This window comes from Methanobacterium aggregans (assembly GCF_017874455.1).
Classification (GTDB): Archaea; Methanobacteriota; Methanobacteria; order Methanobacteriales; family Methanobacteriaceae; genus Methanobacterium_C; species Methanobacterium_C aggregans.
The window spans coordinates 288,358-344,828 of record NZ_JAGGLN010000001.1; the positions used below are offsets into that span (position 1 = coordinate 288,358).

The 56,471-nt window shown below is 37.2% G+C and carries 66 protein-coding genes (1 of these 66 running past the window's edge); 39 read left to right on the forward strand and 27 right to left on the reverse strand.

Features of this window, described 5'->3' with window-relative positions; all coding sequences use genetic code 11:
• Nucleotides 1-191: 191 nt before the first annotated feature.
• The 4 genes from guaB to J2756_RS01400 all read left to right on the forward strand — a co-directional run bounded on the left by guaB (nt 192) and on the right by J2756_RS01400 (nt 4,381).
• On the forward strand, nt 192-1,679 hold the full coding sequence (gene guaB / locus J2756_RS01385) for an IMP dehydrogenase (protein WP_209581538.1): 1,488 nt from the start codon (nt 192-194) through the stop codon (nt 1,677-1,679).
• Nucleotides 1,680-2,050: 371 nt separating this feature from the next.
• On the forward strand, nt 2,051-2,779 hold the full coding sequence (locus J2756_RS01390; protein WP_209581541.1) for a DUF4012 domain-containing protein: 729 nt from the start codon (nt 2,051-2,053) through the stop codon (nt 2,777-2,779).
• Between the two features lie 153 nt (nt 2,780-2,932).
• The gene (locus tag J2756_RS01395) at nt 2,933-3,547 is read left to right on the forward strand and encodes a molybdenum cofactor guanylyltransferase (RefSeq protein WP_209581543.1); all 615 of its coding nucleotides are present in this window, start codon (nt 2,933-2,935) and stop codon (nt 3,545-3,547) included.
• 189 nt (nt 3,548-3,736) lie between these two features.
• Nucleotides 3,737-4,381: a thymidylate synthase gene (locus J2756_RS01400; protein WP_209581545.1), complete on the forward strand. Its 645-nt coding sequence runs from the start codon at nt 3,737-3,739 to the stop codon at nt 4,379-4,381.
• A gap of 189 nt (nt 4,382-4,570) precedes the next feature.
• Here J2756_RS01400 and J2756_RS01405 read toward each other — a convergent pair whose 3' ends face one another.
• The 8 genes from J2756_RS01405 to J2756_RS01440 all read right to left on the reverse strand — a co-directional run bounded on the left by J2756_RS01405 (nt 4,571) and on the right by J2756_RS01440 (nt 10,398).
• Nucleotides 4,571-4,819 (reverse strand): pseudomurein-binding repeat-containing protein, encoded by a 249-nt coding sequence (locus J2756_RS01405; protein WP_209581547.1) that lies wholly within the window; start codon nt 4,817-4,819, stop codon nt 4,571-4,573.
• 135 nt (nt 4,820-4,954) lie between these two features.
• Entirely contained in the window at nt 4,955-5,707 is a 753-nt protein-coding gene (locus tag J2756_RS01410; RefSeq protein WP_245315870.1) for a hypothetical protein, read from the reverse strand.
• 208 nt (nt 5,708-5,915) lie between these two features.
• The gene (gene cbiT, locus J2756_RS01415) at nt 5,916-6,488 is read right to left on the reverse strand and encodes a precorrin-6Y C5,15-methyltransferase (decarboxylating) subunit CbiT (protein WP_209581552.1); all 573 of its coding nucleotides are present in this window, start codon (nt 6,486-6,488) and stop codon (nt 5,916-5,918) included.
• Between the two features lie 2 nt (nt 6,489-6,490).
• Complete coding sequence (locus tag J2756_RS01420) at nt 6,491-7,045, reverse strand: UbiX family flavin prenyltransferase (protein ID WP_209581554.1); 555 nt, start codon at nt 7,043-7,045, stop codon at nt 6,491-6,493.
• A 214-nt stretch (nt 7,046-7,259) separates the two neighbouring features.
• Nucleotides 7,260-8,420, reverse strand: coding sequence for an HD domain-containing protein (locus J2756_RS01425; RefSeq protein WP_209581557.1), 1,161 nt, complete (start codon nt 8,418-8,420; stop codon nt 7,260-7,262).
• A gap of 2 nt (nt 8,421-8,422) precedes the next feature.
• On the reverse strand, nt 8,423-8,860 hold the full coding sequence (locus J2756_RS01430) for a molybdenum cofactor biosynthesis protein MoaE (RefSeq protein ID WP_209581560.1): 438 nt from the start codon (nt 8,858-8,860) through the stop codon (nt 8,423-8,425).
• Nucleotides 8,861-8,997: 137 nt separating this feature from the next.
• Nucleotides 8,998-9,534 carry a nicotinamide-nucleotide adenylyltransferase gene (locus tag J2756_RS01435; RefSeq protein WP_209581563.1) on the reverse strand — a complete coding sequence of 179 codons (537 nt, stop codon included), beginning with the start codon at nt 9,532-9,534 and terminating at the stop codon, nt 8,998-9,000.
• Nucleotides 9,535-9,633: 99 nt separating this feature from the next.
• On the reverse strand, nt 9,634-10,398 hold the full coding sequence (locus tag J2756_RS01440) for a V4R domain-containing protein (protein ID WP_209581572.1): 765 nt from the start codon (nt 10,396-10,398) through the stop codon (nt 9,634-9,636).
• Nucleotides 10,399-10,715: 317 nt separating this feature from the next.
• On the opposite strand from J2756_RS01440, the gene hcp (J2756_RS01445) reads away from it, so the two are divergent.
• Nucleotides 10,716-12,023: a hydroxylamine reductase gene (hcp, locus tag J2756_RS01445; RefSeq protein ID WP_245315871.1), complete on the forward strand. Its 1,308-nt coding sequence runs from the start codon at nt 10,716-10,718 to the stop codon at nt 12,021-12,023.
• A 107-nt stretch (nt 12,024-12,130) separates the two neighbouring features.
• Here hcp (J2756_RS01445) and J2756_RS01450 read toward each other — a convergent pair whose 3' ends face one another.
• Nucleotides 12,131-13,321: an AAA family ATPase gene (locus tag J2756_RS01450; protein WP_209581574.1), complete on the reverse strand. Its 1,191-nt coding sequence runs from the start codon at nt 13,319-13,321 to the stop codon at nt 12,131-12,133.
• 542 nt (nt 13,322-13,863) lie between these two features.
• Here J2756_RS01450 and J2756_RS01455 point away from each other — a divergent pair.
• From J2756_RS01455 to J2756_RS01495, 9 genes are all read left to right on the forward strand, one after another.
• Nucleotides 13,864-15,597: an ABC transporter ATP-binding protein gene (locus tag J2756_RS01455; protein ID WP_209581576.1), complete on the forward strand. Its 1,734-nt coding sequence runs from the start codon at nt 13,864-13,866 to the stop codon at nt 15,595-15,597.
• Nucleotides 15,598-15,599: 2 nt separating this feature from the next.
• Nucleotides 15,600-16,151 (forward strand): flavin reductase family protein, encoded by a 552-nt coding sequence (locus J2756_RS01460; RefSeq protein ID WP_209581578.1) that lies wholly within the window; start codon nt 15,600-15,602, stop codon nt 16,149-16,151.
• 15 nt (nt 16,152-16,166) lie between these two features.
• The gene (locus J2756_RS01465) at nt 16,167-16,562 is read left to right on the forward strand and encodes a universal stress protein (protein ID WP_209581580.1); all 396 of its coding nucleotides are present in this window, start codon (nt 16,167-16,169) and stop codon (nt 16,560-16,562) included.
• A gap of 86 nt (nt 16,563-16,648) precedes the next feature.
• Nucleotides 16,649-17,080: a pyrimidine dimer DNA glycosylase/endonuclease V gene (locus tag J2756_RS01470; protein ID WP_209581584.1), complete on the forward strand. Its 432-nt coding sequence runs from the start codon at nt 16,649-16,651 to the stop codon at nt 17,078-17,080.
• A 186-nt stretch (nt 17,081-17,266) separates the two neighbouring features.
• Nucleotides 17,267-17,428 (forward strand): rubredoxin, encoded by a 162-nt coding sequence (locus J2756_RS01475; RefSeq protein ID WP_209581588.1) that lies wholly within the window; start codon nt 17,267-17,269, stop codon nt 17,426-17,428.
• A 152-nt stretch (nt 17,429-17,580) separates the two neighbouring features.
• Nucleotides 17,581-17,742, forward strand: a complete 162-nt coding sequence (gene rd / locus J2756_RS01480; protein ID WP_209581591.1) for a rubredoxin — start codon at nt 17,581-17,583, stop codon at nt 17,740-17,742.
• 62 nt (nt 17,743-17,804) lie between these two features.
• A complete protein-coding gene (locus J2756_RS01485; protein ID WP_209581593.1) occupies nt 17,805-18,314 on the forward strand; it encodes a ferritin in 510 nt (169 codons plus the stop codon).
• A gap of 363 nt (nt 18,315-18,677) precedes the next feature.
• Nucleotides 18,678-19,355 (forward strand): peroxiredoxin, encoded by a 678-nt coding sequence (locus J2756_RS01490; RefSeq protein ID WP_209581595.1) that lies wholly within the window; start codon nt 18,678-18,680, stop codon nt 19,353-19,355.
• Nucleotides 19,356-19,503: 148 nt separating this feature from the next.
• Complete coding sequence (locus J2756_RS01495; RefSeq protein ID WP_209581597.1) at nt 19,504-20,121, forward strand: superoxide dismutase; 618 nt, start codon at nt 19,504-19,506, stop codon at nt 20,119-20,121.
• Between the two features lie 105 nt (nt 20,122-20,226).
• Here the strand turns inward: J2756_RS01495 and J2756_RS01500 are convergent, their stop codons facing one another.
• Nucleotides 20,227-20,388 carry a rubredoxin gene (locus J2756_RS01500; protein ID WP_209581598.1) on the reverse strand — a complete coding sequence of 54 codons (162 nt, stop codon included), beginning with the start codon at nt 20,386-20,388 and terminating at the stop codon, nt 20,227-20,229.
• 291 nt (nt 20,389-20,679) lie between these two features.
• Here J2756_RS01500 and J2756_RS01505 point away from each other — a divergent pair, with 291 nt between their 5' ends.
• Both J2756_RS01505 and J2756_RS01510 read left to right on the forward strand, forming a co-directional pair.
• Complete coding sequence (locus J2756_RS01505) at nt 20,680-21,978, forward strand: phenylacetate--CoA ligase family protein (protein ID WP_209581601.1); 1,299 nt, start codon at nt 20,680-20,682, stop codon at nt 21,976-21,978.
• Nucleotides 21,979-22,110: 132 nt separating this feature from the next.
• The gene (locus J2756_RS01510; RefSeq protein WP_209581603.1) at nt 22,111-22,542 is read left to right on the forward strand and encodes an ACT domain-containing protein; all 432 of its coding nucleotides are present in this window, start codon (nt 22,111-22,113) and stop codon (nt 22,540-22,542) included.
• Nucleotides 22,543-22,644: 102 nt separating this feature from the next.
• Here the strand turns inward: J2756_RS01510 and J2756_RS01515 are convergent, their stop codons facing one another.
• The 6 genes from J2756_RS01515 to proS all read right to left on the reverse strand — a co-directional run bounded on the left by J2756_RS01515 (nt 22,645) and on the right by proS (nt 27,696).
• The gene (locus tag J2756_RS01515; protein WP_209581605.1) at nt 22,645-22,860 is read right to left on the reverse strand and encodes a hypothetical protein; all 216 of its coding nucleotides are present in this window, start codon (nt 22,858-22,860) and stop codon (nt 22,645-22,647) included.
• A 102-nt stretch (nt 22,861-22,962) separates the two neighbouring features.
• The gene (locus tag J2756_RS01520; protein WP_209581608.1) at nt 22,963-23,670 is read right to left on the reverse strand and encodes a zinc-ribbon domain-containing protein; all 708 of its coding nucleotides are present in this window, start codon (nt 23,668-23,670) and stop codon (nt 22,963-22,965) included.
• 134 nt (nt 23,671-23,804) lie between these two features.
• A complete protein-coding gene (gene thiD / locus J2756_RS01525; RefSeq protein WP_209581611.1) occupies nt 23,805-24,596 on the reverse strand; it encodes a bifunctional hydroxymethylpyrimidine kinase/phosphomethylpyrimidine kinase in 792 nt (263 codons plus the stop codon).
• On the reverse strand, nt 24,589-25,284 hold the full coding sequence (cofC, locus tag J2756_RS01530) for a 2-phospho-L-lactate guanylyltransferase (protein WP_209581613.1): 696 nt from the start codon (nt 25,282-25,284) through the stop codon (nt 24,589-24,591). Before cofC ends, thiD begins: the two co-directional genes overlap by 8 nt.
• Nucleotides 25,285-25,470: 186 nt before the next feature.
• The gene (locus J2756_RS01535) at nt 25,471-26,175 is read right to left on the reverse strand and encodes an ARPP-1 family domain-containing protein (RefSeq protein ID WP_209581615.1); all 705 of its coding nucleotides are present in this window, start codon (nt 26,173-26,175) and stop codon (nt 25,471-25,473) included.
• 111 nt (nt 26,176-26,286) lie between these two features.
• Nucleotides 26,287-27,696, reverse strand: a complete 1,410-nt coding sequence (gene proS / locus J2756_RS01540; protein WP_209581617.1) for a proline--tRNA ligase — start codon at nt 27,694-27,696, stop codon at nt 26,287-26,289.
• A gap of 627 nt (nt 27,697-28,323) precedes the next feature.
• On the opposite strand from proS, the gene J2756_RS01545 reads away from it, so the two are divergent.
• From J2756_RS01545 to J2756_RS01575, 7 genes are all read left to right on the forward strand, one after another.
• Nucleotides 28,324-29,367, forward strand: a complete 1,044-nt coding sequence (locus J2756_RS01545; RefSeq protein ID WP_209581630.1) for an NAD(P)-dependent glycerol-1-phosphate dehydrogenase — start codon at nt 28,324-28,326, stop codon at nt 29,365-29,367.
• Nucleotides 29,368-29,646: 279 nt separating this feature from the next.
• Nucleotides 29,647-30,078: a UPF0179 family protein gene (locus J2756_RS01550; protein WP_209581632.1), complete on the forward strand. Its 432-nt coding sequence runs from the start codon at nt 29,647-29,649 to the stop codon at nt 30,076-30,078.
• A gap of 152 nt (nt 30,079-30,230) precedes the next feature.
• Nucleotides 30,231-30,905, forward strand: a complete 675-nt coding sequence (gene rpiA / locus J2756_RS01555) for a ribose-5-phosphate isomerase RpiA (protein ID WP_209581633.1) — start codon at nt 30,231-30,233, stop codon at nt 30,903-30,905.
• A 227-nt stretch (nt 30,906-31,132) separates the two neighbouring features.
• Nucleotides 31,133-31,456 (forward strand): DUF488 domain-containing protein, encoded by a 324-nt coding sequence (locus J2756_RS01560; RefSeq protein ID WP_245315873.1) that lies wholly within the window; start codon nt 31,133-31,135, stop codon nt 31,454-31,456.
• A gap of 172 nt (nt 31,457-31,628) precedes the next feature.
• Entirely contained in the window at nt 31,629-32,102 is a 474-nt protein-coding gene (locus tag J2756_RS01565; RefSeq protein WP_209581635.1) for a flavodoxin family protein, read from the forward strand.
• Between the two features lie 112 nt (nt 32,103-32,214).
• Complete coding sequence (locus J2756_RS01570) at nt 32,215-33,132, forward strand: prenyltransferase (RefSeq protein ID WP_209581638.1); 918 nt, start codon at nt 32,215-32,217, stop codon at nt 33,130-33,132.
• A gap of 313 nt (nt 33,133-33,445) precedes the next feature.
• Nucleotides 33,446-34,558, forward strand: coding sequence for a chitobiase/beta-hexosaminidase C-terminal domain-containing protein (locus J2756_RS01575; protein WP_209581641.1), 1,113 nt, complete (start codon nt 33,446-33,448; stop codon nt 34,556-34,558).
• 95 nt (nt 34,559-34,653) lie between these two features.
• Here the strand turns inward: J2756_RS01575 and J2756_RS01580 are convergent, their stop codons facing one another.
• The 3 genes from J2756_RS01580 to J2756_RS01590 are packed head-to-tail and all read right to left on the reverse strand — an operon-like array spanning nt 34,654 to nt 37,153.
• Nucleotides 34,654-35,448, reverse strand: coding sequence for a metal ABC transporter permease (locus J2756_RS01580; RefSeq protein ID WP_209581643.1), 795 nt, complete (start codon nt 35,446-35,448; stop codon nt 34,654-34,656).
• Nucleotides 35,448-36,218 (reverse strand): metal ABC transporter ATP-binding protein, encoded by a 771-nt coding sequence (locus tag J2756_RS01585; protein WP_209581646.1) that lies wholly within the window; start codon nt 36,216-36,218, stop codon nt 35,448-35,450. Before J2756_RS01585 ends, J2756_RS01580 begins: the two co-directional genes overlap by 1 nt.
• A gap of 32 nt (nt 36,219-36,250) precedes the next feature.
• Nucleotides 36,251-37,153: a metal ABC transporter solute-binding protein, Zn/Mn family gene (locus tag J2756_RS01590; RefSeq protein WP_209581649.1), complete on the reverse strand. Its 903-nt coding sequence runs from the start codon at nt 37,151-37,153 to the stop codon at nt 36,251-36,253.
• A 184-nt stretch (nt 37,154-37,337) separates the two neighbouring features.
• Here J2756_RS01590 and J2756_RS01595 point away from each other — a divergent pair, with 184 nt between their 5' ends.
• Nucleotides 37,338-37,721: a CopG family ribbon-helix-helix protein gene (locus tag J2756_RS01595; protein WP_209581652.1), complete on the forward strand. Its 384-nt coding sequence runs from the start codon at nt 37,338-37,340 to the stop codon at nt 37,719-37,721.
• Here the strand turns inward: J2756_RS01595 and J2756_RS01600 are convergent.
• The 3 genes from J2756_RS01600 to dmpI all read right to left on the reverse strand — a co-directional run bounded on the left by J2756_RS01600 (nt 37,718) and on the right by dmpI (nt 41,606).
• The gene (locus J2756_RS01600) at nt 37,718-39,856 is read right to left on the reverse strand and encodes a thioredoxin domain-containing protein (protein ID WP_209581655.1); all 2,139 of its coding nucleotides are present in this window, start codon (nt 39,854-39,856) and stop codon (nt 37,718-37,720) included. The genes J2756_RS01595 and J2756_RS01600 overlap by 4 nt on opposite strands.
• A gap of 175 nt (nt 39,857-40,031) precedes the next feature.
• Complete coding sequence (locus J2756_RS01605; protein ID WP_209581658.1) at nt 40,032-41,324, reverse strand: MFS transporter; 1,293 nt, start codon at nt 41,322-41,324, stop codon at nt 40,032-40,034.
• A 90-nt stretch (nt 41,325-41,414) separates the two neighbouring features.
• On the reverse strand, nt 41,415-41,606 hold the full coding sequence (gene dmpI / locus J2756_RS01610; protein ID WP_209581660.1) for a 4-oxalocrotonate tautomerase DmpI: 192 nt from the start codon (nt 41,604-41,606) through the stop codon (nt 41,415-41,417).
• 174 nt (nt 41,607-41,780) lie between these two features.
• Here dmpI and J2756_RS01615 point away from each other — a divergent pair, with 174 nt between their 5' ends.
• Nucleotides 41,781-42,218 carry a hypothetical protein gene (locus J2756_RS01615; protein WP_209581662.1) on the forward strand — a complete coding sequence of 146 codons (438 nt, stop codon included), beginning with the start codon at nt 41,781-41,783 and terminating at the stop codon, nt 42,216-42,218.
• A gap of 319 nt (nt 42,219-42,537) precedes the next feature.
• Entirely contained in the window at nt 42,538-43,236 is a 699-nt protein-coding gene (locus J2756_RS01620; RefSeq protein ID WP_209581664.1) for a hypothetical protein, read from the forward strand.
• A gap of 80 nt (nt 43,237-43,316) precedes the next feature.
• Here the strand turns inward: J2756_RS01620 and J2756_RS01625 are convergent, their stop codons facing one another.
• A complete protein-coding gene (locus J2756_RS01625; protein WP_209581666.1) occupies nt 43,317-43,811 on the reverse strand; it encodes a DUF308 domain-containing protein in 495 nt (164 codons plus the stop codon).
• 117 nt (nt 43,812-43,928) lie between these two features.
• Here J2756_RS01625 and J2756_RS01630 point away from each other — a divergent pair, with 117 nt between their 5' ends.
• A complete protein-coding gene (locus J2756_RS01630) occupies nt 43,929-44,525 on the forward strand; it encodes a hypothetical protein (protein WP_209581669.1) in 597 nt (198 codons plus the stop codon).
• A 141-nt stretch (nt 44,526-44,666) separates the two neighbouring features.
• Nucleotides 44,667-44,942: a putative quinol monooxygenase gene (locus J2756_RS01635; protein WP_209581672.1), complete on the forward strand. Its 276-nt coding sequence runs from the start codon at nt 44,667-44,669 to the stop codon at nt 44,940-44,942.
• A 338-nt stretch (nt 44,943-45,280) separates the two neighbouring features.
• Here the strand turns inward: J2756_RS01635 and J2756_RS01640 are convergent, their stop codons facing one another.
• Nucleotides 45,281-45,496: a hypothetical protein gene (locus tag J2756_RS01640; RefSeq protein WP_209581678.1), complete on the reverse strand. Its 216-nt coding sequence runs from the start codon at nt 45,494-45,496 to the stop codon at nt 45,281-45,283.
• A gap of 128 nt (nt 45,497-45,624) precedes the next feature.
• Nucleotides 45,625-45,747, reverse strand: a complete 123-nt coding sequence (locus J2756_RS11605; protein WP_281063369.1) for a hypothetical protein — start codon at nt 45,745-45,747, stop codon at nt 45,625-45,627.
• A gap of 389 nt (nt 45,748-46,136) precedes the next feature.
• Between J2756_RS11605 and ku the strand changes: the two genes are divergently transcribed.
• Entirely contained in the window at nt 46,137-46,904 is a 768-nt protein-coding gene (gene ku, locus J2756_RS01645) for a non-homologous end joining protein Ku (RefSeq protein ID WP_209581684.1), read from the forward strand.
• Between the two features lies 1 nt (nt 46,905).
• Nucleotides 46,906-47,790, forward strand: a complete 885-nt coding sequence (locus tag J2756_RS01650; protein ID WP_209581686.1) for an ATP-dependent DNA ligase — start codon at nt 46,906-46,908, stop codon at nt 47,788-47,790.
• A 223-nt stretch (nt 47,791-48,013) separates the two neighbouring features.
• Here the strand turns inward: J2756_RS01650 and J2756_RS01655 are convergent, their stop codons facing one another.
• The gene (locus J2756_RS01655) at nt 48,014-48,763 is read right to left on the reverse strand and encodes a TrmB family transcriptional regulator (protein ID WP_245315877.1); all 750 of its coding nucleotides are present in this window, start codon (nt 48,761-48,763) and stop codon (nt 48,014-48,016) included.
• A 221-nt stretch (nt 48,764-48,984) separates the two neighbouring features.
• Between J2756_RS01655 and J2756_RS01660 the strand changes: the two genes are divergently transcribed.
• The gene (locus tag J2756_RS01660) at nt 48,985-49,704 is read left to right on the forward strand and encodes a 4Fe-4S binding protein (RefSeq protein WP_209581688.1); all 720 of its coding nucleotides are present in this window, start codon (nt 48,985-48,987) and stop codon (nt 49,702-49,704) included.
• Between the two features lie 138 nt (nt 49,705-49,842).
• Here J2756_RS01660 and J2756_RS01665 read toward each other — a convergent pair whose 3' ends face one another.
• Entirely contained in the window at nt 49,843-50,517 is a 675-nt protein-coding gene (locus J2756_RS01665; RefSeq protein ID WP_209581690.1) for a TetR/AcrR family transcriptional regulator, read from the reverse strand.
• Between the two features lie 368 nt (nt 50,518-50,885).
• Here J2756_RS01665 and mtrA point away from each other — a divergent pair, with 368 nt between their 5' ends.
• The 8 genes from mtrA to J2756_RS01705 all read left to right on the forward strand — a co-directional run.
• A complete protein-coding gene (mtrA, locus tag J2756_RS01670; protein ID WP_209581692.1) occupies nt 50,886-51,428 on the forward strand; it encodes a tetrahydromethanopterin S-methyltransferase subunit A in 543 nt (180 codons plus the stop codon).
• A gap of 306 nt (nt 51,429-51,734) precedes the next feature.
• The gene (locus J2756_RS01675; protein WP_209581694.1) at nt 51,735-52,073 is read left to right on the forward strand and encodes a cupin domain-containing protein; all 339 of its coding nucleotides are present in this window, start codon (nt 51,735-51,737) and stop codon (nt 52,071-52,073) included.
• A gap of 24 nt (nt 52,074-52,097) precedes the next feature.
• A complete protein-coding gene (locus tag J2756_RS01680; protein WP_245315879.1) occupies nt 52,098-52,289 on the forward strand; it encodes a hypothetical protein in 192 nt (63 codons plus the stop codon).
• A gap of 267 nt (nt 52,290-52,556) precedes the next feature.
• The gene (gene rd / locus J2756_RS01685) at nt 52,557-52,715 is read left to right on the forward strand and encodes a rubredoxin (protein WP_071906831.1); all 159 of its coding nucleotides are present in this window, start codon (nt 52,557-52,559) and stop codon (nt 52,713-52,715) included.
• A gap of 16 nt (nt 52,716-52,731) precedes the next feature.
• Complete coding sequence (gene hcp / locus J2756_RS01690; RefSeq protein ID WP_209581698.1) at nt 52,732-54,036, forward strand: hydroxylamine reductase; 1,305 nt, start codon at nt 52,732-52,734, stop codon at nt 54,034-54,036.
• Nucleotides 54,037-54,538: 502 nt separating this feature from the next.
• Nucleotides 54,539-55,183: a TetR/AcrR family transcriptional regulator gene (locus tag J2756_RS01695; protein WP_209581701.1), complete on the forward strand. Its 645-nt coding sequence runs from the start codon at nt 54,539-54,541 to the stop codon at nt 55,181-55,183.
• Between the two features lie 69 nt (nt 55,184-55,252).
• Complete coding sequence (locus tag J2756_RS01700) at nt 55,253-55,939, forward strand: DUF169 domain-containing protein (protein ID WP_209581703.1); 687 nt, start codon at nt 55,253-55,255, stop codon at nt 55,937-55,939.
• 122 nt (nt 55,940-56,061) lie between these two features.
• Nucleotides 56,062-56,471: the beginning of an MDR family MFS transporter gene (locus J2756_RS01705; RefSeq protein WP_209581705.1), read on the forward strand. The gene runs 1,027 nt beyond the window's last position; the window shows 410 of its 1,437 coding nt (coding positions 1-410); it begins with the start codon at nt 56,062-56,064; its stop codon lies beyond the right edge, outside the window.

A 56,471-nucleotide genomic window follows, 5' to 3' on the forward strand; every position in this document is an offset into this window, starting at 1 on the left:
GTAATAATATAACAATGTAAATTATTATAATAAAATTAATTCAATAGAGGTTCAAAATAGATAAATTAATTCATTAATATTCAAGGATATTTTCATAATCCCATCAAATATTCAATGAATTTCAGGATACTTTGTTTTAAACGGATTTAAATTTTTGATCAACCTTTTTTTTAAAGGTTGGAGGTAAATGTATGTTTTCGGAAAAATTAAAAAACGCCCCAACAGGTTATACATTCGACGATTTTTTGATGGTACCTTCAGCATCCCATGTGGAACCGAAGGACATTGTAACAAAAACCCGCATCTCAAAAAATTACCAGATCAACATACCAATAATAAGCTCACCCATGGACACAGTGACAGAAGCTGAAATGGCAATAGCACTGGCTCAGGAAGGAGGTTTAGGTGTTATACACAGAAACATGACCATAAATGAGCAGGTTGAAGAGATCCTGAAGGTTAAAAGGTCCGGTGACCTCACAATAAGGGATGTAATAACCATAAGTCCAGAAGCTTCCATAAAAGAAGCCAGTGAAATAATGGACGAAGAAGAAATAAGTGGACTTCCAGTTGTGGATAACGGCCTTGTAATAGGAATAATAAGCCGCAGGGACATAAAACCCATAATTAACTCTGATGCTCATAAAAAGGTTGCAGACATAATGACTGAAGAAGTTGTTACAGTCTCAGAATCAGCCACACCAGAAGAAGCACTTGATGTTGCATATGAAAACAAGGTTGAAAGACTTCCTGTTGTTGAAGACGGAGCAATAGTTGGCATAGTAACAATAAAGGACATACTTGAACGAAAAGAACTTCCAAATGCATCCCGGGACAAGAAGGGCAGATTTTTGGTTGCAGCTGCAGCAGGACCATTCGATCTGGAACGTGCCATGGCACTTGATGAAGCAGGAGCAGATATAATAGCAATAGACTGTGCACACGGCCACAACATGGACGTTGTTAAGTTCACAAGGACCATGAACGAAAATATCGATGCAGACCTACTTGTAGGTAACATTGCCACCAAAGAAGCTGCAGAAGATCTTATAGCTCAGGGTGTTGATGGACTGAAGGTTGGTATAGGACCAGGATCCATCTGCACAACCAGGATAATAGCAGGAGTTGGAGTTCCACAGCTCACAGCAATATCCGATGTTGCAGATGTTGCAAGAGAATATGACGTCCCAGTTATAGCTGATGGTGGTTTAAGATACTCTGGTGATGCTGCAAAGGCCATAGCAGTAGGTGCTGATGCTGTGATGCTTGGAAGTTTACTTGCAGGTACTCATGAAGCTCCAGGTGAAGTTGTTATAATGAACGGCCGTAAATTCAAACAGTACCGTGGAATGGGTTCTCTTGGAGCCATGACTGGTGGTGTGGGTGCAGGAACAGATCGCTACTTCCAGGAAGTTAAAGGCCCAATGAAACACTCAAAACTCGTACCTGAGGGAGTTGAAGGAGTTGTACCCTACAAGGGACCTGTGGATGAGGTCATATTCCAGTTAATCGGAGGACTTAAATCTTCAATGGGTTACTGCGGTGCAAAGGACATCAAGGCTATGAAGGAAAATGCGAAGTTCGTGAGGATCACAGGCAGTGGAATGACTGAAAGCCATCCACACGACATGCTCATAACCAATGAGAGTCCGAACTACCCTACAACAAGACTTCTCTAAGGTATAGATGATTTATTGGAATTCAATTTCCAATACTATTTATTTATTCCACTATTTTTTGATATTGATACTCTAACACGTACCCCCTATTTTTAAAGTTTTAATTTTTTTTAAACTTTTCATCACTACTTCTACTTTCATCACTAATTTTACCTTATTTTAAAAGATAAGCTATTTAAATGTAATCTATGTTGGTGAAACTATTCTACGTTCCAAAATAGAAAACATTAGGCATAAATTAGGGGCTAATTTGGGAAAATCTTTATATTTATTACCGTTACCATATTTGATGTTGGCATTTTTTTTGGCCTTAATTTTAGAAATAGAAGACAAAATCAAAAAGAGAATTTAGAAAAAGAAGAGGGGAATTCATGAGAACATTATTAAAACTAATTATCGTGGTGGTGTTACTGTTGATTGCTGGAGCCTCAGCTGTATTCTATGAATATGAGCAGTCAGTATCTGCTGTCGGTAACTTGAACGGTAGTTATAACATCCTTTTGTGTTGTGTTGATCCAACAGAAGATAATGGAACAGAGGGTATAGGATCTGTTGATATGGCATTTGTACTCAATGTTACAGATGGCAAGCTAGTGAATGTGACATCAATTTATCCTGGAGGATTGAGAAGTGCTGTTTACACAGAACCAACAGACTTAGGTTCTGGAATGTTACTGCTTCACGACTCCTTGTACGGTGTGAACACCACCTTTGGTGCTGAAAGAGCACAAGAAATAGTGGAATACAACAAGGGAATAAAAACAGACGTGGTTGTGATGGTAACTCCAGATGCTGTAGATGCACTTTTAGCTGCTGTTGGCCCAATTGAAGTAAATGGTCAAAATCAAACCATCACAGATTCCATAGGTTACATAAGAAACATGACTGAACAATCAACAAGCACAGAAACAAGGGGCGAAGCCACAAGTTCCCTTATGAACCCTATTATCAGCGCTGCTGAAGGCAACCCAACAATCTACCTTAACCTGGCAAAAGTTGCAATAGAACAGTACCATTCAGGAAACATCAGAGTAGTACCAGAAGACATAGTGACGCAATTTGCAGTGGATCTGGGAATGAAATCATTACTGGGAAGTTAATTCTTCCTTTTTTTTGTTTTTTTCCATTTTTAAAGTTTTTCTAGGGTAATATATAGTATATATCACTTCTTCTTTTAGTTTGCACAATAAAATTTTACCATAAAATTTTATCAATTCCAAAAAGATAAGAACCTCAAGAACATAGTTAAACCCATGAAGTCATGCATAATTCTCTGCGGCGGAATGAGCACTCGCATGGGGCAGGATAAAGGTTCTATGCTCCTTGAGGGCAAACCCATGATCTTTCATGTTCTTGAAACTGTTGCAGATCTGGTTGATGAAGTTGTGATGGTTTTAAGGGATGAAAAAAGGGTTGAAGCCTACAAAAACCTGTTAGGATCCATGAAAATGGATTTAAAAACAGATTTAAAGTTCTGCATTGACATGAAAATGGATGAGGGCCCCCTTGTGGGTATATTAACTGGCCTTACACATATAAAATCTGACAAGGCACTTGTTTTGCCATGTGATTCACCATACATATCCAGAACATTTATTTTAAGGATGTTCCAATTATCAGAGGTGGATGAATACGATGCAGTTGTGCCAGTGTCTTATGATGGTCGAATAGAACCATTACACTCAATTTATAAGAGAAGTTCCATTGATCTCATCCATGAAATCCTTGAAGATGGTTTTAGGGATGTTAGGTCCCTCATCAAAAGATCGAATGTTAAATTCGTTGATGCTGACACAGTTGATGAAACAGGCAGGAGTTTTCAGAACATAAACAGGGCTGAAGATATTTCAAAGAGGGTTTTTGAATAAATATGGAGTAATTATGGATCAAATCTCCTATTAAAGAAGAATATCCTTTTTTAGGACATTTTGTAGATCCTTTTTGAATTTTTTAAGTAGTAAACAATAAAATATCCTTTAGTCAATATTAAATCAAGATATTCAAGGTTTGTAATTTATTTAACCCAAAGAATGGATTTGTGTTCGTAGGATGATACGATGATTACAGTTAAAACAGCCTGGGCTCAGGATGCATGGAAAACAATTATCAGTCAAATAATGGAAAGTGGAATTGATGTGGAAGATGAAGGGAATTTTATTACAAAGGAACTAATGAATGTTGTTGTAACAGTTGAAGATCCCCTAAACTCCAAACCTCCTGAAATCTATTCATGGAGTGGTGAAAAACTTAAAAAATATCAGAAACAATTTTTAGATCCTGAAAACAGCGGACTTCCCTACACATACGGCAGCAGATTCAGGGAGCACTTTGGACTCAAAGTTGGTAGGGATACCTACCGTGTAAGAACGGATCAGGTTGAATCCGTTATAAAACGTTTGAGGGAAAATCCAACAACCCGTAAAGCTGTAATGACAGCATTTGACCCATCTATAGATCAGTATCAGGATGATATACCCTCTATGATCCTGGTGGATTTTAAGATAAGACAGAACAGACTTTACACAACTGCAATCTGGAGAAGTCATGACGTATATGGGGAATGGATTCCAAATTTTTTCAGGCTTAAGGGTCTTGCAGATTATGTTGCAGAGGCTTTAGGAATGAAATTAGGTCCCATTACCATCCACTCTGTAAGTGCACATATCTACAAAAACAACTTCAAGGATGCTTTAAAAGTTTGATATAGAGAAGTTACGATTAAAAGATGATTCGTACACTCACTTTTTATCTTACTTTAAACTCCAAAACTTTAGATAAACAATGATTTATTCCCCCTTTTTTAGCTATTCCAAAAAACGGAACTTTTAATGAGGGGTCTTCCTACTTAATTAAAAAAAAGCCCTTAAAATGCCGTAATATGTTATTGAACATCAGCGGATGATGAGTTTTTCACAGTTGTTGTATCCCTTTTCAGGTGTTGATCCAATTTTAACTATTCCAGGGTTACGTCCAGTTTCAAGCAGAAACTTGTTAACAGTTTCTATCATGTTTAGATAGTCTTTTCGACTGATTTTACATCCATCAACAACTGCATATTTAGGCATTTTTCCGTTCAGATTCCTGAACTCTATAACTTCGTCAACCATTCTTCTATACTGTTTAAGGGTTAACTCTTCCATTAAACCAACTGCACCAAGTTTTAATAAACTAAGTTTTTTGATTATATGGTAAATACTCCCTTAAGTATATTACTAAATAATCTGGAAACTCAATTCATACTTTATCCTACTTTTTCCATCTTTTTTCATACTATTTTAATAGTCTACCTCAACTTTTGCATCGGGATTGAATGGGTTGGTTCTCACAGCAAGTGAAAAAAGGTAAGGATAGTTTTTCATTAGGTGTTCCATGTACTGAAGCCATTCATAGATGATTAAAGTGTAAGCCCTTTCTGTGTCAATGGAAAGATGATCATAATCTGTTTCAGGTAAGTTCCTAACATCTTCACGTTTTTCCAGTTCCTCCAATAAATGGAAAACCGCCCTTAGAAGTTCTGTAAATGTTTCATGTTCAAGTAAATTTGGATTTTCAAGAAGAGCAAGTAAAAATTTTCGTTTGCTCATGAGAAATTCACGTGTGTCCTCTAAAAATTCCAGGGACTTGGGATCTGTTCTCTTTATATCAAGATCGTAGTTGTAATTTTTAACAACTTCTTCAGCATTTGCAAAGTCTTTCTCTGACCATGTGCTGTTTACAAGTAATTTGTCACGAATTTTATCTGATTCAAAATCGAATTTATATATATCTGTCAGTAGATCAGTTCCAACTTCACTGAAAAATACTCCAATAACCATGTTAAGTTTTTCAAGCATAACCTTTTTTTCTTTTTCATTTATGGCTGCTTCTATAACAAGAACAACCAGAAGAACCTCTATTGGCACGAATGCAATGTCAATGCTTATGTAGAAGAAGAGGTGGTGCTGGTCATGAAAGATTGCGAAGTTGATTATGTAAAGAATTGCTGATGCAAGAACCAGCAGTATTCCCACACGAAATTTCCATCCCATTTTTTTTGTAATCTCCATTAAAAACATCCCTTAATTTCTTTAAATAATTTTAAAATTTATATAAACCAATTTTATTGTTAAATCTATTTCTTCTTTTTATTTTTACTTGGATTTAATTATTTTCCAGTAATTAGAGATGGATTATTACATTTAAATCTAAAAATAGCATCTCTAATTGAAACCTATGAATCTCAATAAATTTAATTCCTCAAAACTTTTTGGCAGATACGATGGTTATGGGGTTTTTTGCAACCATCATGGTGCCCCTTTCACTGATCCTGCCCTTTGAAATAGAAACCCCAACAACCTCAACTTCCATTCCAAGGTCCTTCATAACCTTGATGGATTCAAGGGGAGTTTCAAGAAGTATTGATGTTACCACTATCCTTCCACCAGATTTAAGTTTTTCATAGCCCTTTTTCAGGATAAAATCCATTTTTCCACCGCTGCCACCCACCATGAGAACGTTGAATGGGGGTAAACTGTCTAAAACTTCAGTTCCATCTGCTTCAATGAGATCCACCCTGTCCTCAAGTTCATGTTTTTGAAGATTTTTGAAGGTGGTATTCAGTGCTTCGGGGTTTTTATCAATGGCATAAACTTTTTTTGCACGTTTTGCAAATTCAACTGTTAATCCTCCGGTTCCACAGCCAACATCAGCAACGATGTCATCAGAGGATACCTGGGATTTACACATCACAAGACATCTGATCTCTTCCTTGGTTGGTCCGGGTATTTGTGGATTTTTAATGAACTCCTCATCAGGGGTAACTGTATCCATGTTCAATCTCCTGTCCATCGTTTGAAAAGGTTGTTATCAATATCAAGAACATCAAGTATCTTTCCAACAATAAAATCAACCATTTCATCAATATTCTGGGGATTGTGGTAAAATGCAGGCATTGCAGGAAGAATTATACCTCCCTCCCTGGATATTTTAAGCATATTTTCAAGGTGCACGGGTCTCAATGGAGTTTCCCTGGGCACAACAACAAGTTTTCTGTGTTCTTTAAGAGCTACATCTGCAGCCCTTGTAACTGCATTACTCGCATAACCATTTGCTATGGCAGACACGGTTTTCATGGTTGATGGAACAATTACCATGGACTGGAACCTGCAGGAACCACTGTTAATGGATGCTGTAAGATCACCGGGTTTGTAGTAACGAGATGCAAGTTTTGAAACCTCTTCTTCCCCTAACCCAAGTTCGTATTTAAATATTATCTTTGCAGGGTCAGTCACAACAAGAGCTGTTTCCTCATCCAACTCCTTCAAAACTTCAAGGAGTCTTACCCCATATGCAACACCGCTTGCACCCGTAATTGCAACAACTATCATTTAACCACTCTTTTTCTTTTTTTTTAAATTGAATTTTAATATTATTTACAGAATTAACAGTTTTTATTGAATTTCATTAAGATACCAGTTGAATTAGTAACAGGATTTTTTCTGAACAAATAGTATTGAAACTTGAATTGGAGAAAATGGCGAATTATCCAGTTTTAAGTCCATATACTCCATTAAAATTCTATTATTCTATAATATGAGAATGTTAATCAGGTATTTTAATGTAGTCTTCAAATGAAAATTCTGATACCTTTGATGAATACTCCTGTGGAACGTAGATGCAAAGATCTGCATGGTTAAACCTTGCATCCTTCAGGGCACTTACTATGGTTGATATTTCTCCAAGTTTGACTCTAGCACCATTTGTAGAAACCTGGGTTTTCATTTCATCGAAGGATGGATACTCTGGAACATCAACAATAATGTAGCCCTGGGGAATACCAAGGTCTTCAGATAATTCCCTTTCAGCTGTGATTATATCCTCGGATCTTAACTTAAACACAGCATCAGGATTTTCAATCTCATCAAGTTTCATGGAAAAAACTGTCTTAAAAAGCTCTCGATTATCAAGTTTGGAAATCATATCTTTTATGTAACCCTCTTGAGACCTTGCAGCTGTTATGATATCTAGATCATCGTACTGGTAAATATTTTCAGGATCAACTGTTCCAGTTTCAAACAGTTCCTTCAAACATTTTCTGAACATGGAATTTATGATCCGTGTTGTGTGGTGCTGGTAAACACTTGGATACATGAAGTAACGTGCAAGTAACATGGACTCTGCTGCCTGAACACCTTTACGTCTTAATGTGAGTGTACCCTCAAGTTCCATATTGTAGATAAGTCTCTCCACATCTATAACACCGTATGCAACGCCAGTGTAATATGAATCCCTTAGAAGATAGTCCATTCTATCAACATCAAGTTCTCCAGAGATAACCTGCCCAAAAAGTCCTTCACCATTGATGGTTTTTATCACATCATTCAGGTTAAAATTTTCAGATAGTATATCTGATAGTTGGGATTCCTTTATGAGTTTAGAAGTTAATTCTTCATGTGAAGTGTCAACAACTCCCTCGGAGACGTGTGAAAATGGGCCGTGTCCTGCATCATGGAGAAGGGCACAAACACGAATCAGTTCCTTTTTGTCTTCATCGAGCTGAAGGTTGTTTCCAAGTCTGGATGCAAGGTACATGGCTCCAATGGAGTGTTCAAAACGAGTATGATTCGCACCAGGATAGACTAGATACGTAAATCCTAACTGTTTTATACGCCTTAAACGTTGTATTTGCGGCGTATCAATTAGTTTAACTTCAAGTTCATTTATTTGAAGATTTCCATGGAGACTGTCCCTTATAAATTTCAAAACTACCCTCCAGACATGATTATATTAGTACCATCCTCAGTGTGTTCTTCTTTTTTAAAGTCAAGTTCATATTTCACTCTTTCTATGACTTCCTTCAGTGCATCCCTTGTTTCAACTCTGCTGGGTCCTGCAACAACAGCCAAGAAAAGTGGATCAGATGGTTTGAATTCACCCACGTAATGCACAACACCTATTTCAACCACTCCATATTTGTCCTTTATATCATTTATAATTTCTTCAAGTTCCACTTGAGTTTTTTCAATATCTGGAGTGGTGAGATCCATTTTCACAGTGGTTTTATCTATTTCCTTGCCTCGAACTATGCCCTCAAAGGAGAAAATTGCACCGCACTCATTTATTCGGGGATTCTTTTTAACCTCATCCATAAGCTGGTTGATTGTGAAGTTTTCATCATCTTTCTTTAGAATTTTAGCTATCATAATACCACAGACACTTCAATAATCACTTTTTAATTAATGATTTTATTTATTTTATTTTAATCAAAAAATCTATTATTAACCTATTACTAATCTGTTTTTAATCCTTTTCTAAATTATGAAGAAATATGAAAAGTTATTCAATTATCATTGGTTTGTTCATTGACTTCTTTCTTTGAAAGGTGTTTCAAACGTTTTATACCCTCTATTTCTTCTATAACATCCACAACAGATTCAGGAACCAGAGACTCCCAGTCCTCATCTGCAAGCATCCTTCTACGAACCTCTGTGCCTGAGAAAACACTTCTGTTAAAGGGGGGTGGTGATGTAACACTGTAACTTCCCTCGATGAAAAGCCTTTGAACCAGGGGATTACCTGAATAAACTCTTTGAAATGGAGGTGTAAGCATCTTTACATGGGCTATCCAAATTGAATTACACTCAACATCTTGTATTGGGATAATATAATACCGGGATGCTGGAATACCATTTTCACTGAGGGCCTTTGTAAGCATCATAACCCTTTCACCTGCTGTGAATGGATCTCTAAGTGTGTGGCTCAACTGTGCACTTCCTATACCGATAACAACCTCATCAACCTCATCTAAAATCCGTTTTATAACCTCAAGATGTCCCTTATGAACAGGCTGCATTCTACCAACAAGTAAACCCCTCATGGATGGATCCCCCATTTTTTTAATTTTATTATTTGATTTAAATTATTAAATAAATCTCTTAGATCAGGATGTATTGTAAAATGGATGTAAAACTCTTTTTCACTGGATCATGAAGGAACAGTAGTTATCTCCCATTGCATAACACTTAACCTCATCAACCCTATGTCTGTTCTGGAAATGTTTGGAAAATATAACTTCAAGTATTCCTGAATCGAATGCACATGCAGGTTTTCCAAGGTAGGGCAGTCCCCTGCATTCGAAGCAGTCATAAACATTGATGGTTAAGGGTTCAAGACTTTGAACCTCAACTCTTCCGAGTTGGTGTATTTCCCAGAACTTTGCAATGTTTTCCAGAAGTTTTTCAATCTCATTGTCTGCAACTTTCTCGTAGAGTGTTTCACCAACCTTGTTTCCAGCTTCCCAGAGTATGGGGTCGATCTCTATGCCCTGACGTATGAGTGCAACCCTCAGGGTCTGGAACATGAGTCTGAAAAATTCGAATGGATTACCATCACTCTCCATGTAGTTTGACACGTAGTCTCCTATATCCTCTTTCCTGATTTTTTTACTGGATAAAGTGCCCAGGTGCTCTGATTTTATGAAGAATATCTTTTTTCTGGCATCTTCAGGGTCAGGTTTTGAACTTATTACTCCCTCATCAACCATCCTTTTCAGGTGGGCTGATACAGTGGATTTTGCCTTCCCTGACAGTTCCACTATTTTATCAAAACTTAACTCCTCCTTCTTGAGCATTGATAAAATTTTAATCCTTACAGGACTGTTTATGGCACATATACCCTCCGGAGTGGCGAATAATTCTATATGTGCATCCTTTTTAGGGGATTTCTCAGTGTTATGATTCATGATAAAAATTCCTTCATTCTTTAAAATTATTATGGACACCGTAACTTATATATAGTACTGTTCGGATAAGATAGAACATTCGTTGGCCGACGAACGAATATTCCTGAAGGTGTTCCGCAAGATAGTATGGTGAATTGATCGCTATAAAATTATCTAAAAAAATAAAAAAGGGATCAAAACTCCATGAAATCCCAAAATAGGATTAATGGATTTTTAAATGCATTATTTGAAACACATTTTGGAGTATAAAAAATTAGACATGAATAATGGATTAACGTATGGAGAGATGTAGTATGTGCCTATGGAGGAAAGATAATATGGAAGAAAAAAAATTAGACATGTTCTGTTACCAGTGTTCCCAAACCGCAAGGGGAACTGGATGTACTGTGAAAGGTGTTTGTGGTAAGGAACCTACGGTTGCAAGACTTCAGGATAACCTGCTTTTTGCAATCAAAGGTATATCCGCTTACCTGTACCATGCAAGGGAACTGGGATACACGGATCCTGAAGTGGATGCATTCCTTGAGAGGGGATTCTACTCCACACTCACCAACGTGAACTTCGATGCGGGAGAATTCGTCAAACTCGCTCTTAAAGCCGGTCAAATGAACATAAAAACCATGAACCTTCTCAAGAAGGCACACATCGAAACATACGGCGAACCAACACCAACAGAAGTTAAGGTTGGTTCTGTAAAGGGTCCTGGAATCATAGCAACGGGACACAGTATAAAAGCACTGGCTGAACTCCTTAAACAGACAGAAGGCACAGGAATAAATGTTTACACCCATTCAGAACTTCTTCCAGCCCACGGATACCCAGAACTGCGCAAGTACAAACACTTCGTGGGTCAGATTGGAGGACCATGGTTCGACCAGAAAAAAACCTTCAGCAAATACACTGCAGTAGCACTTGTAACCTCAAACTGCGCACTGATACCAAAAGAAGACTACAAAGACAGGATTTTCACCTCTGGTGTTGCTCAGCTTCCTGGTGTCCAGCATATTGAGGACTACGATTTCACACCACTCATAGAAAAAGTAAAATCCCTCCCAGAACTCGAAGATGAACCTAGGGATATGGTTCTAACAACAGGTTTTGGATTGTCCACTGTTTTATCGCTGGCTGGTAAGATCAAGGAGTTGGTTGAGGCCGGTAAGATCAGACACTTCTTCGTTGTGGGTGGTTGTGACTCCCCTAAACCTCAGGCCAAGTACTACACAGAATTTGTAGAAAAACTGCCTCAAGACACTGTTGTTCTCACCCTTGCCTGTGGAAAGTACAGGTTCAACCATTTAGATCTTGGAGATATCGAGGGTGTTCCAAGGCTCATTGATCTGGGTCAGTGTAACGATGCCGGTGTTGGTATCGAGATCGTTGCAGCACTGTCTGAGCTCTTCGGCATGGAAATTAATGATCTGCCCCTGACCTTTGTTCTGAGCTGGATGGAACAGAAGGCAGCAGCCATACTCTGGAGCCTCCTCTACCTGGGCATTAAGGACATGTACATCGGACCAATAATACCCGGATGGGTTAACGAAGATATACTCAATGTACTTGTTGAAAACTACAACCTCACACCAATAGGAAACCCAGAAGAAGACATCAAAAAAATACTAGGATAAAAAAAAGGGTTTATTCAACTCTTAAATCCTTATTTTTTTCTTTAATTTATTTTTTTAAATATTTTTAAAAAAGGGCAATTGGAGATATGTACTTTTTTTAAACAGAATTAAATACTCCTAAAAGGAAAAACTCCCTTTTCTTCATATTCTTTTTTAAGCCAGGCTTTTAGAATCGGTTCTGAAATAGTATAAACACCATTTTTCGATTCTGTTAAACCCAAATTTTGTAATTTATGTAGAGGTTTACTCAGGGAACCCGAAGTTATACTTAGTTTTTCTCCTATTTCCTTTCTTTTAAGGGGTTTATCAATAAGTGTTGTTAAAATATTTTGTTCATGCAGGGTTAACCTACTCCATTGATTTATTAAATGAACTGCAATTAGGGGTAATGTCCGTTTAAACTCACATTTTACCCTTTCATCATCTAATGGAATATCTTTTTGAAGTAATTTAGCAAATGTGTTCACATAAAAGGGTATTCCATTGGTGCATTTATAAAATCTTTCAAATCCACTATCTTCTAATTTTAAGGAGGGTAACTTTTCATTTAAATAATTCCTGACAGTTTCTTTGGTAAATGGGTATATCTCTACATTTAACATTCTTCCCCCAAAAGCACCATCGTTACCTGCTATTTTTTCAATAATGGAATCCCTGGAATTTATAGATCCAGAAAAAACATAAGCCACATTTTTTTGATTTTGGATTACACTCCTGAGAAACCATAAAAATGCATCCAATCTGCCGCCCAAATCTTTAAGTGCCTGAAACTCGTCAATGATCATAATTGATCCCTTTATATCCTTAGAATGATCTTCATAAACTGTCTGTGGCAAATTTAGAACAAATTTTGAGAGCTTTTTATAATCATCCTCTGATTGAGGTATGGGAAGAGGTATACCTCCAGCATCTACAATATCCCTTAATTCAAATTTTTTGGTTTTAAAAAATTTTGATACTTTTTTGAATACCGTAAAAAATTCTTTATTCTGACAAGCTTCCATCCAAGATCCATAAAAATGTTCCATTATACCTATTTCAGTTAATTCACCTTTTTGATAACCAGAAGTGGCAGATAAATCAACATAAGACGTTAAATAATCATTTTCAAGCTCTTTTTTTATTTTTTTAAGCAAAACAGTCTTTCCAACACCTCTAATTCCCACAATCATAATGGTGGGGGGAGATCCTTTAGAAGTTGTTTCTAAAAGACTTTTTATCAATGATATATCCCTTTCTCGATTGTAGAATTGTTCATCAGTCAGTTCTGCATCAGTTCCCCATGCTAAATCTTCCATACAATCACCATAATTTGTGTTCTTTTTTAGATTATGTATTTTAATTTGGATCATGGATCATATATATTTTGCTTTGCAATATGTATTTTAATTTGGATCATTGATTATATATATTCTAATTTGAGTTATATATTCTAATTTGGATTACTAATCATGTTTATTCTCATTGACAATGTGTATTCCAATTTGGATCATCAATTCTTATTTAATGTGGAATTATTTCATAAAGTTGCAAAATTTTTCTATAATCTATTCAGAAAGTTCCATATCCTATATAAAGGATTTGAATTTATTCCATTAAACTAAACTTAATAAAGATAAAAAAATTAATTAATAAGTAATGCGTTTAAAAAATAAAAAGCATTTAGATTTTATAAATGCAATCAGGCTTAATTTAGCTTCCCATATCTTATTAGATTACTTCACGTAATTCTATGATTTATATTCAATATAGAAAAACTATTATAATGCATAAAACAAACTGATTATCTAATAAGAATGGAGCTTATATTTTATATTTCTAATATTAACGGTGATACTGGATGATAAGTGTTGAAAACATTTCTAAAACTTATAAAATGGAAGATGGCAAAGAAATCAAAGCCCTGGATGATATAAGCCTCAAAGTGGATAAAGGGGAGATACTTGGGATAATAGGAATGAGCGGTTCTGGAAAAAGCACACTTCTGCGGATATTAAGAGGTGTGGAGCCCTTCGACAGTGGTGAAATCGTTATGGATGATTTTAAGGTTGCACATGATTCAACCTCATACTACTCAAGGAAGCTCCGCCACGCAACCGCGATACACCTCCAGAGATCCTTCGGCCTGTGGTCTGAAACAGCCATCCAGAATGTTATAAGAAAGCTGTACGGTACAAGATATGGTGATGAAGCACTGGCTGATTATGAATATGCCTACGAGGAATTTGGTGATGAAGCCATGGAAATCCTCAAAATTGTTGGATTGGATGAGAAGGCAAACCATTTTGCACCGGTTCTAAGTGGCGGTGAAAAACAGCGCCTTGTAATGGCAAGACAGCTTGCAAAAAAACCAAAGGTACTTCTTCTTGATGAACCAGCAACCATGTCATGTCCAAAAACCAAGCAGGAAATACTGGATGCAATAAAAAACATCAACAAAAAATTGGGTGTTACAGTCATACTGGTTTCACACCTTCCTGAAGTTCACAAATACCTATCAGACCGCCTGATACTCATGGAAGACGGTAAAATAAAGGATGAAGGATCTCCAGATGAAATAATAAAGGAATTTGTAAGTGAAATGGATGTACAGGAACCTCCAAGAGATCTTGCAACGGTAGGTGAACCTGTAATAAAAGTTGAAAATGTTGAGAGAAGATTCTTCCTTATAAAAGGTGGGGATGTCCTTCAAATTGAAAATATCAACTTTCAGGTGAAAGAAGGGGAAATAATATCACTTATAGGTCCAAGTGGGGCTGGAAAGACAGTTCTTCTCAGGATGATTGCTGGTATTGATACTCCAGATGCAGGAGAAGTTTTCTTCAAACTCAACAGTGAATGGGTGGATATGCACGAACCTGGAGTTATGAGAATGGGAGTAAGACGTAAAATGGGATTCATGCACCAGGAATTTTCCTTAACTCATTATGCAAGTATCAAAAGCCAAATAGCCTCAAGGTTGGGTATAAAAGGAGAAAATGTTGTTGGAGAAGCTAAGAAGAAGGCAATAGAACTTGAAATAAGTGATAAAGTGCTTGATATTCTTTACCAGTTAACTGATCTTCCAGAACACGAGGCCAAGTTCAGGCTTGAAAAAATAGGATTGTCTCCAGAGATACTTGAAGACTTGTTCCCAAGGTTCCCAGACAGTGAAGTTAAAAAATATGCAAAACCAGTGTTTAAGGCACTTGATTTACCCCTTGAAATTCTTGACAGAAAATCTTATGAGTTGTCAGGTGGTCAGAAGGTTAGAGCAACCCTTGCACTGATTTTAGCATCAAAACCAGATGTTTTAATACTTGACGAGCCATTCGGAGACCTTGATCCAATAACCCTCAGAACAGTTTCAAATTCACTTAAGAGAATAAACAAAGAATTTGATACCACCATACTGATGGTGAGCCACCATGTAGACTTCATTGAAGAGGTCACAACAAGAGCTATCATGATGGACGATGGAAACCTTATCATGAATGGCGATCCACACGAATTATGCGATGAATTTATAGTCAGATGCAAAGCAGATTACCTTAAGGATTTTGATGAACTGAAAAAACAGATGGCAGGTGTTTGAATATGGAATTTAATGATCTGGAAGTTGAACATGCCTACAGGGTGCTGGCACCAAGACCAACCATAATAGTAACAACAGCCAACTCCAGGGGAGAAGCCAATGCAGCACCATTCTCATTTACAATGCCGGTTTCAGTGAAACCACCACTTGTTGCATTTGCATCGGTACCAAGCCACCACACCTACAAAAACATAGAAGAAACACAGGAATTTGTTGTGAACATCCCAAATGAAGAAATACTTGAAAAACTATGGATAACAGGTGAAAAATTTCCATATGGGGTTAATGAAATAGAAGAATCAGGTTTATCCCAGATGGAGTCCTTAAGGGTTTCAGTTCCAAAGATAGCTGAATGCATTGCACACATGGAATGCAAAGTTCACTGGATCAAAGATTCAGGGGACCACAAACTAGTAGTTGGCGAAGTGGTGTATGCTGATGCAACTTCAGATGCCCTTAAAGAGGGACTTCTTGATGTTGAGAAGATGAAACCCGTACTCCACCTTGGTGGTGTAAACTTCGTTGTGGGAGATCATCTAAGAAAAGTTGAATAAGAGGGGTGATTTTTGATGTTTAAAAATATAATGCTTCCAACGGATGGTTCAAAATTTGCAGAAAAAGCAGCAGACATTGCAATAGAAATGGCAAAAAAATTAGATGCCAGAGTCACAGCAGTCCATGTAATAGATGACAAACTCATATACCCCTTTGAAGTCCTGGAAGAAGAAGGGAAAACCGTACTGAACCATGTTCAGGAAAAGGGAAAGGAAAATGGGGTTCCGGTTGATGAGATACTGATAGTTGGAAGCCCAACACGCGACATGGAGAAGATCGTTGAAAAGGCAGGTGCAGACATCATTATAATTGGCACCCATGGAAAAACTGGCCTTGAAAAACTTTTAATGGGCAGTGTTGCTGAAAACACCCTGAAAACCGTTAAAGTTCCAGTTTTAATCGTGAAATAAGTCTAAAATAATCCTCAACGTATCTAATTTTTTAATTTTTCCCTTTTTTTATAGCATCATTATGGTTTTATAGGAAATGGTTTATTATGAGGCTGTGGAGTTTACACCCAAAGTACCTGGACTCCAAGGGAATTGTTGCCCTTTGGAGAGAAGGATTACTTGCAAGAGCCGTGCTTATGGGTAAAACAATGGGTTACAGGAACCATCCTCAGCTTCAGAGGTTCAAAATCCAGGATGAACCTTTAGTTGCGATTGACACCTACCTTTACCATGTTTATTTAGAATCACAAAAGAGGGGTTACAGCTTCAAAAGGGATAAAATTGGGAATAAATTCATGGAAAACCAGATCCATGTAACCCTTGGACAGATGGAATATGAATTTAACCACCTCAAGGAGAAGCTGAAGCTGAGAAACGTTTCAATGCACAGAAAACTTCAAGAGCTTGATGAATTAGTTCCAAATCCTGTTTTTAAAGTTGTTGAGGGTGGAGTGGAAGATTGGGAAGTTATTAAATGATCTTTTTTATAAAAAATATGGAAAATATATGGTACTCCTAATTTGTGATATCCATAAATTGATTGAAACAAAGGTTTGTATATTCGTTTTTGAAAAGATTCTTATGGTAGATTGATGAAATAATTATTAAAAATAACAACTTCCTTAAACTTTATTTAAAAATTAAAAACTTGAGGAGTGGTTTAAATGAAAAGATACAAGTGCAAAGCCTGTGGATATATATACGACCCTAAAGTTGGAGAACCCAGAACCAATACAGAGCCAGGAACACCATTTGAAGAGCTGCCAAGCAACTGGCACTGTCCACAATGTGGAGCTGGAATTAACAGGTTCATACCAATAGACTGAAGTGATATCCTTACAAAAAAACCTTTTTGTCTTTAAAAACATCATAGAAAAATAGAGAAACCTTTTAAATAGGATGTAACCATAGAATTAAACGAAATTTTTAACATTTGAATTTGTAGTTAAATTGCTTTAATGTGAAAGGAGGATGTTAAATGAAAAAATTCATATGCACAACCTGTGGATACGTATACAACCCCGAAGAAGGAGACCCAAACGCGGATATTGAGCCAGGAACAGCCTTTGAAGATCTACCAGATGACTGGTGCTGTCCACTCTGCGGAGTTGGAAAGGAAATGTTCCAGGAAATGGACTAAAAAAGGGATCAAACCTTACTTTATTTTTTAAATGTAATTTAAATACATATGGGGGTATTTTAATGGAAGAAAAAATGCAGGATGCCCTGAACAGCCAGTTAAATGCAGAGCTTTACTCATCATATCTGTACCTGTCCATGGCAGCATATTTTGAATCAAAGGACATGGCAGGTTTTGCAAACTGGATGAGGGTTCAGGCACAGGAAGAACTTGCACATGCAATGAAATTCTATGATTATCTCGCACAGAGGGGAGGTAAAATTATGCTTACCCAGATAAGTACGCCTCCAACAGAATGGGAATCAGATATTGCAGTTTTTGTGCACGTTTACGAACATGAGCAGATGGTAACAGGTCTCATAAACAAACTCGTGGATCTTGCACTTTCCCTGTCCGATCATGCAACAAACAACTTCCTGCAGTGGTTCGTGGCAGAGCAGGTTGAAGAAGAAGAATCTGCAAGTGGAGTACTTCAAAAACTCAAATTGATGGGAGATGCTCCCGGTGGAATATTCATGCTTGACAGTGAACTTGCAAAAAGGGTTTACAATCCTCCAGCAAGAACAGCATGAATCCCAGGTTGCAGATTTTTAATCAAGGAATACACCTGTTTTTTAATTTTTTTATCTGATCCATATCTCTTTTTTTAAGAAATCCTTTTTTCATGGAAATCCTTTTTAAGAACTGATTCAATACTTTTGAATGAAAAAAGAAAATTTAAAACTACTTAAAAACGTTAAAAGGAATTTTTTTCATTTTAAATATTATTATTAAATTGATCACTTTTCATTTTAACACCATCCCTATTTTTAAGGCTTAATTTACATTTTAATGGATAAAATGTCCTTTTCAGATTAAAATTGAAATTAATAATAAATAGAATTAATAAAGATAAGTATTCTAATATTAAATATGAAGGAATGGGGGTTTAAAAAATGGGTGAAAAGGTGTACGAATTAAGGCGTATTAAAAAGGAAGGTAAAGGAATGCCCCTTATAGGGGATGAATTTCCTAAAATGGAGGTTAAAACAACCCAGGGCATGATGAAGCTGCCCAAGGTATTTAAGGGGAAGTGGTTCGTTCTATTCAGCCACCCTGCAGATTTCACTCCAGTCTGTACAACTGAATTCATTGCATTTCAGAAGAGGTATGAGAAGTTCAGAGAACTTAACTGTGAACTTATAGGCTTGAGCGTTGACCAGGTTTTCTCACACCTCAAATGGATAGAGTGGATGCAGGAAAATTTGGACACAGAAATAGAGTTTCCTGTAATAGCAGATACTGGAGAAGTAGCTCACACCCTTGGATTAATACATCCTGCCAAGGCAACAAATACTGTTAGAGCAGTGTTCATAGTGGACCCTGAAGGAATAATAAGGGCAATACTTTATTATCCCCAGGAACTTGGACGTAACATGGATGAAATACTCAGAATGGTGGAAGGACTGCACAAGGTTGATCATGAGGGGGTTGCAGTCCCTGCAAACTGGCCTGAAAATGAGTTGATTGGTAAGGGAACAATAATTCCACCACCAAATGATGTTGAAACAGCCAAAACACGGAAAGAAAAATATAAATGCTTTGACTGGTGGCTCTGTTACAGAGAGGAATGAACTGGTTGAATGGACATATTGAATGGATTATTGATTATGAACTAAATGATCGATGTGACTATTTGAGTAAAGGCAAGGAAATTGGGATGTTGAATAAAAACTGAATAAAAAATATGTTTTTTTTTATGTAAATAGGAGGTTTGTATTAATGGAAAAAAAATTTTATGAACTACCTGAACTTCCCTATGGATACAAAGATCTGGAACCCTACATATCAGAGGAACAGCTGAAAATACATCATGACAAGCATCATCAGGCCTATGTGGACGGTGCAAATGCACTGTTGAAAAAATTTGATGAACGTGGTGCAGGTGAAGAATTCGATCTCAAGGCAGTTTCCAAGGAACTATCCTTTCATGTTGGAGGTTTCACACTTCACAAACTCTTCTGGGCCAACATGGGGCCTGCAGAAAAATGTGGGGGCGAACCAACAGGGTTGATAGCAGAATACATAGAAAAAGACTTTGGAAGCTTTGAAAGATTTAAAAAAGAATTCACTCAGACCGCAGTTAGCACTGAAGGTTCAGGATGGGTTGCATTAACCCTCTGCAGAGGTACAGACAGGATATTCATAATGCAGATAGAGAAGCACAACGTCAACGCAGTTCCAGGCTTCAGGTTGATGATGGTACTGGATGTCTGGGAGCATGCATACTACCTTGACTACCAGAACAGAAGACCCGAATTTGTGGAAGCATTCTGGAACCTTGTAAATTGGGATGAGGTAAACAGGAGAATGAAGGTCTGGCTGGACTCACCCCTTTAAATAGTTCCAGTTCCCAAATTTTTTATTTTTTAAAAATCTTTAGTTTTAAAACTTTTTAAAAATCTTTCATTTTTTAAAGCTAATCTTAAACATTTCCTCCTATAATTAACCAATGGCCTGGAAGCGAATTTTACCGGCCCCACAATTTGGGCAGTGCCAGTCATCGGGTAGATCCTCAAAAGAAACGCCTGGATCAGTTTTGGTTCTAGGTTCACCAATTTCAGGGTCGTATATGTACCCACATACCTTACATTTGTACCTTTTCATATTATTCCCCCAGTATCTAATGAAAATTCAGATTCTACTTTGAATATCTCCTTTTTTTAATAATGAATGGAATATAATGAAATTTTAATTCAAATCAAAACTATGAATGGTTCTTCACATAATTATATGAACCTTTTAATTATTAGAATTAATCAATTGAAACAAATTATTTTAACAGATTCAATTTCAGCGTAAGGTATAAGTTTAGTTTTCATAAACCTAATTACTGGATAAAAATTTAATTTAATGATAAGTTTATTGAAAATATTTAATTGAAAGCAGGAGATGGACATGATCTGGAATAGTGAAGCAGAATGTATGTCTGCAGAGGATACAAGAGAACTGCAGCTTAAACGATTACAGGAAGTTGTTAAGAGGGCCTATGAAAATGTTCCCTACTACCAAAAAAGATTTTCTGATGTTAATGTATATCCAGAGGATATTGAAACCTTAGATGATATAGAAAAACTTCCATTTACAACAAAAACAGATTTAAGGGATGCATATCCATTTGGAATGTTTGCGGTTTCACAGGATGAAATAGTTGAGGTTCACACAACATCTGGAACCACAGGAAAACCAACTGTATCAGGGTACACTCGAAAGGACCTGGATATCTGGGGAGAGGTCATGGCAAGGGCACTGACAATGACAGGTGTCAAAAAAAGTGACAGGGTTCAGAACAGCTATGGATACGGACTTTTCACAGGGGGTATGGGAGCTCATTACGGCGGACAGAAGATAGGAGCCACTGTCATACCAATATCTGCTGGAAACACAAGAAGACAGCTTGAAATAATGCAGGACTTTGAAACAACAGTTTTAACATGCACACCTTCCTACGCACTCTACCTTGCAGAGGTTGCAGAAAATGAGGGCATAGACACGGAGAAACTCAAACTCAAGGCTGGTTGCTTTGGAGCAGAGATGTGGACCGAAGAAATGCGCAAAGAAATTGAAAAAAGACTTCACATACGCGCCCAGAACGTCTACGGATTAACTGAAATTATGGGTCCAGGTGTTGCAATGGAATGCGAAGTCCAGGAAGGACTCCACATCTTTGAAGACCATTTCTACCCTGAAGTTATGGATCCTGATACACTGAAACCTGTTCCTGATGGTGAGAAAGGTGAACTCGTTCTCACAACACTTACAAGGGAAGGAATGCCAGTTATAAGGTTCCGTACAAGGGACATAACAGCCCTCAGAAGGGGAAAATGTGCATGTGGAAGGTCGCAGGTAAAAATGGACAGAATAACAGGCCGTTCAGATGACATGCTTAAGGTCAGAGGAGTTATAGTGTTCCCATACCAGATAGAGAAGGCCCTACTGAAAATCGATGGACTTGAACCCCACTACCAGATCATAGTCACAAGACCAGAACAGCTGGACGAACTTGAGGTACAGGTTGAAGCATCACCAGCACTCTTTTCTGATGAAGTGAAACATATAGAAGAAGTTAAACGTAACATTGAAAATATAGTACACAGTGAAATTGGTTTAAGGGTCACAGTAAACCTTGTTGAGCCAAGAACACTCCCTAGAAGTGAAGGGAAAGCTGTGAGGGTCATTGATAAACGTAAATTTTAATTCAAAAATAAGGGTTTTATAATTTTACATGAGCTCTAAATGAAATCATGTAAACTATTCGGAACCCATTAAAATTTTGTATTTTTGAAACGAAAGGAAAATAATGCAAATATCAAGAAAAGGGGAATTGAAATGAAGTTGAAACAAATATCCGTATTTCTGGAGAACAGAAAAGGAAGGCTGCAGAAAGCATTGAACATAATTTCCAATGCTAAAATCAATATAAGGGCTCTTTCAATAGCAGACACATCTGAATTTGGTATTTTAAGAATGATTGTTCCTGAACCAGATAAAGCCCAGAAGATACTTGAAGAAAATGATTTTGTTGTTAAGGTGAACGATGTCATTGCTGTAGGTGTTCCAGACAAACCAGGCGGACTTGATGGTATTCTTGAGGTTTTAAATAAAGCAGATGTAAATGTGGAGTACTTATATGCCTTTGTTGAGAAAAAATGTGAAAATGCCATTGTTGTCATTAGAACAGAGGACATCGATACAGGTATAAAGGTACTTAAAGATGGTGGAGTGGCAATGCTCTCACCAGAAGAAGTCTACACCCTTTAAAAACTTCTTTTATCTAATTGTAAATCATAAATTTCATTTTTTTTTGTTTAAGGGTCACAACACTGGTGTGGGAATTTTTCAAGGTAAATTAAAACTTGTTTATCAGCCCTGTTTATCAATTATGTTTTGTATATCCTCTGAAATTATCTGGCTATCTTCATCCACAGGTATTAAACTTATTTCATCCGCTGATTTTATTCCAACATCCAGTTCTGCTGCCCTTCGTATCTGTTCAAGTTCAAATATAGGGCCCTTTGAGACTTCTTTCGTGGTCCCATAGTACCGTAAAATTGCAACTGCCACAGCATCAACTGCCACCCTATCAGTACCCGCCAGAAGAAGATTTGAGTTTTATTTTAAAGATTTACATTAAAAAGAATTTGAAGATCTAATAATAACCTTAAAAAATGTGAAAATAATTCAGATCATTTCAAGGTACTTCCTCTTAATTTCATCAAACTCTTCCTGGGTTATGGCACCAATATCCAGAAGTTCCTTGGCCTTTTTTATTTTCTCAACTGGATCAACTTCTACATGTTCATCAGGGGCCTTTTCAGGGGTTTCTGGTTTAAGAATCTCCTCTTGGGGTTCAGTTTTAACTGAAACACTTTCAGTGGGCACTTCTTCAACAGCTGCTTCAGTTTCCTTGTAAGATTCCATTTCCTTTTCAGAAGTTTCAGGTTCATCTGCATCTTCAAGCTTTTCAAGAAGTGATCCTTCACTTTTCCTGGACTCTACTTTTTCTTCAAGTTCTTCAGAAGGTTTCACTGTCACTGGAACCTCTTCACCTTCATCTGGGGCAGACACTGTGACCTCTTCACCTACCACTGGTTCTGATTCAAATTTTTTACCACAAACAACACAGAACTTGGCTGTTTTAAGATTTTTAGATTTACACGAAGGACATAACTTAAAATCGGAGTCTATAGATTTTATTTGAGGTTTTTCCTTCTCTGGGGTTTTGATCTCATCTAATGGTTTTCCACATCCAACACAGAACTTGGCTCCCTCAGGATTTTCTGTCTGGCATGAACTGCAAATTTTAAACTTCAATCCAGCATCACTTTTAATTGGCTTTCCACTTCTTTTTGCATCGAGCATTCGTTTTATTTCTTCATTTGAAACCATAAAAACCACCTAAACTATCCATATTTTTTTAAAAATTTAATATTAAACATATACATCCAACAGTAAACCCAATCCCTTTTTAGTAAACTCCATAATTCCATTTTAAATCCATTGAACATGGGCCATGGAGTAATTTAAACTGATTTAAGATTGAATTGTACTGGATCCTCAAATTTCCACATCTGATTGAGGGTACCTCTGCTTCCATGCCTTATACTTTCCTTTACAAATTTACCAGCAAACTTTATTGATGATCCAGTGTCCCAACCCTTTGAAAGCATTGCTGTAACTGCAGATGAATAGGTGCAGCCACTGCCATGGGTATTGTCACTCTCCAATAGTTCCCCCTCAAAAACCTGAATGGAAGAATTGTAAAAGATATCTGAGCCCTTAAGGTGACCTCCAGTTACAACAACTTTATCACAGTACTTACCTATCTCAAGTGCAGCTTCAACTGCATCTTCTTCATTCTCTATCTTCATGCCTGAAAGTATCTCTGCCTCGTGGATGTTGGGTGTTGTGAGTACTGCAAGGGGTAAAAGATCTTTTTTAAGGGATTCTGCAAAGTCTTTTTTGGATAAAGATCCTCCAGAACCTGCAACCATGACAGGGTCAACCACGAGTTTCAGTTTATATTCCTGAACCTTTGATGCAATGGTTTTCACTATCTCTGGGGAGTAAAGCATTCCTGTTTTAGCGTAGCCTATATCTTCCCCTTCAAGAACTGTGTCCATCTGTTTTTCAATAAATTCAGTGTCAACTGGGAGTAATCCTGCAACATCATGAACGTTCTGTGCAGTTAGGGCTGTTATAACTGCTGTACCATAAACTCCAAGGCTTTCAAAGGTTTTAATGTCATTTAAGATTCCAGCCCCTCCAGAGGGATCGAATCCTGCTATTGTCATGGCAATGGTTCTTTTATCCATCTTTCAAGCTCCTTTTAACATGGAGTCTTTCAGAGCCATGATTGGACTTCACGTAGAGACCTAAGTTTTTTAAGAATTTTTTGGCCGCTGTTCCAGAGCCATGTATCATGATCTCCCCAAGGTCCTCTGCTGTGTTAACATCCAGGGACATGTAAAAGGAATCGTAGATTCCATAGGACATTCCATGGGATTTGGCTTCGTTGATATGTTCAAAGAAGCTGCACTCCCCAAATTTCATTTCAATTCCCTTTGATGGACAGAGAAGTGCATTGGTTCCCCCGCCCTTAGCAGGTGCTATCACCATATCAAAGGTTTCACCCATCTTAAGAAGTGCCTGCACATGTCCCGGTTTTATGAGTGGAACATCGGAGGGTACAACAATCACGTTACTGCAGCGGCTGCAGCACCAGGCCATGGCCTGCATCAGGGCACCGTTTAAATCAGTTGCACCCTCTTCTTCAAGGGATACAACCCCCATATCTTTAACGAATTTCAGAACATCATTATCTGAGCTTATAACAACAACTTCTCTAACAACATCCTTTAAAACAGTGATAACATCATTTAACATTGCTTTTAAAAGATTTTGACGTTCTAATTCTGTTAAAGTAGGTGATAAACGTGTTTTTGCATCTGAAAATTTGGATACTGGTACTATTGCAAAGGTTTTGCTTTTATCTATCTTCATATCAATGAACCCTTGGTTTTATCTTTTTAAAGTTTGTTTAATCTGAATTTGGCACATGAGGGGGCATCATGAGAAATTTCTTCCCAATTTTTTGATGCATCTAATATTTTTTTTAAACAGGACTGTTAAGAAACACTACTCATGGAACCATTAATTTGGAAAATTCCAGCAGATGATTGTTTTCCATTAAATTCCAGTTAAATTTTTTACCCAATCATTGAAATTGTTCCACATATCTGAAAGACTGGATGAAGAGCTGGATGTTGTGGTCTGGTTCAGAGTTGCTATTTCATCCTGTGTCACACCAAACTGTGCCATAACCTCAGATTTAGCTGTATCAGCGTCTTCTTTAAGTTTTGAGAATCTTATGTTCTGTTTGTTTGCAAGTGCAACTGGTTCTCCAGTGTATATATTCAGATCTCCACCAGAAAATATCGTCCATATCTTGAGCTGAGCATCTGTAGCATTTTGAACATCAGATGGATTTGAATTATCCACAATTTCTTTAATGGCATCTGAAGCAGTTCCTGCACTTTCAAGTTTCATTCCGCTGTAAGCTCTTTGAGCTGGTTCAAAGCAGTAAGCTTTGATATTTGCAGTTGACTGGGCTGTTACTTGCTTATCTTCTGCAGTTACTAAATCCTGTGAATCATTACTTTTTAATAGTTCGCCTTTTTCAATTTTTAACGTGTTTTTACCATTGTTTTGCACTTTAACCACATGTGGAACTGTTCCTGCAGATGTACTTTGAATTATGACCACATCACCTTGATCGTATGCCTGATCCAGGCTTATCCCTTCTATTTCTCCTGTTCCAGAGTAGCTCATAACTCCGAAGACTGCTGCAAATATAACAATTATGGATACAAGAAGAATTACCCTGAAATTCATGAGTTACCCCCGTTCAATATCTTTTTATATCTTTATTCCTTTTTTTTTAAATGAAGGCATAATTCAAAGGATATATTAATTCAAATGAATCAATTTATTCATTTAAAAGGTTTAATAGGTTTTTGCCATAAGGGCAATGTGTTTTGCAGGTTTACCACAGTTCATGCACACTTCATCTGCTTCAGATTCACTTTGAATTCCAAGTATGTCAACGTTGACCTTTTCCTCCAGATCCTTACCACATGTTTCATCCCCACACCATCCAAAGGAAATGATCCCACCATGCTCTTCCAGGGTCTTTGAGACTTCATCAATGTTTTCAACGGCTCTGATCTTATCTTCAAAGGAGTTCCAGGCTTTTTTGTTCATATTTATATTTATTTTTTCCATCAAAGCATTTATATCCATTATGAAACTTTCTGGATTGAAATCCATGAACTCCTTTTCACCGTTGTCACGTCTAACAGTTACAACCTTTTTATTTGCAATATCCCTTGGACCAACCTCTAACCTAAGGGGTACTCCCCTCATTTCCCACTCGTAGTACTTCTTACCAGCTCTTATATCCCTGTCATCGAAGTGAACCCTGAATCCTTCATTTCTAAGTTTTTCCTCAAGGTTTTTGCAGAAATCAAGAACTTCTTCTCCTCCCTTCTTGAATATGATTGGAACTACCACGATCTGGTAGGGTGCAACTGCAGGTGGGAGGCACAATCCTCCCTCATCTCCATGTATGCCTATGGTTGATGCTATGACCCTGTCTGAAAGTCCATAGCATGTCTGGTAAACATATTCATGTTCTCCTTCAAGGGTTTCATAGGTGATATCAAATGTTTTTGCAAAGGTCTGGCCCAGATTGTGTACCGTTGCAATCTGCAGGGTTTTACCATCTGGAAGCAGTGTATCAAAGGCCATTGTGTAATCTGCACCTGGAAACTTATCCCACTCTGGTCTCTTACTTATGGTGTATGGAATTCCAAGTGCATTGAAGAAGGTTCTGTATATCTCAAGGGCCCTTTCAACCTGCATATCTGCCTCTTCTTTGGTTGCATGTATTGTGTGGGCTTCCTTGAAGGTTGTGATTTCCCTTACCCTGATTAAAGGTCGTGTATGTTTGGTTTCATAACGGAAGGTGTTCACCACCTGGTAGAACTTCATTGGAAGGTCTGTGTGTGAGCGCACCCAGAGGGAGAACATGGGATACATTGCAGTCTCACTGGTTGGTCGCAGTGCAAGTTTTTTGTTGAGTTCGGTGAGTCCACCGTGTGTTACCCAGTAAACTTCGCTTTCAAACCCTTTAACATGTATAGCTTCCTTCGCAAGTTCGTCTTCAGGTATTAAAAGTGGAAATAGTACTTCCTCATGATCCTCATCCAGTATCTCTTTAAGAATGTTAAGGGTGTATTTTCTTATTTTAAAGCCCTGAGGCAACCATACATGCATTCCCTTTATTGGATATCGTGTGTCAATTATTTCTGCTTCTTCTAGGATGTTGTGAAACCATTCGCTGAATTCTGTCATTTATTCACCATGTTGTTTATTGGACTGCCGGTGTTCATATCGTACCCATGAAGATTCGATCTGCAATCCCCTATGAAATCTGTAATTAGAAATTTTTTTTTTAGATAAAATCCTTTGGAGTTTTGACTCCTGAACTTAATATCAAAATCTTGTTTAGAACTATTTAGGAGTTCTTTGTATTTCATTGTTTTTTATTATACCTTTGAATTTTTAGTATTTATTTTTTGAATAATAAATTTTTGGAATAAAAACTCCCAGAAACTATGAATAAATCTCGGAACTATGAAAAAAAGTTAGAATCAGATGTTTTTAGATAGATTTTTTTTAGATTGATTCATTTTATTCAAGGTAACACTCATTTTTCAGTAGTGGCTCTTTTTACATATAATTCACATCATAAAATTAGGTTTTCAAAGAACATGGCTTGAAATAAAAATTAAATCAAAAATTATTTTTATCCTTGTGTTAAAAATATTATAAAGAAAAAAGAAGTTTTAAAACTTATTTCTGAATAAGATAACTCTGAATAAATATATCAAGCAATTGAATGGAATTTGTATAGTGTAACCAATAAAAATATTTGAATAGATGCATTTTTTTAAGAATTTAAAATGAAGGGATGATAAAATGGATTTTAGAAAGATTCAGCTTCCAAGGGAAATCCACGCAGGAGCTGGGGTTATAACAGAAACAGGTGCTATTTGTAAGGATCTGAAGGTTGAAGGTAAAGCACTGGTTGTAACAGGACCCAGAACCATAAAAGTTGCAGGGGAAAAGGCAATTGAAAGTCTTCAAAGTGAAGGTTTTGATGTGGAATGTGTTACAATTGACACTGCATCCAAGGATTCAGTTCTGGAGGTTCAGGATGCTATGGATGATGTTTCAATAGTTCTGGGTGTTGGGGGAGGCAAGGTTATAGACACTGCAAAACTTGCATCCACCAGATCAGAACTGCACTTCATAAGTGTGCCAACTGCAGCATCCCATGATGGAATAGCATCACCAAGGGCTTCAATAAAGAATGAGGGGGGAAGCGTGTCATTGAAGGCAAAACCTCCAATAGGGGTCATTGCAGATACAAAGATAATAAGTCAGGCACCCTTCAGGCTCCTTGCAGCAGGATGCGGAGATATAATCTCAAACCACACATCCATACTGGACTGGAAACTGTCCTACAGACTTCTCAATGAATATTTCAGTGACTCTGCAGCAGCACTCTCACTTATGACTGCAGAGATGACCACAAAATCAGCAGATGCCATTAAAGAAGGCCTTACAGAAAGTGCTGGGCTGGTTGTGAAGGCTTTGATAAGCAGTGGTATTGCAATAAGCATAGCTGGTACAAGCAGACCTGCAAGCGGTTCTGAGCATAAATTCAGTCATGCCCTGGATATTGTTGCACCGAAACCTGCACTCCACGGTGAACAGTGTGGTGTTGGAACCATAATGATGATGTACCTCCACGGTGGGGACTGGAAATTTATAAGGGACACTTTAAAAACCATCAAAGCACCAACAACTGCAAAGGAAATGGGAATAAAACCAGAGTTCATTATTGAAGCTCTTACAAAGGCACACACAATTCGGAAAGAACGATACACAATACTGGGAGACCGTGGTCTTACAAGGGAATCTGCAGAAACACTTGCAACCACAACTGGAGTTATTTAACTTCAATCATCTTATTTTTTGATCATTTCAATCACATGAACTTTTTTTTGATGTTTTTGGAATCAGGAGGGATTTTTTTCTTTGTAAAAATTATGGATTTCTTCTTTTGAATCATATCAATTTAAAATAGTGCTTTTTTTAAATATGGCTCAAGTAACCTAGATTTATATAATCTTATGGATATAATAATTTCAATGTAGTTTGATTCACTTTAAATACATCATAATATTTAACAAATTAATATGAATAATTGGGAGTTGTCCCAGGAATGATGATAACATGATAACACTCATTGGAAAAAATCTTGCAAATAAAGGACTTAAATTCATGCATTACGGAGCTTCTTCTCAATGTGAAAGGTGCAGATTTAAAGGCACATGCATAGACGCCCTTGAAAGCGGGCGAATGTACATAATAAAGGATGTTAAAGATGCAGAACAACCATGCTTTGTACATGAAGGTGGAAAGGTTAAGGTTGTTGAGGTTGATAAAGCCTACATAAAAACAGCAGTAGACTCTAAAAAAGCTTTTGAAGGCTCTAAATTAGTTTTTAACCCGCCAGAATGTGATGAAGAATGTTCCATGAGAGACCTGTGCTTTCCAGAGGGACTCTACATAGAAGATAAATGTAAAATAGTCAAAAAGGTTGGAAAAGTAAGGGATAAATGTGCAAAGGGATACGATCTCACAACGGTACTATTAAGATACTGAAGTTTACATTTTACCCTCAAAAAAACATGGTTATTACAAAGTAGAGTAAGATCATTCAATAAAAACTAAATAAAAAAAAGAGATTTAAAGAAGCTAAAATTTGTTAAAATATAACATTGATGAATTGCATTACAATTAAAGAGGAATTATTTATGGAACTTAAAAAACAGGTTGGATACGAAGCTGCAAAGCTTGTTAAGGACGGGGATATTGTTGGACTTGGAACTGGATCCACAACCCTTCACTTCATTGAAAGACTTGGAGAGCGGGTGAAAACAGAGGAACTTGACATAATGGGAGTTCCAACATCCTATCAATCCTTCTTCCTTGCAAGGGACCTTGGAATCAAAATAACAACCCTAGAAGAGAATGACGTTGACATAGCAGTTGATGGTGCAGATGAAGTTGATCCAGACTTGAACCTGATAAAGGGGGGCGGTGCAGCCCACACACTTGAAAAGATAGTTGATTCTTCAGCAGAAAGGTTCGTTGTTGTTGTGGATGAATCAAAACTCGTTGAAAAACTTGGAAAAATGCCCATACCCCTTGAGGTAATGCCCGCAGCTTACAGAGTTGTTTCAAACCGTTTAAGAGATATGGGTGGTGTACCATCAATCAGAATGGCTGAGAGAAAGGACGGCCCTGTTATAACCGATAACAACAACTTCCTCCTTGAAGTTGCCTTCAATGAAATATCAGACCCAAAATTCCTTGAAAAAGAATTAAATTCCATCCCTGGAGTTATTGAGAATGGAATTTTCTCAGGATACGTTGATGAAGTGCTTGTAGGCACACAGGAAGGGGTTAAGGTTTTGAAAAAAGGTTAATGTTGAATAGATCCTTGAATTGAATTGTAATCTGGATAAAAACATTAAAGATTAACTGAAAATCCCATAATATTTCCTTTTTTTATATGAACTCCATTACTTACTTATAAATGCTTTTTTTATGCGAAATTTCTAAAACTTTTTTTAAATCTATTTTTTTCATTGAATTGGGCTTACCCTAAAAATATCTAAAAATTAAAATATTATTCACTACATAAATAGTTAGTATGATCACCATCAAAAGAGCCTACTTACCTCCAGAAGAAGAAGATGGTTTCAGAGTTTTGGTGGACAGAATATGGTCCAGGGGTGTGTCCAAGGAGGATATAAAGTTAGATTTTTGGATGAAGAACGTAGCCCCCAGCAACGAACTGAGAAAGTGGTTTGCCCATGACCCTGAGAGATGGTTGGAGTTCAAGACCAGATATCTGGATGAACTTAAGGATAAAAAAGAATTAATTGCACACTTGAAGATCATAGAAAAGTTTAACAAGACTCTGACTCTTGTGTACTCTGCTCAGATGAAAAACACAACAACGCAGTGGTTTTAATGGAATTACTTAAGAGACAACCAATGGTTGTTAAAACAGATATTTCAAGAATTCATGGTTAATTAAGAAAGCTCTTAAATCAAGTTTCTTAAGCAATACAAACTTAAAAATCGTAAAAAATGAAGGTTAATAGAATCATGGCTTATTAACATTTTATGGGGGGTGAGAATCCATGAAGATGATTATCATCTACAAATCCTACCACCATATGAACACAGAGAAGGTGGCCAGGGCCATGGCAGAAACCATGAATGGAGATCTTGTAAGGGTTGAAGATGTCAAACCCAATGAACTTGAAGACTACGACCTTATTGGTTTTGGTTCAGGTATCTATGGAGGTAAACCCCATAGGGACATCCTAAAACTTGCGGAGGAAATGCAGCCCATGGACAAGAAGGTGTTCATTTTTTCAACCTCTGGCATTCACGGGGAAAACTATCACCACATCCTTATGGAAAAGTTGAAGTTCAAAGGTGCTGAAATCCTGGGAGAGTTCAACTGTCCTGGTGAAGTCCGCCCACTTGGATTAAATCTGGACTTGAAAGGCCCATTAGGATGGTTTATGGGTAAGAATAAGGGACATCCTAATGAAATGGATTTGAATAACGCCAGAATCTTCGCAGAGGATATTCTTAAATCCAGATGAGCTTTATTAAAAAATAATTCATCTAAGTCCAGAAACTGCTGTAATTCCCACAGGGTTTAAATAAAGGGTTTTAAGTCAATAGAAGTCACTTTTAATGAGGTAGGTGGTTGAAATGGATATTGATACTCTTCTAAATATCATTAAATTAGGACGTCCCCAGTTTTTGGTTGGGGGTTTTCTGCTTTTCTGTGTTGGAGTGTTGTTGGCCATTCTACTCCATGCAGAATTCATTTTAAATAAATTCCTACTGGGATATACTATCCTATTTCTGGCTCATCTGGCAGTTCACTACAGCAATGATTATTTTGATGCTGATGCTGATGCATTTGCTGAACCAACTTTGATTTCAGGGGGTAGTGGGATTCTGGTTAAAAATCCAGAATTGAAACCATTCTCAAAATGGTTCGCCATTTCACTCATGATCTTATCCCTGGGTTTTGCAGCAATTTTCATGCTTACCTTCTCATACACAGTTTGGTTCTTTTTATTTGTACTCTTGGGAAACTTTTTAGCATGGTTTTATTCTGCCCCACCCATTAAATTAGTTTACAGAAGATTGGGAGAAATTTCAACTGTACTGACTGGAATCATATTGCCTGGAATGGGTTACTTCACGATTATGGGAACACTGGATCTTCCCTTTCTTATTTTTGCCCTGCCACTAACATTTTTACAGCTCTTCTTTATCATCAGTGTTGAAATGCCTGATATGGAGGGGGATAAATTAGGTGGAAAAACGACCCTGATAGTTTCGAAGGGCCGTGAATTTGGGTTTAAACTCATTTTAGTTTCAGGATTATTGTTTACACTTTCATTTTTTGTAATTCCATTCACAGGTTTGTATCCTTCAATCATAGATTTTAAAATATTATCACTTATTTCGTTAATTCCATTAGGTTTGGGGATTTTAGAATTGATAAAAAAACCATTGGATAAAGAATCTGCAACAAAATTTTCCAGTCTGAACATTGCTGCCCTGTTTTTGGTTGTTATCCTAATTGATCTTTACTTCATCTACCTCATCAAATGAAACTACTGGATCATCCAATAGACTTATTCAAAAACTGTTTAGAATAGTAGTTCATTTGGCATTAAATTTCAATTTTTTCAGGAATATATTTTATTTTGTCCCATTTTTTCACCTTCTTTTATAAAGAATACAGATAGGCTTTTTATCTGTAACTGCAGGAAAATGAATTATTAAATAGGATAACATGGCTTTTAATCATGATTTAATAGTTAATATTATATACCATGACTCTTCTTAAATTATTATTAAAACTGAAAAGGAGGGATAATCAATCAAAGGAAGATCGTGTTTTATAATTTTATTGTTGATTAGTTTGGTATTTCTTTTAAGTCTAAGCAGTGCATCTGCAACGAATGTTACAAGCAGTGTTGGTGTTACCAAGAACATTGGCAGTACAAGTTATGGTTACGTGGATAAAACCTACTACGGTAATCAAAGTTCCAAAAAGACAGTTGTGATCATAGTTGGTGTGCATCCACAGGAAAATGGAATACACAATGCTGTTTCCAAGACCCTTGCAAATAAATCAGCTAATCTCACCAAAAGGTACGTTCTCTACAAGGTTACTGTAACCAAGGATACTGGTGACTATAAAAAGAGCAGAATGAATGGACAGTTACTGGCTCAGAGATTCATTGTTCCAGATGTTTCAAGTGAAAACCCCATGCTTGTTGTGGATGTTCATGAGAATCATTATAAAAGTAGTGGTTACGCTTACTGCAGATTTCTGTACCTAATTTCCAACAACGCTAAAACCAAAACCTACGCCAATGAAATAATCAGTACCATGCCGTTTTTAAGGACCTACACCCCACCAAACCATACAAGTCCACAGTACGTCACAGAACCCATTGCAAGCAAGGGCATATCCACCATGATCTACGAAACCTACAACAGTGACTCAACAGCCAAAAAAGCCTCTGATGCAAATGCTTTTATCAACGCTTTAGACAATCAGGTTGGAAACAGTATAACTGCAAGTCCTGCAGGTGGAAACTACTACGCTCCGCAGAAGGTGAGTTTAACTTCAGATAGTTATTCAAGTATCTACTACACACTTGATGGAACTAACCCAACAACCAGCAGTACATTGTACACAGAACCAATCAGTCTAAACACTTCCAAGACCTTGAAGTATATAGGAGTCACTGAATCCGGAGAGTTATCATCTGTAACAACATCTAAATACCAGATATATGTTTTAACCACATATGAATACACAGCACGTGTTCTTGTTAAAACAGTTAGCTACAGAGGATGGAAGAAGGTTGCCTACAAGGCTAAGGTGAAGGTAAGGTACAAAGTCGGTAAAAAGTGGAGATACAAGTACAAATACGTCACAAAATACAAATGGAAAAAAGGATGGATTTCTTACGGAATTTACAAGAACCAAACAAAACAAGGTACGCGCTGGACTTTAACATGAGGTTCAAGAAGTAAATCCATTTTTTTTTATTTTAGATTTTTTTTTAATTCAAATAAAATTTTCACTATTTTTTAAGGTTTTAGTTGAATATGAACTCAATCCTTCAAAAGGGATGCTATTCCAAATGCCACAGCAAGAACAATCACAATCGTGGCACCTGAAGCCAGGTTGAAAACATATGAAAGCCAGAGCCCAGCAACCGTCAGTACCATACCTGTGGCCACGGAAAGGATCATGAGCTTGTTTAGGTTCTGGGTGAACTGCTTGCTTATGGCTGCGGGAAGTGTTAGAAGGGCTATAACAAGGATCACACCCACCACTTTAATGAGAACAACAACGCTCAAAGCCACAAGGCAGAGAAGCAGAAGATAAATACTCCTTGATGGCATTCCAACAACTCCTGCAAATTCTTCATCGAAGGATACTGCAAGAAGTTCCCTGCGGAATAGAAAAACCGTTAGAATTATGGTGATGTCGAGGACTAGCATGATCACGAGATCTGAAGTTGGAACTGTGAGTATGCTTCCAAAGAGGTAACTGAAAAGATCTGGGGCGTATCCTGGTGTTAGGTTAATGAATATAATACCAATAGCCATACCCAGGCTCCATAATATTCCAATTGCAGTGTCCTCACTCACGTTTACCTTTTCACTCAACATCCCCATTCCCATGGCTGAAATCATGCTGAATGGTATTGCTGCAAGCACAGGATTCACACCAAGGAAGTATCCAAGGCCAATTCCTCCAAAGGCAGCATGGGATATTCCTCCGCTTATAAAGACTATGCGTTTTATCACGATGTAGCTACCTACAATTCCACATGCAACACTCACAAGTAAAGCTGCAATCACTGCATTCTGCATGAAGGTGTATGAGAGAAATTCAAGCATTAAAATTCCCCCTCATTATCATGGTGATGTTTTTCAAGTACCCTGTGGGGAATTCCATGGGATATGAGTTCCAGTGGACATTTGTAGATCTCTTCAAGTCCCTCTGCTGATTCCTCAACAGGTCCGTGGTAGAAGAGTTTCTTGTTTAGGCAGGCTATCTTGTTAACCTGCGTTGAAACTGCACCAACATCATGGCTCACAAGGATTATGGCCATCCTTTCATGGAGCTTTGAAAGGAGTTTGTAGAATGAATGCTGCATTTCAGGGTCTATGCTTGCCATTGGCTCATCCAGAAGAAGTATGCGAGGATTTCTCACCAGGGCTCTGGCTATGAAAACCCTCTGCATCTGCCCGCCTGAAAGCCTGCTTATCTGCCTGTTGCGGTACTTTAGCATGCCAACCTCTTCAAGAACATCTTTAACAGCTTTTTTATCCCTGGGGGTGTAACCCTTAAAAAGTCCCTTGTAACGGCCTGTGAGAACAGTTTCAAAGACATCTATTGGAAAATCATGGTCAAAAACAACTGTTTGTGGAAGGTATCCCATGAATTTTCTTGCCTTTTCAGGGGGGTTTCCAAATATTTTCACGTTACCCGTGTCTGGTTTCAAAATTCCAAGAATTAGCTTAAGAAGGGTACTTTTTCCACCACCATTGGGACCTATAACTGCCAAATAATCTTTTTTATCTAAGGATAGGTTTATATCTTTCAGCACTGTCCTGCCATTAACACTGTAATTCAGATCTTTGATTTCAAGAATCTTTTCTACCATATTACTCCCTTAAATAAATTTTTTTTATACTTTCATCCCTTATTGTCCGTCACTGTTTCTGCGAATATGCCTGAAACCCTGTACATGTTATCAAGGTAGTTTTCAGGCATTGTATCAATGGACACAACATGACCCCCTATCTGGTCTGCTATAACACTGGCACTTGCATTGCTGAACTGGGGTGATACGAAGATAACAGTCACATTGTCCTTTTTTGCAAGGGTCACAAGTTCAGCTATGTTTTTGGATGTGGGTTCTTTACCCTCTTTTTCAATGGATATTTGATTCAGTCCATAGTCACGGCAGAAGTAGCCCCATGAAGGATGATAAACCATTATGTTCATGCCCTTATCATCTGCAAGTGTTTCTGTGATGTTTTCATCGAGTTTATCCAGTTCCTGCAGATAGACATCCCTGTTTTTGGTGTAGTAATCCCTGTTTTCGGGATCAACTTCCACAAGCCCCTCATAAATATTTTCCACCATTACTTTGGCATTTCTTGGTGAGTTCCAAACATGGGGGTCGTTGTTGCCCTCATCAGGGTCTGTGCTTTCCATGAGATCTAGGCCCTTGGAACAGTTCACAATGAGCATTTCACTGTTCAAACCTTTTATCTTGTCCATCCAACCGATTTCAAATTCAATTCCAGAACCAACCTCTGCGTACATATCAGCCTGCCCGGCCTTCTGGATTTTACCTGGTGTTGGCTCGTATGTATGGGGATCTGCACCTGGAGGAACCATCACCACAACATTCACCCTGTCTCCACCCACTTTTTTAACAAATTCTGTTTCTGTGGGAATGGTTACAGCCACGGTTACTGTGCTGTTTTCAACTGTCTTTGAATCATTTGAAACCTCATAAACAACAGTTCCAAGAAAGAATATAATAACTCCTAAAAGCATAAAAATTCCAATTATCCTCTTTTTTTTCAAAATCATTCCCCTGAACTTGTTGATTTTTATTCAAATCAAAATTGAAAGATTTTTCCCATTTTAAGCCCGGTAATTGTAATTATTTTTATTTTTATTAATATTTAAAACTTTTTATAATAAAAAATATCAAATTATTTATAAAAGGTTAATAATAATTATCCCTAGAGAAAATGGAAGTGGAACCATGACAATCGTAAGCATATCCCTGAACGACAAGCTCCTCCAGGAAATAGACCATATAAAGGATGAAATGGGATTTTCCGGGAGATCTGAAGTTATAAGGGCAAGTGCCAGAATGTTGATAGCAGACAACAAAGAAAAAGATGAATTAACTGGGGAGATAAATTCTGTGCTGATCTTGATCCACCATAAAAAGGTTGAAGACAGGGTTACAGAGATAAAACATGGATTTGAGGATGTAATCAGCACCCAGATCCACAGTCACCTGAGGGAGAATAAATGCCTTGAAATATTTATTTTAGATGGAAACGCCCAGAGAATGAACCAGTTCTATAAGATGTTTGAAACATCGCCAAAAATGGAATATGTGAAGTTGATAGTGGTTTAAGATTCCATCAGCTTCAAAACATCCTCCAAACTATGGGTAGGTGCGTTGCAGCTTTTATCTGAACATAGGTAAAGTGTTGCCCCACCATCAATCATCCCCTTAATCTCAACTGATTCTGTAACATCTTTTATACCTAAAATATCCCTGTACCTGATTTCAGCCTGGGATTCAATGATTGGGTTCAGTATAAGAACTTTGTTTGGGATGAAGTACTTCCTCAAGTTTTTTAAGATCCTGATGGTATCTTCAGAAAATGGATTTCCAGCTAAAACTAAAGTATATGATGGACCCACCCTGAAATCTAAGGCTTCAATGAATTGTGTGTGGGCTGTTGGAGCCTTTTTAACATTCACTGAGAATGCTTGCTCCATCTCACGAGTTTTCAATTCAAATTCCTGATTTTCAGTTATCTTGGCAATTTTAAGCAGGTTCAGGTACTGAACAGAATTTCCTGAGGGTAATGCACCATCATAGGTTTTTTTCTCCCTGAGGAGTACTTGTTCTGAATCAGAGGCAGTGAAATAGAAACCACCATACCCTTCATCCCAGAAATATTTTAACAAGGTCTGGGTAAGATCCACGGCCTTTTTCAGGTACTTTGGCTTGAAAAGGGCTTCATAAAGTTCCAGAAGTCCCCATACAACGAATGCATAATCATCAAGTGTTCCAGGAATACCAGCATCACCATCTCTGTAACGGTGAAAAAGCCTATCACCCGAGCACATCTCCTCCAAAATAAAATTCATGGCAGATTCTGCACTCTCTGAATAGATATCTCCCTTAAGGGGATCACCAAAAACCTGTGATGCTCTGGAGAGTGCTGCAACCATCAAACCGTTCCAATCTGCAAGTAACTTATCATCCTTATGGGGATGCACACGATTTCTGCGTTCTTCAAAGAGTTTTAACCGTGAGCTTTCTACTTTAGTCTTCAGTTCCTCCAGAGGAACATGATATTTTTCTGTAATGTTATTCAATGGTTCTTTTATGTGTAATATGTTGGCTCCAACATGTTCACCTGTTAATTCACTGCCAAAATTCCCTGTTTCCCTGATGTTGAAGACCTCTGAGATGAGCTCAGCATCTGGACCTAAAATGTCCATGATCTCATTTTTCTTCCAGAGGTAAAACTTCCCCTCAACACCTTCACTGTCAGCATCCTCTGCAGAGTAAAAACCACCTTCAGGAGATTTCATATCCCTTAAAACGTATCTAAAGATCTCTTCTGCAACCTTCCTGTACCTTTGATCTCCAGTTACTTGAAATGCCTCAATATATGCCATTGAGATTAATGCCTGGTCGTAGAGCATTTTCTCGAAGTGTGGAACAAGCCACTTGGGGTCCACGGAGTAACGGTGAAATCCAAAGCCCACATGGTCATATATACCCCCTTCAGACATTGAATCCAGGGTTTTCAGGGCCATTTGAAGGGCATGTTTACTTTCTGTACGTTTCCAGTACCTTAAAAGAAATGTTAGATTGTGGGGTGTTGGAAACTTCTGGAAATCACCAAAACCACCATTTTCATCATCAAATACCTTTGAAAGAGAATAATAGGTTTTGTCTATGGTTCCAGGATCCAGCTTGTCTCCTGTGGTCTGGGAAGATACATCTTCCAGTACCCTTAGCACCTGACGTCCTGAATTTAAAAGTTCATCCCTCTCATCCCTCCATAGATCCCTAACATTCATAACAACATCCCTGAGTCCAACACTCCCATAACCTGTCTCTTTGGGAATATAAGTGCCTGCAAAGAAGGGTTTTTTATCAGGGGTCATGATGATTGTGAGTGGCCAGCCACCTGAGCCTGTCATGAGCTGGCAGATGGTCATGTAAACGCTGTCGATGTCTGGCCTTTCCTCACGGTCCACCTTCACAGCCACAAAAACCTCGTTGATGAGATCCCCTATCTCAGGGTCTTCAAAGGATTCATGGGCCATCACATGACACCAGTGGCATGTTGAATAACCAATTGATAAAAAAACAGGTTTATCCTCTCTTTTTGCCTTTTCAAAGGCTTCATCACCCCACGGATACCAGTCAACTGGGTTCTGGGCATGCTGGATGAGGTATGGACTTTTCTCCTCTTTCAGGTGGTTGTAGATCTTTTCAGGAACATTATCTTTTCCATTCATTTTCAATCCCCCTGGATTTATTGGACTTAAAAAAAAACTTGAAGTAAGATCATATGATCCTTAGATTAATTGGAACTGATTCATGTTAATATTATTATTTTTAAAGAATTTATTTTTATTTATCTTCCCTCCTTCCATACATATTCAGAGGGGGGATAACTTTCCATAAAACTCTTTAGTCCTCTTCAAGTTCTTCAAGATTCCTTCCCATGGTCTCTGGAAATGTCCATATCCATAAACCCGTGGCAACTGCAAATACAGCTGCTAAGAATATTCCAAGGCTCAGATCATACTTCGTGGCAATGGATGCAATGATTATGGGGGTTAAAAATTGTGCACCACGTCCAAGGTTGAATGCAGAACCTGAGGCTGTGTTTCTAATTGCAGTTGGAAACAATTCAGAAAATAATGGTCCATAACCTCCAAAGAAACCTGTTCCAAAGCCCACAAGGAACATGAAGGTTAATATGACTGGTGGATAAACCACAACCACATCCCAGAGTACTGTTATCATCACAAGACCAAGGGCCATTGTGAAACAGTAAATGGAATATGCAGGTCTTCTACCAATTTTATCTGCAACAAATCCAAAGGAAAGATATCCTAAAAAGCCCCCGATCTGGGTTACAATTATCCAGAGTGCAGATTTAGTCAGTGAAAAATGCCTCTGAGAGTACAGGTAATCTGGCATCCATGAATATGTGAACCAGTATGCAGATAAACCCAGAACAGCCAGTAAAAGTGCCAGTAAAAATTCCTTCCTGTACTCCCTGGAAAACAGGACTAAAAACTTGTTTAACTCCTTTTTTTTGTCCTTTAAACCATCTTTTGTGCCTTTGAAAATCCGTTTTGCACGTTCTTCCTTTTCTTTAAGCCAGAGATCTGATTCTGGAAGTCCACGTCTTATGTATATAACCATGAATGCAGGGATAATTGATAGGAAAAAACAGGTTCTCCATCCAAGGCTTGGTGCAAGGAGACCTCCTACAACAGATGCAAATGCAATCCCAAGTGGTGCTCCCGTCTGCATAAAAGAACCGTATCTACCCCTCAGGTGGGGTGGAAATGTTTCACCGATGTAGGTCTGACCCGTTGCCCATTCACCACCAACCCCCAATCCTGTGATTATCCTGAATAGAATTAGGGATTCAAGGCTCGTTGAAAGTCCGCAGAGAAATGTTCCCACACTGTAAACAATTATTGTAATCTGGAGAACAGTTCTTCTACCATACCTGTCAGATAAAAACCCGAAGATAACCCCACCAATTGCTGTGGCTGCAAGTGAAATTCCAAGGGCGTATGAGAGCATGAGGTTGGACAGGTGAAGCTCGGTTCCAATGGGTATTATAAGAAAGGTGAAGAGTATAAGGTCGTAAAAATCGAAGATCCAGCCGGCCCAGCTCAGCCCGAGGATCTTGTAATGTGTCCTTGTGGTTTTTTTGTATTGGTTAAGCATCAGATCTGTCATTTATCCTCTTAAACCTTTAATTCATTAAATGAGTCGAAATTAATTTATTGTACCTAAAAATAGTGAAATAAGAAAAAATAACATTGAAACTTATTTCTTTTGTCTGTCGCAGAGAAGTATGTTCCCTGTGCCGACATTCTCTGATTCCACTTCCCTTATTATGGTAACAATGGCCTCCACTGGCAGTTCCATAATTTCACTTGCCTTCTCTGAGAAGGATTTAACGAGTTCAGCTTTCTGTTCCTTTGTGAGTTTTGGTCCGTCTATGGTTATAACAGGCATTTTTACACCTCTAAAATCTATTTTTTTACTTTTGATATGGTTTCCTTCTTCTTTTAGAAGTTTCCATTTTAGATGTATAACACTTCCATTGAATAACCTTAACAGTTCGAGTGTATTCCATTAAATTTAAATTGGAATTCATTCTAATAAATTATGATGAACTTTAAAAATAGGATGAACTGGCTTTTGGTGGCTGTAGCAACCCTTGTGATTTTAATACCTGCATTCTTTCATTTAACAGGTTTTAACGCTCCTGAAACGGATCTTTCAGGGAACGTTCTCCTGGATGATAAGAGTCTAAACCATTTCATGGATCAACAGAACAACTACCTTGAAAACTATTTTAACTCAGTTTACAAGTCTCAAAAATCTCAAATTGAAAGGAAGTACAGTTCTGGAAGTATTTCCCGTGAAGAGAGGGATAAGGAACTTGAGTCTATTCAGGATAATCTTAACGTAACAATTAAAACCTTGAATAGCCTTACAGACTTTAGGAAAGATATATTTTCAGGTAATGATACGAATAAATCTATTTTAACCCACTTTAAATCCTTGAAAAATGTGAATATTGACTTAAAAACTGAATTCAGGGAAACACTCAATGGGTCATGATCAAAATTTTAAACAGCAATTTTTTAGTTTTATCATCTTTTTTTGTTAGGAACTCCCTTTTTACATTTGGAATATTAAAATAAATTTTATCATTTTTTTTGGAAAAAATGATGGCTCAAAAAAGATTTTTAAGGTTAATCCTTTAAGATTCACTACACTGAAATATTATCTGATACAACATGCTCAAATTGTTTAAATTTTTCGAAATTTTATTAATAAATTAGGGGAATATCTATCCCAACAATCAAGTTTAAAGGTTTTACTCCTTTTTAAACCCTTAACAACATATTTATATTAAAGCGGTTTTTTAATGTTATTCATGGATATAAAAAGATCTATCAATCAATACCTTGATGGAACAGAACAAAGCCCAGGAAGAACATATGATGGAAGTTATTCCTCCTTTGATTACTGCTACAACTATTTTTATTCATTCTATAAAGAAAATAGGGTTGAAGAACTTGCAGATGATGTAAACCTCCAGATGAGCTGTCTTCAAATCGGGTTTTACCTTGCAAGCTCTGGAATGATGCGTGGGTCCTCACCCCTTCTTGGAAGAAGTGTGGTAAACTTCAAAGAGTTAATCAGAACAATTTCAAGTATGGATCCAATGCTCTGGGAGATTGACCTTGACTCCTACACCCCTGAAAACATGGAACTTCTTCTGGAATGCCGTGAAAAGATAGTTGATTCCCTTGGAGAAAATATTAAAGTGTCTGAAGCCCTTATAACAAGGATAATGTTAGGTATCTTTGGCAACATCCCAGTTTTTGACCAGTACTTCAAAAACAGTCTGAAGATGAAGAGGGTTAACAAAAGATCCCTCATGAAACTAAAAGAATTCTATGATGAGAATAGATCCAGTTTTGATTCATTTGATGTACATACACTTGACTTTTTAACGGCAGAAGAAACTGATGTTCCCTACACCAAAGCCAGACTTCTGGATATCTATGGCTACATGGATGGACAGCTTAAAAAGCCTGAGATCTGCATGGATTGTTGTATTGACATTTGATACAAATTTTCCATTGGATCCTGTTCTATTAATGTGATCGGTGTTAAGGAAAAATAAAGGGGGGCCTGTTTTTTATTTAATCACTCTGAAGGTTTGAAAAATTCCATTATACCTGCAATTATCAACCAGAGTCCAATAAGCATTGCAAGGTAGTATGGATTCCATGCATACATACCTAAAATCATGTACAGAATACCTAGAATTATTCCTGCTCCACCAGCACCCTTGGATGTTGTGCTACCATCTGAGAACAGTGACAGTATACCTGTTATCACAAGGAAAAATCCACCTATGTAGAACCAAAGACCTGCAAATATACTGAATGCAACTATTCTTCCAAATAAGCCTATTCCCACAATTACTGCAAGAACACCAAGTATCAATGAGGCTATACTCATGGCTTTACTGGTTTCCCAGGTTTCAAAGCTCTGGACAAATAACCAGATACCTAGAATTATCAGAGTAAAACCTGCAAGAACGCTGGCCGTAAAAACACTGATGAGTGGGAAGGCCATAACCAGCAAACCAAGAATTATTGCAAAAATACCGAGTAAAACATTCTTTCCTTCTGCCATTTCAATCAACCCCTGTTTTCAATTCAAACAGGCCCCATAATAGTACTGTTGTTATTAATTATGATATAAATAATTTATTAAATTTTCTTAAGAATTAATGGTGCAGTTTGAAACTTTATGATGGATGAAACATGGATTATCAACATTTTAAGTATTCACATTTTCATAGGTACCTCGGTTATTATCGGCGCTATATTTGCGATTTACGGTATTTACTTTGTGGATGCTCTTATTGGAATATTTGTAGGGGCAGGTATCTTCAGAGATGCAGTAGGTTTGTTCAGGGAAGCTATTTCTGCTGAGCGAGGGGAAGAAGAGGATTACTCCAAAGAATATAAACTACCCTTACAGGAATGCTGGGAGGAAAACAGGTTAATAGCCTTTAGAAACTGGATACTATACCTTTTATGGGAAGAGGAAAAAAGAACACGTAAAGAAATAATTTCATCCCTGGATAGCACTTTCCATCCCGACAACTACATTCCAGTACTCAGTGAGCTTAAAGCCACAGCTTCTGAACCCTACGATTTTGAAGGAAAATTTAACAATCTCATAAAACCCCTGTTAGAAGAAGAACTTTTACTGGAAGAAATTGAAGACTACCTTTTAACTGAAAAGGGTGAGGAACACCTTAAAAATTTCCTAAATAGCTTTAATAACTATGATGTGCGTCGCTCTGATGCCCTACTACTTGCTATGGCAAGGGACAGCTAAAATAATACTTAATTAATTGAACCCATGGAAGTTAAATAGAAAATAATTGAAAATTTCCATTTTTTTTATTTTAAAAAAACAAAAAAAATCAATAAATTATTATGATTTGGGTAACATAATCAATAGTTAAGGGGGTGAATTATGGTTCACATAATTGCACAACTAAAACTTGAGAGTTTTGATAAGTGGAAGCCTGTTTTTGATGAAAGATCAGCTATACGAAAAGAAGCCGGCTCTAAAGAAGCTAGTCTCTTCCGTAACTCCAATGATCCCAATGAAGCTATGATTTTATTCGAATGGGACAATATGGAAAACGCAAAAAAGTATTTGGAATCAGAAGCCCTAAGAGAAGCTCTAAAAAAAATGGGTGTCACATTCACCATTACTTACCTTGATGAAGTAGAAACAACAGTTTAAAGTATCCATATGGAAGACACATTAAAAAATAGTATATCCTCCAGGATATCCCTTCAATTCAGCATTCTGTGTAATTGAGGAAACTATTTAGTTAGGACTGTGGCTAAAAAAACTTGAAAACCCTAAAATACCCATTTTTTTTGAACCTGCAGAGCATACAATTATACTTCCATATTTCTAATATTAAAGTATATAACGAAAAATGAAGTAAAAAAATAGGGTAGTTTTTGATAGATGGATCAGTAAAATTATCCAATTAAGACACAGTTCACCTTAAACCCTGCATTTTTTTAAAGAAAATGGATATAATTTTATTTATGATAATTTATTTCTATGAATTATTGCTCTAATCCTATAGAGGTACATTCCCAAGTTTGAGCTTCCGCATCAATAGTGGCGAATAAATCTTTTTCTACATCCTGGAATAAATCCTCACAACTGAATTTTAAATCTGCAGATTTTTTAACAGAATACATTCTGCCCCTTGCACTTTTAACAATTATATCGCCCTCTCGAGTTATGCCAACCACTAATTGTTTTATTTCTTTTGCCATATTGCACAACTTCCCAATTTTTCAAATTAATTTATTTTTTTATTCATTCTAATTGCTTAAAAAATCTCTAAAAACTTAAAGTCTTTTCCATTTACATATTATATTAATCAACATATAAGTAGATTATTTTAAATTTTTAATAACAACACTATCCGAGCTGCTGCAACGCCTCCATTTTGAAACTCATTACTCAAAGCATTTGTTTCTTTGAAAGGGTCCATCCAGCCAGTGGCTTCACTTGCAACTGTCAAGCTAGTCCTCAGTACCCTGCCAGCTGTAATTTAGATGTGACGAGCTGCAGGTGCTGATATTCTGCTAAAATCACGTTCCTGTGGTGCACCAACGGGTTCAGATTCAAGTATCTGCCGATTTGGACTACAACCTTCAGATCTTTGTACTTGGATGGTGTAGAATTCTACTTAAAATACAGTTTAAATGGGGTTTTACTCATTTATAAACCCTACAAAAGTTACAAAATATTTAACTAGTTTTAGTAATAAAATATTAACAAGGTACTAAATTCGAAATATGGATTTATAATCTGCTGTACAAAGCCCAATGGAAAAAAATAAATTTAATTACACTTTTTATGAATCAATTCCAGAATATATTATAATATAATCAGATTGGGGGTAAATCCATGCGTTCTATATGGTCTGGGTATTTGATGTTTGGAACTATTCTTATCCCGGTCAGATCCTATGCTGCAAGTGGAAATCTTCACGTAGATTTCCATCTGGTGCATAAAACTGATTGTGGACGGGTTAGATATAAAAGGGTGTGTGAAAAAGACGGTGAAGAACTTAAGCCTGAAGATATATCCAAGGCTTATTTTATTGCGGAAGAGTGTTTACAATTTACCGAAGAGGAAATTGAAGCATTGAAACCACGGGATAACAAGATAATGACCATTGAAGGATTCTGCAATTTAGAGGAAATACCTACAGTGGCTATGAGCCGCCCATACTACTTGGGCACTGGGAAGATGCAGAAAGGAAGTCTTGGAGGGGAAAGTTTCCAGTTATTGAAGAAAGTCATGGAAAAAAGTGGCAAAGTTGCGGTAATCAGGTGGGTATCACACACAAATGAATATCTTGGCATGTTGCAAGCATATGAAAAAGGTTTCCTACTCAAACAACTTCTATACGAAGAACAAGTACGCACTATAGACCAAATAGAAGTTGTAGATAGTGATGTTGACCAGGAACTATTGGAAATGGGTTTACATGTTGTTGAAAAGTTTAGTTTTGATTTTGACTGGAGTAAATACACTGAGACCTACACCAAAGAAGTGAGAAAGCTCATTGAAAAGAAAGCTTTAGGTGAAGAAATAGAAGAAGCCGAAGCAAAATTAGCAGAAACCAGGTCTCTAGAAGCAGAACTAAAAAAGATGCTCGGTGAGATCTAAAATGATAGAACCCATGCTGGCACAGCTCACACACTCACCACTCGAAATAAAAGGAACATGGCTTCTAGAACCTAAATACGATGGAGAAAGGATAATAGCAGAATCCCATAGGGGAAAGATTAGTCTGTGGACCAGACGACATGTAAATGCTTCCAACAAATTTCCAGAAGTAGTGGAAGCCCTAAAAAACATCAAAAATGACGATTGGATACTGGACGGTGAGATAACAGTTAAAGGTGGCTTCCGCCAGCTACTAAAGCGCAACGTTGAAGATCCCCTCAAAATCAAAATATTATCACAGAAGATCCCCGCAAAATACAACGTATTCGACATTCTAAAAAGGAATGGAAAGGATATATTAAACAAACCGTTGATCGAACGTAAGGCAGAACTAATCAGAATATTACCAGCCCATCCAAGACTGGAATTGGTACCATTCCATGAGGTCCAAAAGTCTACCATTGAACAGATCTTTGAGGATAGGGTAAGGGAAGGTTACGAAGGAATCATTCTTAAAGATGCTTACTCCCACTATGATTCAGGTAAAAGGCCTGGGACATGGCTTAAACTCAAAAGGGAAGACACCATTGATGTGAACATCATCGGAGCAACCAAAAGCCAGAGCAGCCTACCCTTCGGAGCCCTGATCATGGAGAGGAACGACAAATACTTCGGAAAAGTTGGAACAGGATTCAGTGAACAGGAACAAAGGGAAATCCTAAACATACTCAAAGAACATTGCGCCCCTCTCCAAATTGAAGTCCCAGAAAAATTAAAAAAACAAATATTAATCACCAGCAAGCCCTTAACAGCCGAAATCCGAGTAAACGAGATATACAAAGAATCACCCCGTGCACCAGTCTGGGTAAGGTTCAGATGGCAATGATTAACTAATAATATTGTTACAATATTAAATCTTCTCTTATTTCCATTATTATTTTAATCCTTAGATATTCTTTGTCTTTTTAAAGCTTCCAGGGAGGTGAAAAATTGATAGGAAAAAGACATGGGATAATGTTTTTTTAATGCTGGTCTAATACCTTTAATTAGGTCATATGAATCTTATATCCACACTAAAAATAACAAATAAAAAGATTCCAATCATAGTACTATAATTGAAGTTTAGTTGGTAGGTTCATCGTCCATACCAGATTGTATAGATCCGCTATGTTCTCTACAAATTCTGTGTACTGATTCCATACTCCTATTGCAGTCTGTGATATTAAGATTCCATCCTTAAATCTGCAGAAGATCAACATCATCTCCTTTTTATCCCTTATTATGACTTTTATGAAGGGTATCTGAAAGGTTTTAACCTCGCAATCCAATTTTTTAAGATTTTCAGATATTTCCACTTCTTCTCCATCTGTGATACAGCAGGGTGCTGTGATTATTCTGGTCTGAACGCCTTTTTTTAAGGCTTTATTGAGGTGTTCTGTCAGGTTTTCAACTTCATCATGAAACATGAAGCCCGTTGCAATGTGCAGTGAATCCTTAGCACGGCCGATTATTTCCAGTTCTTTGGTTATAATTTTATCTGTACCATAAATCAGCCAGATATGTGGTGGTGATTTGGGTATCTGGTTGTCATAGATGGTTTTAATTTCTGATTCAGCTTCTTCAAGTTCCTCTTTAATTCTTGCCCTTGATTTTCCAAAAACATCTTGAGGTGGTACTATCGCATATTTTAAAGGCTTGCCCCTTTGTATTTCTATGAATCCCTTTTTTGCAAGGCTCCTGAGAACCTCATACACCTTTGATAGAGGCACCCCTGAAGTCTCACTGACTTCCAGAGCTGTGGCTGAAATAAAGGAAGCCAATGATAAGTACGCTTTGGATTCATAATCCGTAAGTCCCATTGTTTTAAGTGCATTTACAGTGCCTGGTTTTATTGGAATAAAAAATCCCTCCCTATTTTTTCATTTTATACTATTTTAGTTAAAAAACATTTAAATATTGCGGATAGGAACCTTAAACAAAAATACGTAAACCAATTAAATCCACGTAATACAATTATTTGAAGTTTAATTCATTTAAAATTAGTCTAGCGAACGCTATGAAAAAATTAGAGGCGATATAAATGAAAAATGGTAAAATTCGGACAAGAACGTATATTTTGATATCACTGATGTTAGTTCTGCCCTTGTTGGCCGCTCTGTATTCACCCTTTCTAATGGTGGAAGGAGTAAAAAGTGGCATAATTACATTGAGTTTTCTTGTTTTTGCAGTATGGTTAATCCTATCATTATTCATGGGTAGATCAGTATCATGTGGTTACACATGTCCCTATGGAGCATTACAAGAAATTTTAGGTGGATATACAAATAAAAAGCCCAGATCTCAAAGGGGAAGCAAAATAAGATATCCCTTTGCCGTGCTATTCATAATAATAGTTTCATATTCGATTTTAAAGATTGGAGGCTTGAAAGGATTTGATTTACTTGCCCCTAATGGCAATCCTAAATTAGTTATTTTAATACCCTTATTCATCCTAATAACAGGTATTTTATCCATAATCTTTGGAAGCAGAGCATTCTGTAAATATCTCTGTCCACAAGGAGTTTTCCTAACAATAGGGACTGAATTAGGTAGAAAAATTAAGATACCCTCTTTACATTTAAAAAATAATCACAACTGCTCAAATTGTGAATTATGTAATAAATCATGTCCTATGGGATTGGACGTGAATTACATGGTTAAAAATGACACAATGGATGATTTAAATTGTATACTATGTGGTGAATGCATAAAAAATTGTCCTAAAAATGCTATTAACTATTCCTTCAATATTGAGGATTGAATTAAAAAAATTCTAGGAACTGGGTGCATTTGAACGAGATATAAACCTGGATTAAAAGCTTAAAAAAATAGTTAGGTACCTTTGGAGTTGAATTTTAATGTTTGATGAGAGTTTTAACGATATTGGAGAATACCCTCTTTAACATTTTTTAGGACTGCAGCTGTCTTCTGCACATTTCATGTCAGAACAGTGCGTGATTGCAGGGTCTAAAAAACGTTGCAGGTCGTTCCAGAATTTATCTTGATGTATGCCCCTACCTTCCAGTATGACTTTATAAACTATGTTAATATTTAAGGCGCTCATGGTCATAACGTTGAGGTAAATGGACATCTCTACAGGGTCCACATCTTTTCTGATGGTTCCATCTTTCATGCCCTGAAGTATGGCTTCAACCATGAGTCTCCATATTCCAGTTGTCATATCTAAAATCTCTTTTGCATCTTCGTTATCACTCATCTGGAACCTTTCAGTACCTGCATAACGGTAAATACGAAAGTAATCGGGATAATCCTTGGCAAATTCAAAAAGACTTTGAATCATGGATCTTATCTTAGTGTAACCATCCACATCTAGATTGGAACATTTTACATACATATCATGCAATATCTGAACTCCTCGGAGATCAACAGCGAAAAATAGTGCTTCTTTATTCTTGAAATAATAGTAGAGTAATCCCTTGTTAACCTCTGCTTCATCTGCTATTTCGTCCATTGTAACGTTATCATAACCTCTTGCAAAGAAAAATTTCTCTGCAGCATTTATGATTTCATTACGCCTCTGTTCCCTCTCTCTCTGTTTTCTGGAAGTAGCCATATGATTCCCTTTGATAATTTTTATCTGTAATCCACATTTCTCTTTATTTTAACTACTTAAAATTAGTTTAGGAATATAATAAAGGTTCTGTCTTAAGAATTTAAGCAGGGTTCAAATAACCTATCAAATGCTTTCCCAGTACTAATTCTAGTTGATGCATATAGATTTTAAAGTATTAAAGATTGATAAGCTATAAAAAAACGTAAAAACGTTGAATTTAAATGAATTTTTATTTTATAATTTTTAAATTTGTATTATTCATCTGATTTTTTAATCCTATGAAAAAATTTATATAGTTTTAACTACAAGTTAAATTTTAACTCATAGTTAAAAAATTAACTATAGGTCAAGAAATGGAGATGAAAAAAATGGTAGATAAAAAAGCAGCTGCTGAAGGATGGCCAAAAATAGTTGGGGATTACGTTGTAGGAGATAAAGAAAGCCCAGTAGCAGTAATCACCCTTGGATCTCATATGGGAGATAGTCTCATTGAAGCTGGAGCCGGCATAACTGGTTCTCTACACACTGAAAACCTGGGTATTGAAAAAGTCGTTTCTAATGTTATTTCCAATCCTAACATAAGATTTCTGGTAGTTTGCGGTGCAGAGGTCCAGGGACACATCACAGGACAGACCATCAAATCCCTATATGAAAATGGTTTTGATGAAAAGAAACGAATAGTGGGTTCCATTGGTGCAATACCCTACCTTGATAACCTCACTGAAGAGGCCATTGAAAGGTTCAGAAAACAGGTTCAACTAATAGACCTAGTGGACGTAGAAGACTATGAAACCATTCATTCCAAAATTAAGGAGTGTATAATCAATGATGCAGGAGCATACGAGGAAGAAACAGATATCATCCCAATACCAAAACAGAAAGATCCAAACCTAGCAACGGAAAATGCCTAAAAATATTTATTTTTTTTAAATTTTTATAGAAGTGAGTCCCATTATTAATTAATTTACTGTGCCTGACTTTTTTTAGAAAATAAGAGATCCCCCTTGTTTTTTCATTTTATACAATTTTAGTGAAAAAACCTTTAAATACTGTGAACATCGAATGGATATCAAGACAAGGATATTTAGAAGAAAGCCCAATGCATGTAAATACGTCCTAAGGACTTTTTTTAACAATAGGAACCCTATTAATACAAAAATAAAATATATTCATGTTGGTTAGCATGGACTGATTAATAAAATTGTAGGTGATGAAAGATGAAAGTAATTGAAATAGCCAATGTTGAATCCTCTCCAAATCCACATGGAGTGGATGCACGTAAAATATACGATACAGAAAATGCAGTGGCAGTGCACATGACCATAAAGCCAGGTGAATCTCTAAAAAAGCATGTAACTCCTGTAGACGTATTTTTCTATGTTCTGGAGGGTGAGGGTGTAGTTGAAATTGGAGACGAAAGGGAAACAGTCCAAAAAGATTCTCTCATTGACAGCCCTGCTAAAATACCCCATACATGGTACAACGAAGGGGATGCAGACCTTCGAATATTGATAGTAAAGGTTCCAAGACCCCAAAAATCTACAAAAGTTATATAAAAAAAGATGGAGGTTTACCAATTGATGAAAGAAACTCCTGAAGATAAAGCATTTGAACAAGAATTGAAAGGTAAAATGGGCTGGAAATGTTCCTGTTCACTGGATATAGTAGATAAAGAATCCTCACTGAAACAAGTAACATGCAAAAGTTGTGGAAAAGTATTTAAAACTAATAGGAACACAGAATACTGCTTCAAATGTGAAAGAAAAGGTTAGTGAAGTATACTACCAAAAAATTAGTCTGTAAATGGTTTTTATACAAGGGCTTGGGTAAAATGTATATGTTTCATATGACATATTTTTATCTACAAATGTGTTATAGATTTCTAATATTTTAAATCTGAAAAAAACTCAAAAAAACTTGATTTAAAGAAGGAAAGAATCACAAATTTTTTTTATTTAACCATATTAATGCCCTTAAATTTTTTAAAAAAGATTTAAAAAAAAGATTTTGTTGGGAATATGGATTGAAGGAGGTAAAACATGAAGAGATATGTTTGTTTGGTTTGTGATTATATTTACGACCCTGAGGAAGGCGATCCTGTTGGTGGTATTGAACCCGGGACATCCTTTGAGGATCTGCCAGATGAATGGCTCTGTCCTATCTGCGGGGTTGGAAAAGACCAATTTGAAGAAGTTTAATAAGGAGGTTGTATGAATGGTTGAAAAATTGGATATGTTCTGTTATCAGTGTTCTCAAACTGCTGGGGAGACTGGTTGTACTGTTAGGGGTGTTTGTGGTAAGGAGCCTACGGTTGCAAGGCTTCAGGATAATCTACTTTTTGCAATCAAGGGTATTTCTGCCTATTTGTACCATGCTAGGGAACTGGGATACACAGATCCTGAGGTTGATGCGTTTCTTGAGAGGGGGTTCTACTCAACACTCACCAACGTGAACTTCGATGCTGCGGAGTTTGTTAATCTGGCGCTTGAAGCAGGTGCGATGAACATAAAAACCATGAATCTTCTGAAGAAGGCACATATAGAAACCTACGGCGAACCGGTACCTACTGAGGTTAAGGTTGGCTCTGTTAAGGGACCAGGGATCATAGCAACTGGACACAGTATGAAGGCTCTGGCTGAGCTTCTTAAACAGACTGAGGGTACTGGTGTGAATGTTTACACCCATTCTGAGCTTCTCCCAGCCCACGGGTACCCAGGGTTACATAAGTATGAACACTTGGTGGGTCAGATCGGAGGGCCCTGGTTCGACCAGAAAAAAACCTTCAGTAAATACTCCGCTGCAATACTTGGAACATCTAACTGTGTTCTTTTACCTTTGGATGATTACAAGGACAGGATTTTCACGTCTGGTGTTGCTCAGTTGCCTGGTGTTCAGCACATTGAGGACTATGACTTCACACCTGTGATTGAGAAGGCAAAATCTTTACCTGAACTTGAGGATGAACCTAGGGGTACTGTTTTAACCACAGGTTTCGGATTGTCCACTGTTCTATCGCTGGCTGGTAAGATCAAGGAGCTTGTTGAGGCTGGTAAGATCAGACACTTTTTCGTTGTAGGTGGCTGTGACTCTCCTAAGCCTCAGGCTAAGTACTACACAGAATTCGTTGAAAAACTGCCTCAAGACACCGTTGTACTCACCCTGGCCTGTGGAAAGTACAGGTTCAACGATATGAATCTTGGTGATATTGAGGGTGTTCCAAGACTCATAGATTTGGGTCAGTGTAACGATGCCGGTGTCGGTATCGAGATCGTAGCAGCACTGTCCGACTTATTCGGCATGGAAATAAATGATCTGCCCCTGACTTTTGTGTTGAGCTGGATGGAACAGAAGGCAGCAGCCATACTCTGGAGCCTCCTCTACCTGGACATCAAGGACATGTACATCGGACCAATAATACCCGGATGGGTTAACGAAGACATACTCAATGTGCTTGTAGAAAACTACAACCTTACACCAATAGGAAACCCAGAAGAAGACATCAAAAAAATGTTGGGTTAATACATCATTTTTTATGCCCAATAGAAATGGAATTATATACAAAACATAGGGTAATTACGCTTTGATACGTTAATTACCCTTATATTTTTATATAAGAGTAAATTGAGGTTAATCTTCCTTTTTTTAAATATTTTTAGGATTTAAATTCCAAATTCCAATAAGCCTTAACAGTTTCATCCTCCATTTCAGGAAAATCAGAGGCTATAAAGTTCTTTAAATTTTGCATCTTCTAAATTTTGGAATTACTTCTAAATCTTTGAATTAAAATTGATTTAACGACTTTTTTTAAACACATGTTTTTAATCTATTATTCCCTCAACTACGGTATTATCCACAGCTACAACGTAAAAAAATCGAGTTGGAGGCTTGAAAATATTTTATTTCAACCAAAATCTTTATATGATGGTAATGACCATGAGTTATATAACTGACCGTAGGGTCATAGTTGAGATTAAAAGTCATGAATATGATCTTCAGTCATTATCGGTATAGGTGAAATCGTATGTCACTTGCAAAATGGAAGGAAAGAGAAAGAGAACAGCGTCAAAATGATATCATTGATGCTGCTAGAAAATTATTCGCGGATAAAGACTTTGATGAAGTTTCAATGAATGAAATAGCAGGGGAGGTTGGGCTTGGCAAGAGTACGCTTTACCTTTATTTTAAAAATAAAGAATCATTGTACTTTGCAGTGGTCTTACGTGGTACTCGAATTTGGGCTGAAATGGTTAAAGAAGAGGTTAAAAAAGGAAATAGTGGCTTTGAGAAGTTAATATTGTATGGAAATGCAAATAGGGAATTTTCTAATGAATATCAAGATTATTTCAGGCTGCTCTACTCACCAACATCCATAAAAAAACAATTTGATATGGATAAAATGACGAGTAGTGGAGAGTTCCAGGAAGTAAGGGAGTTATTCAAAGAAATAATGTTCATAGGAATAGATTCCATAGAAAAAGGTAGAGATGAGGGTGAAATCAGGTTGGATGTGGATCCTACAGAAGCAGCCATTCTCCTATCAGTGATATACAATGGTAAGGTGAACATGGGGGACTGGGCTAAAGAGCTACTGGAAAGCCGGGGAATTGATGAAGAGAAATTTGGTAAGGATATAGGAGATTTTTTTCTTCATATGTTAAAGAAATAGGGATATCACAGGCATATTTATGTATTAAAGGATTGACTAAATGGGAGTTTCGGGTAAAGAGGTGTTAACATGGATAGTGATGGGTTAGGACAGAAATTAAATGATCTTCTAAAATTGGAAAATGAACCAGTAGCAATAAAATGGTCTGTGAAAGAGCCAAAAAACGTTGAAAAGGAAGAAGGAAAATCAAGATTCTGTAATAAGCTTGTAAAGGCCATGCATGGTGAAAGTTTCTATGCAACTCTGGAAGAGGAGGAATGTATGGGTGGTGCAAGATATTCTGGACTTAAGGATATGCAGGAATTCCCTGCAAATGTACAAAGCGGTGCATTCATGGTTCCAAAGGGTTTATACAAGAACATTCCTGCAGTGCAGCGTTCAAGGCAAAATGAAACCTACATAAACCCTGGAATTTTCACTGCAATCCTTTTCTCTCCTTTAAAAAAGGCAGAATTTGAACCAGATGTGATATTCATACTCTGCAATGCCCAACAGGGAATGGAAATAATTCATGCAAATGCATATGATTCAGGAAAACATGGGCAGGGCGCTGATGCAGTTCCTGTATGCAGTTCCATGGCTGCAACTCCCTACATGACTGGAAAAGTCACTTATGGATTTGGAGATGTGGCATCAAGGCAGAGTATGGATATCAGTCCAGAAGAAATTATGGTAAGTATTCCTGCAAATGATTTGCCACGTATAATTTCTAACTTGAGAGAGATGCGAACTAAAATGTTCTTTAAGGAAGAATAATTTTTAAAAACCGTCAAATCTTTTTTGAAGGTCATGTGATTAAAAAAAAGCGTTTAAACCCCTCATTTATGGCTAAAATCTATTTAAGAATGATATATGTAAAAATAAGGCAAAATGATACTATGAATTATGAAAGCCATTATAACTCTGCTGAAAATAAAACAATCATGATCCTGATGGGATTAATGGTTGGACTCCTTGTAGCTGCCTTTGATTATTCAATCATGGCAACAGCCATGCCCAAAGTTATTAACAGTCTGCAGGGGATGGAATATTATGTATGGCCTTTCACAGTTTATATGCTAACTTCAACCATTTCTATAATCCTTTTTGGTAAATTATCAGATATTTACGGTAGAAAACATGTTTTAATCCTTGGGATTATCATATTTGTTGTAACTTCAGTTATGTGCGGTTTTGCAACCAACATGTTTGAACTGATATTATTTAGAGGACTTCAGGGAATTGGGGGTGGAATTTTATTATCCCTCCCCTTCATTGTGGTTGGAGAAATCTTTTCCCCAAGGGAAAG

Excerpts from the sequence above, each read along its gene's own strand:
- J2756_RS01630 (WP_209581669.1), top strand. The coding sequence starts at position 43,929 with ATGATGGATGAAACATGGATTATCAACATTTTAAGTATTCACATTTTC.
- J2756_RS01505 (WP_209581601.1), top strand. The coding sequence starts at position 20,680 with ATGATCTGGAATAGTGAAGCAGAATGTATGTCTGCAGAGGATACAAGA.
- J2756_RS01615 (WP_209581662.1), top strand. The coding sequence starts at position 41,781 with ATGAACTGGCTTTTGGTGGCTGTAGCAACCCTTGTGATTTTAATACCT.
- J2756_RS01485 (WP_209581593.1), top strand. The coding sequence starts at position 17,805 with ATGGAAGAAAAAATGCAGGATGCCCTGAACAGCCAGTTAAATGCAGAG.
- J2756_RS01580 (WP_209581643.1), bottom strand. The coding sequence starts at position 35,448 with ATGCTTGAATTTCTCTCATACACCTTCATGCAGAATGCAGTGATTGCA.
- J2756_RS01455 (WP_209581576.1), top strand. The coding sequence starts at position 13,864 with ATGATAAGTGTTGAAAACATTTCTAAAACTTATAAAATGGAAGATGGC.
- J2756_RS01550 (WP_209581632.1), top strand. The coding sequence starts at position 29,647 with ATGATAACACTCATTGGAAAAAATCTTGCAAATAAAGGACTTAAATTC.
- J2756_RS01620 (WP_209581664.1), top strand. The coding sequence starts at position 42,538 with ATGGATATAAAAAGATCTATCAATCAATACCTTGATGGAACAGAACAA.
- J2756_RS01440 (WP_209581572.1), bottom strand. The coding sequence starts at position 10,398 with ATGAATCATAACACTGAGAAATCCCCTAAAAAGGATGCACATATAGAA.
- rd (WP_209581591.1), top strand. The coding sequence starts at position 17,581 with ATGAAAAAATTCATATGCACAACCTGTGGATACGTATACAACCCCGAA.
- J2756_RS01450 (WP_209581574.1), bottom strand. The coding sequence starts at position 13,321 with ATGGAAGATTTAGCATGGGGAACTGATGCAGAACTGACTGATGAACAA.
- J2756_RS01405 (WP_209581547.1), bottom strand. The coding sequence starts at position 4,819 with ATGGAAGAGTTAACCCTTAAACAGTATAGAAGAATGGTTGACGAAGTT.
- ku (WP_209581684.1), top strand. The coding sequence starts at position 46,137 with ATGCGTTCTATATGGTCTGGGTATTTGATGTTTGGAACTATTCTTATC.
- J2756_RS01490 (WP_209581595.1), top strand. The coding sequence starts at position 18,678 with ATGGGTGAAAAGGTGTACGAATTAAGGCGTATTAAAAAGGAAGGTAAA.
- cbiT (WP_209581552.1), bottom strand. The coding sequence starts at position 6,488 with ATGGATACAGTTACCCCTGATGAGGAGTTCATTAAAAATCCACAAATA.
- J2756_RS01500 (WP_209581598.1), bottom strand. The coding sequence starts at position 20,388 with ATGAAAAGGTACAAATGTAAGGTATGTGGGTACATATACGACCCTGAA.
- J2756_RS01495 (WP_209581597.1), top strand. The coding sequence starts at position 19,504 with ATGGAAAAAAAATTTTATGAACTACCTGAACTTCCCTATGGATACAAA.
- J2756_RS01695 (WP_209581701.1), top strand. The coding sequence starts at position 54,539 with ATGTCACTTGCAAAATGGAAGGAAAGAGAAAGAGAACAGCGTCAAAAT.
- J2756_RS01535 (WP_209581615.1), bottom strand. The coding sequence starts at position 26,175 with ATGAATTTCAGGGTAATTCTTCTTGTATCCATAATTGTTATATTTGCA.
- J2756_RS01400 (WP_209581545.1), top strand. The coding sequence starts at position 3,737 with ATGATTACAGTTAAAACAGCCTGGGCTCAGGATGCATGGAAAACAATT.
- J2756_RS01565 (WP_209581635.1), top strand. The coding sequence starts at position 31,629 with ATGAAGATGATTATCATCTACAAATCCTACCACCATATGAACACAGAG.
- J2756_RS01460 (WP_209581578.1), top strand. The coding sequence starts at position 15,600 with ATGGAATTTAATGATCTGGAAGTTGAACATGCCTACAGGGTGCTGGCA.
- proS (WP_209581617.1), bottom strand. The coding sequence starts at position 27,696 with ATGACAGAATTCAGCGAATGGTTTCACAACATCCTAGAAGAAGCAGAA.
- J2756_RS01390 (WP_209581541.1), top strand. The coding sequence starts at position 2,051 with ATGAGAACATTATTAAAACTAATTATCGTGGTGGTGTTACTGTTGATT.
- hcp (WP_209581698.1), top strand. The coding sequence starts at position 52,732 with ATGGTTGAAAAATTGGATATGTTCTGTTATCAGTGTTCTCAAACTGCT.
- dmpI (WP_209581660.1), bottom strand. The coding sequence starts at position 41,606 with ATGCCTGTTATAACCATAGACGGACCAAAACTCACAAAGGAACAGAAA.
- J2756_RS01560 (WP_245315873.1), top strand. The coding sequence starts at position 31,133 with ATGATCACCATCAAAAGAGCCTACTTACCTCCAGAAGAAGAAGATGGT.
- J2756_RS01700 (WP_209581703.1), top strand. The coding sequence starts at position 55,253 with ATGGATAGTGATGGGTTAGGACAGAAATTAAATGATCTTCTAAAATTG.
- guaB (WP_209581538.1), top strand. The coding sequence starts at position 192 with ATGTTTTCGGAAAAATTAAAAAACGCCCCAACAGGTTATACATTCGAC.
- J2756_RS01650 (WP_209581686.1), top strand. The coding sequence starts at position 46,906 with ATGATAGAACCCATGCTGGCACAGCTCACACACTCACCACTCGAAATA.
- J2756_RS01585 (WP_209581646.1), bottom strand. The coding sequence starts at position 36,218 with ATGGTAGAAAAGATTCTTGAAATCAAAGATCTGAATTACAGTGTTAAT.
- J2756_RS01510 (WP_209581603.1), top strand. The coding sequence starts at position 22,111 with ATGAAGTTGAAACAAATATCCGTATTTCTGGAGAACAGAAAAGGAAGG.
- J2756_RS01680 (WP_245315879.1), top strand. The coding sequence starts at position 52,098 with ATGAAAGAAACTCCTGAAGATAAAGCATTTGAACAAGAATTGAAAGGT.
- J2756_RS01520 (WP_209581608.1), bottom strand. The coding sequence starts at position 23,670 with ATGGTTTCAAATGAAGAAATAAAACGAATGCTCGATGCAAAAAGAAGT.
- J2756_RS01635 (WP_209581672.1), top strand. The coding sequence starts at position 44,667 with ATGGTTCACATAATTGCACAACTAAAACTTGAGAGTTTTGATAAGTGG.
- J2756_RS01545 (WP_209581630.1), top strand. The coding sequence starts at position 28,324 with ATGGATTTTAGAAAGATTCAGCTTCCAAGGGAAATCCACGCAGGAGCT.
- J2756_RS01420 (WP_209581554.1), bottom strand. The coding sequence starts at position 7,045 with ATGATAGTTGTTGCAATTACGGGTGCAAGCGGTGTTGCATATGGGGTA.
- J2756_RS01395 (WP_209581543.1), top strand. The coding sequence starts at position 2,933 with ATGAAGTCATGCATAATTCTCTGCGGCGGAATGAGCACTCGCATGGGG.
- J2756_RS01465 (WP_209581580.1), top strand. The coding sequence starts at position 16,167 with ATGTTTAAAAATATAATGCTTCCAACGGATGGTTCAAAATTTGCAGAA.
- J2756_RS01470 (WP_209581584.1), top strand. The coding sequence starts at position 16,649 with ATGAGGCTGTGGAGTTTACACCCAAAGTACCTGGACTCCAAGGGAATT.
- J2756_RS01600 (WP_209581655.1), bottom strand. The coding sequence starts at position 39,856 with ATGAATGGAAAAGATAATGTTCCTGAAAAGATCTACAACCACCTGAAA.
- J2756_RS01655 (WP_245315877.1), bottom strand. The coding sequence starts at position 48,763 with ATGGGACTTACGGATTATGAATCCAAAGCGTACTTATCATTGGCTTCC.
- J2756_RS01430 (WP_209581560.1), bottom strand. The coding sequence starts at position 8,860 with ATGATAGCTAAAATTCTAAAGAAAGATGATGAAAACTTCACAATCAAC.
- J2756_RS01570 (WP_209581638.1), top strand. The coding sequence starts at position 32,215 with ATGGATATTGATACTCTTCTAAATATCATTAAATTAGGACGTCCCCAG.
- J2756_RS01605 (WP_209581658.1), bottom strand. The coding sequence starts at position 41,324 with ATGACAGATCTGATGCTTAACCAATACAAAAAAACCACAAGGACACAT.
- J2756_RS01660 (WP_209581688.1), top strand. The coding sequence starts at position 48,985 with ATGAAAAATGGTAAAATTCGGACAAGAACGTATATTTTGATATCACTG.
- mtrA (WP_209581692.1), top strand. The coding sequence starts at position 50,886 with ATGGTAGATAAAAAAGCAGCTGCTGAAGGATGGCCAAAAATAGTTGGG.
- rd (WP_071906831.1), top strand. The coding sequence starts at position 52,557 with ATGAAGAGATATGTTTGTTTGGTTTGTGATTATATTTACGACCCTGAG.
- J2756_RS01640 (WP_209581678.1), bottom strand. The coding sequence starts at position 45,496 with ATGGCAAAAGAAATAAAACAATTAGTGGTTGGCATAACTCGAGAGGGC.
- J2756_RS01410 (WP_245315870.1), bottom strand. The coding sequence starts at position 5,707 with ATGGGATGGAAATTTCGTGTGGGAATACTGCTGGTTCTTGCATCAGCA.
- thiD (WP_209581611.1), bottom strand. The coding sequence starts at position 24,596 with ATGGATAAAAGAACCATTGCCATGACAATAGCAGGATTCGATCCCTCT.
- J2756_RS01625 (WP_209581666.1), bottom strand. The coding sequence starts at position 43,811 with ATGGCAGAAGGAAAGAATGTTTTACTCGGTATTTTTGCAATAATTCTT.
- J2756_RS01595 (WP_209581652.1), top strand. The coding sequence starts at position 37,338 with ATGACAATCGTAAGCATATCCCTGAACGACAAGCTCCTCCAGGAAATA.
- J2756_RS01475 (WP_209581588.1), top strand. The coding sequence starts at position 17,267 with ATGAAAAGATACAAGTGCAAAGCCTGTGGATATATATACGACCCTAAA.
- J2756_RS01435 (WP_209581563.1), bottom strand. The coding sequence starts at position 9,534 with ATGAGGGGTTTACTTGTTGGTAGAATGCAGCCTGTTCATAAGGGACAT.
- rpiA (WP_209581633.1), top strand. The coding sequence starts at position 30,231 with ATGGAACTTAAAAAACAGGTTGGATACGAAGCTGCAAAGCTTGTTAAG.
- J2756_RS01665 (WP_209581690.1), bottom strand. The coding sequence starts at position 50,517 with ATGGCTACTTCCAGAAAACAGAGAGAGAGGGAACAGAGGCGTAATGAA.
- cofC (WP_209581613.1), bottom strand. The coding sequence starts at position 25,284 with ATGAAGATAGATAAAAGCAAAACCTTTGCAATAGTACCAGTATCCAAA.
- hcp (WP_245315871.1), top strand. The coding sequence starts at position 10,716 with ATGGAAGAAAAAAAATTAGACATGTTCTGTTACCAGTGTTCCCAAACC.
- J2756_RS01675 (WP_209581694.1), top strand. The coding sequence starts at position 51,735 with ATGAAAGTAATTGAAATAGCCAATGTTGAATCCTCTCCAAATCCACAT.